This is a genomic window from Paractinoplanes ovalisporus (assembly GCF_016834655.1).
GTDB classification, from domain to species: domain Bacteria; phylum Actinomycetota; class Actinomycetes; order Mycobacteriales; family Micromonosporaceae; genus Actinoplanes; species Actinoplanes ovalisporus.
The window spans coordinates 56,214-113,884 of the sequence record NZ_JAENHP010000027.1; the positions used below are offsets into that span (position 1 = coordinate 56,214).

The window sequence follows — 57,671 nt, forward strand, 5'->3', positions numbered from 1 at the left end:
GCCGGGTGTCGACGCCCCGGTTGGGTCGTGGTGCGGCGTGTTGGCGGCGCCGGGTGTGTCGTGGTGCGGTGTGTCGGCGGCGCCGGGTGTGTCGTGGTGCGGCGTGTTGGCGGCGCCGGGTGTGTCGTGGTGCGGTGTGTTGATGGCGCCGGGCGGGTCGAGGCGCCGGGTGTTGGAGGCCCGGGCGTGTCGGGCCGCCCCGTGTTGTTGGTGCCGGGCGTGTCGGAGCGCGGGGATGTTGACGTTCCGCGCGAGTCGGAGTGCCGGGCGTGGCGGGTCGTACTCCGGTGCTGACGCCGCGGAGATGGGCGGCGGCAGGCCGTGCAGCGCCGCCGAGGTAAGCCGGCGCGTGGATCGATGAAGGGTCAGTCGGGCGGGCGCAGGCCGGTGGAGAGGTGCCGCAGCGCGTCGATGTGCAGCTGCTTGACGTCGACGGGCTGCCCGTTACGGCCGATGAACTGTTGTGTGGCGACGTTGCTGGCCGAGAGGACGGCCGAGGCCACGAGCTTCGGATAGATGTCGGTCTCGGGATCGGTTCCGGTGCGCTCCGCGACGGCCGCGGCCAGCGCGATCTCGGCCGAGGCGGCCGCGCGCAGGAACTCGGCCTGCAGGGCGGGCACGGCCACCATGAGGCGCAGCCCGGCACTCCAGGCCTCGCGGTCGAGCGGTGGATGCTCGATGACCTCAGGACCCGGCTCGAACTGCGACAGGACGGCCTCGGTGATGGCGTCCCAGAGGGGTTCGTCGGCGGGACGCGCGCGCAGCACCTCGGCCACGCGCAGGCAACGGTCGAGGTGCCGGGAGGCGACCGCCTCGGCCTTGCTCGAGAAGTAGTTGTTGAAGGTGCGAGGGGAGACGCCGGCTTCGTTGGCGATGTCTTCGGTCAGCACCCGGTCGTATCCGCGCTCGACGATGAGGCGGATGGCCGACCAGCTCAGCGCGGCCCGGGTCGCCTGCTTCTTCTGCTCCCGGAGTCCCATGACCTGAACATAGCAAAACCTGCGGGCCCCGCAAAGATGCGGGACCCGCAGGTTTCTCAGCGTCGTCTCAGCCGGCCAGGTGCCCCCAGCGGTCCTCGAGCTCGAGCCAGGTGCCCTGGTCTTCGACGCGGCCGCCGATCAGCACGACCACCCGGTCGGCCTGGCTCAGCGCCGCCCGCTTCGAGGTCGAGCCGACCACCGTGACGCCGTGGGAGCGCAGGGCCTGCCACAGTTCCAGCTCCGTGGTCACGTCGAGCGCCGAGGAGACGTCGTCGGCGATCAGCAACTCCGTACGCGGAGCCAGCGCCCGCGCCAGGGCGAGCCGCTGCAGCTGACCGCCCGACAGCCGGGTTCCCTTGTGGCCGATCAGCAACTGCAGGCCGCCGCCGGCCGCCGTCAGGTCGTGCTCCAGCTGAGCCGTCGAGACCGCGTCGGCCGCGTCCACCTCGTGGCCGAGCTGGATGTTGTCGGCCACCGTGCCCGAGAGCACCCGCGGCAGCTGGGCCACATAGCCGACCTGGTTGGGCCGCAGGAAGACCTCCGGCTCGTCCACCGGCTGACCGTTCCAGCGCAGCTCACCGGCGTGGTGCACGATGCCGGCGAGCGCCCGCAGCAGCGACGACTTGCCGGAGCCGACCGGGCCGACCACGAGCACGAGCTCGCCGCGCTCGACCGTCAGGTCGACATCCTGCGCGCCGACCGTGCCGTTCTCGTGCACGGCACTGAACCCGCGCAGTTCCAGCGTGCGCAGCGGGTTGCGTGGCGCGGTCGGGGGAGCGGGCGCGGTGCCGGCCGAGAGGTCGACTCCCGGTACGGCCTCCGAATAGCTCGACACCCCGGTCATCGCCACCGTGCGGCGGGTCCAGACCCGGGCCGACGGCAGCTGGCTGACGAACGACGCCGTCGTCCAGGCGAACCAGCGCGCCGCGCCCAGCACCGCCACCGCGATGAGGGTGGCCGCCGCCGACAACGAACCCGACAGATAGAGCCCCCACGCCGCGATCGGCAGCAGGCCACTGGCGATCGACGGTGTCGAGCGCGCCCACACCTGGATGGCGATCTCGCGGCGCTGCAACTCGCTGCGCGTGCCGTCGAGGCGGGCCAGGTGGGCCAGCACCGGCTCGGTGGCGCCGGCCAGCTTGACCGTACGGGCGGCCGACAGCGACGACACCAGCGCCGTCGCGAAGGCGGCACGGGCGGCCACCGTACGGCGGGCGGCTTTTTCCAGCCGTGGGCCGAAGAGCGTGGCCGCGAGCCCGGACACCACCATCGTGCCCAGGAAGAACATCGCCGGTACGAAGGACTGGGAGGCCCAGGTCATCGCGACGATCATCACCAGGCTGGTGGCGTTGTCGATCAGGTTGTCGGCCAGCATGACCACGCGCTCGGTGTCGCCGCCCTGGGCCACGACCTCGGCCGGCGTGTGCTTGCTGACCCGGCGCGGGCCGATCTGGCCGTGCACCAGGCGCAGGCTGATCCGCAGCATCTGCCGGACCCACCACTCCGGGAACCAGGCGCCCGTGTAATAGAGCGTCGGGATCGCCACCAGCAGACCGGCCGCGATGCCGATCGCCGGGTAGAGCGGGTCGCCCACGCCGTCGACCACGTTGGCCCACAGCAGCGGCAGGATCGCGCCGTCGAGCCCCAGCAGCACCAGGATCGCGAACAGCGCGACCGCGCCCAGCCCGTACCGCTTGTCGTTGAGGGCCAGACGCACGATCTCGCGCAGCGTGTGTGTCGGCGGCTCCTCGGGCAGCGGCGGCGGGTCGACCGGCGGCAGCTTGTTGGCCAGCGCCTCGGCGCCCAGCTCGACCTGCGCCGCCTTGTCCCAGTCGCGCTCCTCCTCGACCAGCACCGCCGCGCCGCCCGACTTCGGGGCCGGCACCGACAACGCGCTGCTCGCCATCAGCTCGGCGAAGCGTTGCGACTCGCGCAGCGGGCCCGACTCGAGCACCTGACCGTCGGCGAGCACGACCACCTCGTCGCAGCGCTGCACGGACGACAGCCGGTGCGCGACGATCACGCCGATGCGGCTGGCCAGCAGGCGGTCGGTGGCGCGCTGCACCCATGATTCGGTGACCGGGTCCATGCGGGCCGTGGCCTCGTCGAGGATCACCACGTGGGGGTCGCGGACCAGGATGCGCGCGAACGCCACCAGCTGCTCCTGCCCGGCCGACAGCTTGTATCCGCCCTCGCCGAGCTTGGTGTCGATGCCGTCGGGCAGGCTGGCCGCCCACGGGCTCAGGCCGAGCTCGTCGAGCGCACCCTGCGCCTTGGGCAGCAGCTGCTCGTCGAAGAGCGCGATGTTCTCGGCCAAGGTGCCGGCGAGAATTTCCGTACGCTGCGGCACGATCGCGGTCCAGCGGCGCAGCCCCTCGACGGCCATGTCGTTGAGGTCGACCCCGCCCAGGAACACCGTGCCCCGGGGCACGTCGACCGCCCGCGTGAGCACCTTGGCCAGCGTCGACTTGCCCGATCCGGTGCGGCCGATCAGCGCGTACGAGCGGCCCCGCGCGAACGTGAGGCTGACGTCCTTCAGCGCCGGCGGGCGTCCGCTGTCGGACTCGCCGTAGCGGAACGTCAGGTCGCGGACCACCAGGTCACCGTCGACCGGGGGACGGCCCTCGGTCGGTTCCTGAGCCACGTCTTGCAGCAGCTGCACCCGGCTCCACGCGCCCAGGGCGTTCTGCAGCTCGGGCACCATGCGGGTGACGTGTTCGAGCGTGCCGCCGAAACCGAGCGCGAGCAGCCACACGGCCGTCAGGCGAGCGCCGTCGATCTGCTTGGCGACCAGGGCGATCGCGCCGACAACGACCAGAACGGCGATCAGCGTACGGGTGATGGTGCCCGCGCCCATGGTGATGCGCGCCGACGAGTGCCAGACGAGCCGGCCCCGCCGCAGCACCTCGGCCGCACGCTGCGCGTAGAGCCGGCGCACGTACGGCGCGGCCAGGCTCGTCCGTACGTCGTCCTGCCCATGAATGGATTCCTCCATCACGGCCGCGAGGTCGGACCAGGCCTCCTCCTCGGCGATGCGGCGCGGGGAGATGCGCTGGATCGGCTTGTTCATCGTGACGTAGAGCAGGACCGACACGATCACCATGCCCACGCCGGCCGGCCACCAGACGAAGAACGCCGTCACGATCGAGAACACCGCGACGGCGATCGACTGGGCGATCCGCACCCCGCTGCCGCGCAGCTGGGCCCCGACCTCGTAGACGTCGGAGTCGATGCGGTCGAGCAGTTCGCCGACCGGCGTGTTCTCGAGGGTGGGCAGGTCTTGCCCGAAGGCGACCCGGTTGAGGCCGCGCCGGATGCGGGCGGCCCAGTCGGCGGTCAGCCGGGCGGCGACCAGACCGACGAAGACGTCACTGAGCACCGACGCGACGAGCGCGGCGGCGAGGACGCCGAACAGCGGCATGGACCGGTTGACGAGGACCTGGCCGGACAGAGCCAGAGCGCCCGCCGATCCCGCTGCACCGAGCAGGATGAGGGTCGCCACGAGGGCCGTGCGGCCCTTCGAGGTGGCCCACAGATCGCGAAGCAGGCGCATAGATGAAGTCCTCTTGGTGAGCAGGGTGGCGGTGCTCCTATCCTCATCCGCGAGCAGGAGGTCTTCAACGGAATTACCGCCCGCACCGACATGGCACCGGTCACCCTCGCCGCGCGTGCGAGATCTTCCCGCCGTAGGGGGCCTGAGATAGGTTGATGCCGAAACCTTCAGCAGCGAGGGCCATGGCGTCATGCGGCCTCGAGGCGGTTCGTTGTTTCCGGAGCAGATTTCCACCAGCGCGTCACGCCTGGACATCACCACGATCGAAACCGGCGGCCTGGTCCGTTTTGTCCTAGCGGGCGAGCTGGACGCCACGGAGGATCCCAGGCTCCGCGAGGCCGTCGCTCTTGCCGTGGCCCGCGGCCGCCCGATCGGCATCGACGCGGCCGGGTTGACGTTCCTCGACTCGGGCGGGATCCGCGCGTTGCTGGCGTGCCGGCGCCTGGTCGAGAACGCCGGTCTGCCGTTCTCGATCGTCGAGGCGGGCACCGTCGCCTACCAGGTCCTGCAGATCACGGGCCTGCTGCGCACCTTCGACGTCCCCGCTCATCGAGGCCCGTCCAGCTGAAACGTCGCCCATCGAGGCCGCCCGGCTGACACGTCGCCCACCGAGGCCGCCCGGTTGACACGTCGCTCACCGAGGCCCGCTCGGCTGACACGTCGCTCCATCGGGCCGTCAGGCGGGTAGCGATGGCGGCCCCGTCTCGGCGCGGCTACCGAACCCGGCGGCATAGCAACTCACCAGGCGCATAGCCCGCCCTCCCAGGGGGTCCACCTCCGCGGCGTAATTGTGGCGCATTCTGCCGATCAATGCGGGGCGCCCTGTGGACAGCCGCGAATTGTGGATAACGCCGGCGCGGGGTCGGAAGACGGCTGGTCTGGCCGCACTTTCAGGTGGGCAGCGCAGGACAGGAGGACGTTGTGGGGCTCGCTGGGTGTCGCGTCAGGCGCCGCGCGATGCCGGGCGGTCGTGGCGCGTGGGGGTCAGGCTGTGCGCAGCGTCAGCAGGGTTATCTCGCTGGGGGCGAAGATGCGGAAAGGCGGCCCCCAGAAGCCGGTGCCGCGGCTCGTGTAGAGCTGGGTTCGTTCGGAATGGCGGGACAGGCCCTGCAGGACCGGCTGGTCGAGGCGCACCAGGAAGTGGAACGGCCACATCTGGCCGCCGTGGGTGTGGCCGGAGATCTGGAGGTCTACGCCGTGGGCCACGGCGCCGGGGATCTGGGCCGGCTGGTGGGCCAGCAGCAGGACGGGGAGAGCGGGGTCGGCGCCCTCGAGGGCTGCCTCGTGGTCGGCGTGGTGGCCGGGGACGCCGGAGCCGGCGGCGGTGCGGTCGTCGACGCCGGCGATCACCAGGGAAGCGCCGTCGCGGGTGACGACCAGGTGGCGGTTGTGCAGGGCCTCCCAGCCCAGCGACGCCATGTGTTCGACCCAGCGCTGGGCGCCGCTAAAGTATTCGTGGTTGCCGGTCACATAGACCCGGGCCATCGACGCGCGGATGTCGGCCAGCGGTGCGGCCTGGCTCAGGCGCTGCGCCACCTCGCCGTCGGCGATGTCTCCGGTGTGGGCGACCACGTCGGCGTCGAGCGTGTTCACCACCTCGGTGACCCGGCGCGACCAGCGGGAACGCTCGATCGGGCCGTAGTGGGTGTCGGTCAGCAGCACCAGGCGCAGACCATCCAGACCCGGGCCCAGGCGGGGCATGACCACCTCGACCCGGCGCACGCGCGGAACCCGCCGGGCCTCCCAGAAGCCCCAGAGCAGCAGCACCACCGACACCACCAGCGCGGCCGCGGAAGCGATGCGGGAGCGGTCGGGGGCGTCGACGCCGGCCACGGCCAGGACCAGGCGCAGCAACTGGCCGGCGATCGACCAGACGAACAGCTGCCAGACCACGCCCAGCATGGTGTCGGCGACGACCGACGGGCCGTCGCGGTGGTGGCGGCCGTGGCCCAGGAACATCAGGAACGGGAACGCGGCCAGCGCGACCGCGAACACGACCGTGCCGGCCACGAACACGCCGGTGGGCCAGTCGTTGCCCGAGGCCAGCAGCGTCCACCACGGCACACCGAACAGCAGCAGCAGGACGCCGCCGATGGTCAGCGCGAACCGGATCGCGCGGCCCGGCCGGCGACGGCTCGGTTCGGTCTCGACTGCTTCACCCACAGACACGAGTTGAACTATGACACCCCGGACGAGCGAACCGCCGACCGGTGGACAACTGAGGCGGCCGCGAGCAGGTCAGGCGCGCAGAGAGGGCGGGCGGAGAGCGCGCAGAGAGGGCGGGCGGAAAGGGCACGCGGAGAGGTCAGGCGGGCGGACCGCCGACCCGGTGGATGACTGAGGCGGGCACGATCAGGTCGGCCCGCTCGCGCGTGGCGGCGATCCGTACGGCGTTGCGCTCGTCGGTGCCGGTGGCCCACTCGATCGCGGTGCTCTCGTCCTTGCCGAACCGTTGGTGCCGCTCGATCAGGCGGCGCAGGCGCTCCGGGTGGTCGAGGTCGGCGTACCAGACCTCGGCGAACAGGTCCCGCAGCGGCCGCCAGGCCGGATCGTCGAGGAGCAGGTAGTTTCCCTCGCTGACGATCAGCCGGGCCGGCCGTTCGATGCCGATGGCCCCGGCGATGGGCTGCTCGATGACGCGCTCGAACCCGGGGGCATAGATGATCTCGTCCTCGTCGGCCAGCAGGCGGCGCAGCAGGGCCGCGTAGCCGAGCGGGTCGAACGTGTCCGGCGCGCCCTTGCTGGCCCGGCGGCCCAGACGTTCCAGTTCGACGTCGGCCAGGTGGTAACCGTCCATCGGCACGTGCGCGACCCAGGCGCCCTCGGTGAGCCCGGGCGGCGGCGTGGGGGCCAGTGCCGCGACGAGTTCCTCGGCCAGCGTGGTCTTGCCGGCGGCGGGCGGCCCGGCGATGCCGAGGACAGCGCGCCGGCCACCGGACACGAGGTCGCGGGCGCGGGAGACCAGCGCGTCGAACGTGAGCGTCATGTCGATCACCGTAACGCCGGTCGGATCGAGGACTCAGTGGACCCTTCGGCCAGGGAAAAGACCTATAAGGAGGGCCGGGGGAAACGGGGGAGCACCATGTTCGCTGCTGTTGTGGTGGCCGCTGCGCTGGCCGCCGGCCTGGTGGGCGCACCGGTCGAGCCGCGCGAGGCGGCCGGCGTCGCGGCCGGGCCGTTCGACGCGGCCGTCGACCGGCGGGGCCGGGTCTACGTGACCGAGGGGGATGCGTTGATCCGGCTCACGCCGAAGGGCCGCCGGACGACCGTCGCGTCGTTCCCGAGCCGGATGGTGCCGGCGCCGGCGCGGCTGCCCGACGGGACGGCCCGGGGGCGCCCGGTGCGGATGCCGCCGGTGCCGACCGCGGTCACGCTGGGGCCGGACGGCGCGTTCTATGTGGGCGAGCTGACCGGCTTCCCGTTCCCGCCGGGCCGGGCGCGGGTGTGGCGGGTCGTGCCGGGCCGGCCGCCCGAGGTGTACGCGGGAGGCTTCACCGCCGTGGTCGACCTCGCGTGGGGGCCGGGCGGGCTCTATGTGCTCGAGATCGCCAAGAACGGGCTGCTCAGCGGCGACCGGACGGGGGCGCTGCTGCGGGTCGGCGGAGGCGGCCGGCACGAGACGGTCGCCACCGCGGGGCTGACCGCGCCGTCGGGACTGACCATCCGCGACGGCGTGGCCTATGTGACGACATGCGGGGACTGCCCGGGCGAGGGAAGCGTCCGCAGCTTCCGGCTAAACGGCGCTTAGCCCGAGGCGCAGCCCGGCCACACCGGCGGGGGACAGCGGCCGCGTCGTGGCCCGCGTCAGTTCCTCCCTCACGCTCGCCGGCAGCTCGTCGGCCAGGGAACGCAACCGTGGATAGAGGTCGAGCACGTCGCGGTGGGTCAGCGCGCCCAGCCCGATCAGCAGGCCGTTGACCGCGCCCGGCGTGTGCACCAGCTCGGCGCAGAGCTCACGCCGCCAGTGCGGGTCGTCGACGCGGTTGGCGAACTCGCGGGCGATCCGGTTGCCGGCGGGCGACGGTTCCTCGGGCGCGGCGTGCCGGCCGGCGCGCGCGGGCACGGGGGCGAGGCGGCAGGCGATGCCGAGCAGCCGGGCCAGCTCGGGCACGGTCAGCACGTCGAGGCCGGCCGCGCAGGTCTCGCAGAGGCGGTAGTAGGTCGCGGCGTGCACCAGGGTGGCCGGGCGCGGGCAGTCGCCGAGCGGGCCGCACAGCCGGTCGAGGATGATCTCGGCCAGCGTGCCCTCGTGGTCGAAGCGGCCCACTCCGAAATAGGCGGCGGGGGCACTGCGATATCGGGTCAGGGCGGTCCGGGCGCTCGCGTAACCGTCCGAAGCCACGCTTATGCGAGGAATACCGCTCTCGGCCTGCATCTGGATCAATCGGAACATATCCCGTCGCCCCCGGGTGGTGAAGGACCGTCGTCGACCGGGGGTACGGTCCAGGCGCCGCTCCGGTTCACTCGTCACGGCTGCCGGCCGGGAAAATCTGCCGGTCGCGGTGCCCGGTGAGCCGGAAGAAGTCGAAAGTCACGGCGTGCAGCGCATAGATCGCGGCCGTGATGACGAGAAACATCCCGGCCAGGACGGCGGCGAGGCGGCCGTCGAGGGCCGGCCAGGCGGCCGGAACCAGTGTTGCCCCTAGCACGACGGCCGCCTGACAAGTAGCCTCCGCGCAGCGCAGCGGATCGAATGTCATAGCCTCACTCTTCCGAGTGGAGATCCCTGCGCGCCTCTGCCCGGAGCGGGACACCGAGTACGACTTTCGGCAGAGGGAGGAAAGGCCAAACCCGCAACCCTGCGCAAGGGTTCCACCTAGCGTGGAACCTCAGACCACAAGGCGTACGAGGACGACCGCGTGACCGTGACGACGAGGCCAGGCTGGGACACTCTGCCGGCACTCATGTACCACTCCGTGTCCGCCGTCGGCGGGCCGATGCGCGACCTCGCGGTCCCGCCCGAGCTGCTGCGTGAGCAACTGCAGGCGCTCAGCGCCGCCGGGTACCGCCTGGTCGGTCTCACCGAGGCGCTCGATCTGCTGAACGCCGGCAGCACTGAGAAGCTGCTCGCCGTCACGTTCGACGACGGCTACCGCGACTTCCTGACCCAGGGTGTGCCCATCCTGCAGGAGACCGGCACCGGCGCCACCCTCTATGCCTCGGTGGGCCACCTGGGCGGCACGGCGGGCTGGCTCGGCCAGTGGGCCCCCGACTTCGGGCCGATGCTCACCTGGGACGAACTGGGCGAGGTCGCGGCCTCGGGGGTCGAGATCGGCAACCACAGCCTGATCCACCACCCGCTCGACGTCCTCGGGCCCGAGCAGCTGCGCACCGAGATCACCCGCAGCCACCAGGAGCTCGAGCAGCGGCTGCAGATGAAGGTACGGTCCTTCGCCTACCCGCACGGATACAACAGCCGTCGCGTCCGTGACCTGGTGGCGGCCACCGGGTACGACAACGCCACCGAGGTCGGCCGCCGGCTGCACACGCCGGGGGAGAAGCGGCTCGCCGTCCCGCGCCTGCAGCCCACCCCCGACCACAGCGGCGCCGACCTGGTCGAGCTGGTCAAGCACGGCGAGGCCGGCCTGCTGCCCAGGGTGAAGCAGCTCGCCCAGCCCGGCTGGCGCGTGGTCCGCAAGGTCGCCCGCACGTTCGGCCGGAACCTGACATGAGCCGCCAGGAGATGACGAACACGAGGCGGAACCTGACATGACGGGGCCGAAGATGAGACGCCGGAGCCTGCTGGGTCTTCCCCTCCTGGCCGGAGCCGCGGCCGGCTGCGAGACCTACCGGTCGAACGACGCCGTGCCGCCGGTCGTGTCCCACCCGCCGCCCTCGGCCAGTGCGCCGTCGGGATCGGCCGCGCCCGTGACCTCGGGCGGCGGACCCGTCCCGCTCGAGCCCGGCAAGGTCATGCTGGGTGCGTACGTGGACCTCAAGGGCCGCAGCGCCAACGCCGGGATCGACCTGCGGCGGCGGCAGCTGGGACGCGCCGAGCGCATCGTCCACCGGTACTACTCGTTCACCGACCAGCTGCCGGTGTCGCTGGCCTACGTGTCGTCCAAGAGCACGCTGATGATCTCGTGGCGCGGACCCGAGTACAAAGACGTCAACGGCGGCGGTTCGGACAAACTGATCGCCCGCGCCGCAAAGCGCATGGCTCAGCGCAAAAAGCCCACCCTGATGCGCTGGGCATGGGACATGAATCGCGATTTCTACAAGTGGGGCGGACCCGCCAACAACGGGGACACCAAGGGCTACATCCAGGCATTTCAGCGGATCCACCGCATCTTCCGCGAGGAGGGTGCGGACAATGTGGCGTGGGTCTGGAGCCCGAACTGGAATTCCCGCCCCGACGAGGACTGGAATACCTACGCGAACTATTATCCGGGTGATGAATACGTCGACTGGGCCGGTGTGTCGGGTTTCGCCCAGACGCAGTCACCGGGTGACATGTTCGACGCGTTCTACGAGACGTACGCCGCCCGGAAGCCCATCATGATCAGCGAGGTCTCGGCGGTGGACCGCGGCGGCAGCACGAAGCCGGACTGGATCGCCTCGTACGCCGAGTGGATCAAGGCGCACCCGGCCGTCGGCGCGTCGGTCTGGTTCGACACCGACACCCACCCGTCCTCCCGCGAGAACTGGCGGATCGACTCGACGGCGGCAACCCTGGCGGCCTACAAGGCGATGTCGAACGACCCCCTCTTCGCCGGGTGAGCGGAGCGCATCACCGGTCGAAGCGCTCCAGTCATCGCGCCCCGGCCGGTACCCGCCGCCGCTGGCTGGGGCTGATCATGGTGCTGTTGCTCGGTGGCACCGCGGCCGCCGGCTACCGCGCCTACTTCTATGAGGGCCCGCCCGACGTCGAGGCCGCCGGTCCCGGTCTGTGGGTGTCGACCCGCGGCTCCGACGACGCCGACGGCAGCCCCGGGAAGCCCTGGAAGTCGATCTCGCACGCGGTCGAGGTGGCGCCGGCCGATTCCAAGATTTTCGTACGGGAGGGCACGTACGCCCCCTTCACCGTCTCGCGGCCCAACCTGACCGTGAGCAGCGCCCCCGGCGAGCGGGCGACGGTCGAGGGCGTTTCCGGCGTACGGGACGGGATCCTGGTCGCCGCCACCGGGACCACGATCGCCGACGTGACCGTGCAGGGCTGCGTGCCCAAGCCGAACGCCGACGTGAACATCAACGGCGACCACGGCAGCGGCATCCGCGTGCACAAGACGAGCAAGGTGACGATCCGCGGCGTGACCGTGCGGGACAGCCACGGCGAGAACTCGGCCGGTCTGCCCGTGGGCTGTTACGGCATCCTGGTCACCGACTCCAACGACGTGCGGGTCACCGGCTCCGAGGTGCACAACAACGGCGCCGGCATCGGGGTCACCGGCGGCGGCCGGGGCGTGCTGGTCGACGGCAACAACGTGCACGACCAGGACCGGATCATCCAGAACACCAAGCAGGACAGCGACGACTTCGGCGGCTACGGGCTGTCGGCCACCTTCATCACGGCCAAGCCCGGCCCGATCTTCCGCAACAACACGGTGCGCCGCAACCACGGCCCGTCCGAGGACTACGGCATCGACGGCGGCGGCATGGAGATCTACGACGCCGCCAACGTCACCATCACCGGCAACACGTTCGAGGCGAACGACGGCGTGATGGAGACCGGCACCGGCAACGGCGGCGGCTGCAACAACAACGTCTTCAGCGACAACAAGGCGATCGGCGGCACCCAGTCCGGGTTCGACAACGACACCGGCATGGTGCTGCGTTGCGCGGCCGGGCTGACGGTCAGCAACAACACCTTCGCCGACATGAAGAAGTTCACGTTCCTGCTCGCCACCGGCAGCGACTTCGCCGGCAGCATCGAGGGCCTGAAGATCACCGGCAACACGGTGACCCGCAACGACAGCGTGCCGATCTACCGCCTGCAGATCGACGGCGGCGCGTCGCCCAACATGGTGATCGACAAGAACTTCTACGAGACCGGCGACAACAACTTCTCGATCCTCAACGGCAGCTTCACCGAGGCCTCGGTCCCGTACGACGAGTGGGTCTCGCGCACGGGCTTCGACAAGGCCTCATCCCTGAAGCGCTAGGGCGCGGTCCAACCGGCGTCCGAGCAGGCCTGGGTGAGGGCGTTGGAGGCCGTACGCCAGGCCGCGTTGCCCTCGTCCGCGTGCCGGCCCAGCTCCATCGACCGGGTGCGGACGGGATCGTTGTCGCTCTTGGCCGCCGAGGCGGTGACCTTGTCGGCCAGCGACAGGCGGGCCGAGTTGCTGCGGGCCGAGCCCTGGCCCGCCGCGAAGTCGTCGCAGGCCTGCACGGCGGCGTTGTCGAGAGTGCCCGGACCCTCGTCGCCGGCGTCGCGGCCCCGGCTCACGAGCAGCGCCACGACGACCAGGCCGGCGACCACCAGGGCGATGATCTGCGGCCGGCCCAGCTTGAACTTCAGTTTCACGCCCTCAGGCTATCCGGACACGCGGCACGAAACGCATGTTCATTCACGCAAAAGGCCCGCTTCCCGATGCGTACGGGAAACGGGCCTTTGATCTTGCCGTGGGGTTACTGCGTCGTGGTGGCGCCGACCAGCTTGAAGATCGCCACGCCCGGGCCCTGGTAGAAGACCTGCCAGTTGGCCGAGGCCCGCAGCGCCGAGTCGAGCGACTGCATCGCGTTGTCGTCGGCGGTGCCGAAGTAGTCGGTGTAGTCGTCCATCGCGTCGCTGACCACCAGGTAGTTGGTGGGGTAGTTCATGTTGCGGATGTACTGCTCGATGTCGGGCAGCCGGGTGCCGTTGATGTTGCCGGTGAACTCCGGGTCGCCGATCAGCGAGATGTCGACCGACACGTGGCCCTTGTTGTACTCGCCGTAGTTGCTCTCGAGCTTGGTCGGGAAGTTCGGCGCCACCAGCACCAGGCCGGAACCCGGTTCGGCGTTCGCGTAGAAGTACTGCGCGGCCTCGATGTCGGTGGCCCGCACCTGGTGCACCATCAGCTGGCCCTGCAGACCCTGCAGACCGGCCAGCAGCAGCACGGCCAGCATCACGCCCGAGGCGAGCATGGCCGGCACACCGCGGCGGCCCTTGCCGGCCCAGAGCACGCCGATCAGCAGACCGACGAAGGGCATCGAGAACGCGAAGACCCGGTAGATCGCCTCGCCGCCGTAGTTGCCGGCGACCAGGGTGACCATCGGCAGGAAGCCGATCAGCGCGGGCACCAGCACCCGGCCCAGCCGCTTGCGGGTCAGGAACACCGCGATCAGGGCGGCCAGCCACACGCCGATGGCCAGGGCCCGCGAGACCGTCGCCGAGAACTCCTGCTCGGGCGTGTTCCAGCTGGCCGAGTTGCCCGAGGCGTTGGACAGCAGGTCGAAGCTGAACAGGCTGTACTGGCTGTTGACCGAGCCCAGGCGGGGCACGAAGAAGATCAGCATGATCGCGACCAGGCCGACCAGGAACGTGCGCGGCCGCAGGATGCCCAGGATCGTCAGGGCGAACAGCGGGACCATCATCAGCACCGGGGTGAGCTGGTGGGAGACGACGATCGCGGCGAACAGCCCGGCCGCGCCGAGGGCGGCGAAGCGACGTGTGCGGGCGTCGGTCTCGATCCGCGCCGGCATCCCCTTCACGGCCCAGGCCCGCAGCCGGCCGATCCGGCCCTTGGGCTCGCCCTTGATCTCGGGGGCGCCGACCAGCCAACGGGTCACGATCACCCAGAACGCCAGCATCAGCGCGAAGACCAGCGCCTGCGGCGAGAAGTAGCCGATGTCGACCCACATGCAGGCCTGGAAGAGCAGCACAGCCAGCGCGATGATCCGGCGGTCCTTGGTGAACTGGCGCAGCAGAGCGGCCGTCATCAGCGAGGTGACCAGCGCGAACAGCAGCGAGGACCAGGCGGCGAAGGAGAGCCCGTCGACCCCGGAGACCTGCGACAGACCGGCCACCGCGGCGAAGAAGCCGGGCCACTGCTGATAGATGTCGCTGCCGCTGATCAGGCTGCCGTTCTCACGGATGAGGTCGACGACGCCGATGTGCTTGTAGGTCCAGGCGTATTCGATCGTGCCGTCGAGCAGGGGCACGGTGGCCTGCATGATGATCGGGACGACGATCAGGTGGAGCGACATGACCAGCGGGCGGGCCCGGCCGAACAGCTCGACCGCGAAGCCGATGAACAGCACCACGACGCCGACCACGAACGGCACGCCGAGCGCCGCGCTGAAGCCGTAGAGGCCGACCTCGTCGGGGGAGATCTGGGCCAGCGCGAGAATCCACAGGCCGACACCGGCCGCCAGCGTGACGAACGGGATCGCGGCCAGGGCGACGCCGTTGTCCACCTTGTCGTACGGCTTGCCGACCCGGCCCAGGATCAGCGGCACCTTGGCCCGGGTGAGGCGGAAGAACTGGACCGCCGAACCGATCAGCGTGACGCCGGACAGCGCGCCCAGCCAGGCCGTGGGCTCCCAGACCCGCAGCCACAGCGTGAGCGACGACAGGATCGTGACGGTGGCCAGGCTGCCGGCCACGGCCAGGGCCCAGGAGACCAGGCGGTTGCGCACGTTGGCGACCGACATGATCGCCGAGCCGGGGCCGATCAGGGCCAGCACCAGCAGCAGCATCAGGGTGAGCGGGCCACCGCCGACGACGATGCCGAGCAGACCGGCGACGGCCGCCACCATGCCCACGAGCGCGAACTCGGGCCGGTGGTCGGCGCCGGACTCGTGGTCGGCCGCGGCCGCCGGCTCCTCCGCCAGCGCGGTCGCGGTTCCGCCGGTGGTGATCACCGGGGCGGGCATGTAGCGGGTCTGTGACGAGTCGTCGGGACCGACCGGGATCCGGACGGTCTTGTCGCCGACCTCGAGCCGGGTGGTGGCGTCCTTGTCGACGGTGGAGATCACCGCTGTCGCGTCGGGGGCCGGCTGAGCCTCGCCTGCGGCGCCGAGCACGATCCGGACGGTGGCGTCCGGCCGCTCCGGAGTGTCGGACGAGCGTTGCTGCATTGGTTCTGGGCCTCCGTCGTGGCGCTGGGGCCGGCACGCCTCACGGGCTATGCATGCCGGTCGATGTTTCTATGCCTGGGTCGCGCGTACCTTAGCCCGTGCCGCGCGCCGGGACGTGAAGTAGGCTCGCGGCCCGGCCAGCATGCCACGCCGGTTCGCCGAGAGCAGTTCCTGCGGGAAGTCTTCGCGGATGGTCGCAGTTCGGGCAGTGTCCTTGCCGGTCATGTCCTTCAGCGCGCTCGGCACGAGCCGGATCAGCGGGAAGATCAGGGCCGGGCGGGACATCAGCAGGCTCGTGTACGCGGCGACCAGGCCGGTGCCGTAGCCGACCATCTGCTTGCGCAGGCCCTCGAGGTCGCGCCGGTGGTAGTGCCGGGTGACCGCGCTGGGCTGATAGACGATCGTCCCGCCGGTGAGCAGCACCTGGGTGAACGCCAGGGTGTCCTCGGAGCCCATGGCCGGGGTGCCGGCGCCGAGAGCGGTGTCGAACAGGCCGATCCGCTCGATCACGCCGGGCCGGAAGGTCATGTTGGCGCCGGTGCCGAACGGCGGCAGCGGGTAGAGCGGGCTCTGGACATGCTTCGTGTCGGGCCCGAACCGGTCGGGCTTGAACCCGCGGCCCTTGCTGTGCCCGCCGAACTGCTCGAACCAGATCTGCGCCTTGGTCTCGAGCTCGGCCGGCACGATCACGCCGGAGACGACGTCGGCCTCGGGGTGCTCGTGCAGCGCCCGGGCGACCTCGGCCAGCCAGTGGGCGTCGGCCTCCTCGTCGTCGTCGAGCCACGCGAGGATCTGACCGGGGGCGGCCTTGACCGCGGTGTTGCGGGCGAACGACAGGCCGGCCTTGGGCTCCACGATGTAGTCGACCGGGCCCCGGGCGGCGGCGGCCTTGACGACCTCGGCCGTACGGTCGCTGACCGGCGCGTTGTCGACGACCAGCACGCGGAACGCGGGGTATTCCTGAGCGAGCAGGCTGTCGAGGCACTTGGCCAGCTCGACCGGGTGTTCCCGGGTGCAGACCACGACGGTGATGTGCGGGGCCGTGGTGAGCACGGCCCGCCGCTTGGCCAGGAACTCCGGCTCGCTGGCCGGGTTGACGCCGTGCACCGGCACCGGCCCGTCGCCGAGGCGCGCGCGGACGGAATCGCCCAGCTCGGCCTCGACGGCCGCGGCCAGGTCGGCCGGTTGCAGGCCGGCGGCGGGGATGTCGAGCAGCAGGAAGCCCAGCGGCTCGGAGAACAGCCGGACCAGCAGCCACGCCTGCTCGGCGCGGCGGCCGTCGGGCTGCACGGCCGGGATCAGCGGCAACGGCTGCGCGAGTTCCAGGTCGCGGACGATGCCGGGCAGGTAGTTGTCACCGGGGGTGCGCTGCGCCGGGATCACGCTGCGGCCGAGATCGGCGCTCATCGGGCGGGCTCCAGAACCTTGGGGGCCCGCTTGGCGGCGACCGTCTCGACGACGCCGCCCCAGCCGGCCGCGGCCACACCGGCGACGATGCCGCCGGCGCGCAGGAAGTTGTCGGCGCCCTTGCCGGTCAGGCCGGCGCCCAGGTTGCGCAGCGCCGCCTTGGGCAGCGACCACAGATAGGAGCGCTCGGCGCCCAGGGTGTCGCTGCCGCCGTCGTCGAGGCCGGCCATCTGCACCTTGCCCCGGCCCTCGGCGTAGCAGCGCTTGACGAACCAGGGGAACGTCGAGCGATTGGCGGGCACCTCGTGCCGGATCATCGCGCCCGGGACGTACATCCACTGGCCGCCGGCGTGCGCGCTCATGCGCAGGCAGAGCTCGGTGTCCTCGGGGCGGTTGCGGTCACCCAGCTTGCCGAAGCCGACCCGGAAGCCGCCGACCGCGTCGAACACCTCGCGGCGCACGACCATGCTGGCCGACCACACGTTGCGGATCGGCGAGGTCTCGGTGGGCATGCCGGCGTAGGAACCGCCGACCGCCCACAGGAACTCGGCCGGCATCCACCGGGGCTCCTTGCCCTCCCAGGCGGGGGTGATGCCCCCGCCCGTGCCGACCACGCGCGGGTCGGCGAAGGGCTCGATCAGCCGGCCCAGCCACTCCGGGCCGGCTGTGATGTCGTCGTCCATGAAGGCGACGAGGGCGGTCTTCGCGTGGAAGGCGCCGGTGTTGCGGTTGCCGGAGACGCCCTTGGCGTAGGCGTTCTCGAGGACGGTCACCCCCGGCAGGTCCCGCTGGATGCGGCGGAACAGGTCGGGGTTGTGATCGACGACCACGACGACCTCGGCGGGCTCGTTCGCCTGCGACGTGGCGCAGGCGATCGTCCGCACGAGCGAGGACCAGCGTTCCTCCGTATGGGTCGGAATCACGATGGTCGTGTCGAGGGGGGTGGATTCCACGGGAAGCGTCTCCTGAGCGAGGGGTGGGGACGGGTCTCGGGGGTCAGCTGAGGGGCTTGATGTCGGTGCTCACGGCACCGACCTCGTCACGCTGGCGCGGGACCTGGGGGAGCGACTCGGCCGTGGTGCTCAGGCCGTGGGCGCGGCTGCCCGGCTGCTGGTGCACGATGACGCCACCCGGGCGGCGCTCGCCGGTGCGCTTGTTGCGGCGCATGCGGCCGTACTCGCTGAAGATCGTGCGCAGCACGCGGAAGCCGTCGCGGAAGGTGTTGAGGTTGGTCTCGCCGTGGATGCGGCGGTGCTCGATGCTGCCGACCTCGCCGACCTTCATCCCGTCGACTGCGGCCCGGATGTTGATCATCGTCTCGATCTCGAAGCCGTCGCCCCAGTGCTTGGTGCCGTCGGTCTTCTTGGGCAGACGCACGTCGGGCAGGTCGAGCACGGGCACGACGCTGGCCCAGAACGCGTTGTAGCCGTAGCAGAGGTCGGTGAACTTCGTCCCGAACAGGACGTTGACCACCAGGTTGAGGCCGTCGTTGCCGAGCTTGCGCAGCTTGGTGATGTCGTGGCTGTGGCCGCCGTGGTTGAACCGGCTGCCCTTCACGAAGTCGGCGCCGTCGGTCAGCTTCTGCACGAACAGCGGGATCTCGGCCGGGTCGGTCGAGCCGTCGGCGTCGATCATCACGATGATGTCGCCGGTGCAGGCGGCGAAGCCACAGGCGAGCGCGTTGCCCTTGCCCGTACGGGTCTGGTGCACCACGACGACGTCGGGGCGCAGCTCCTTGGCGACCTCGACGGTGCGGTCCTTCGAGCCGCCGTCGACCAGAACCACCTCGTCGATGTTCGCCGGCAGCTTGGCGAAGACGTGCGGGAGGTTCCGCTCCTCGTTGAGGGTCGGAATCACCACGCTCACGGTCGGTGACGTTCCTCCGTCACCCCTCGTGTTCGTGGCGGGCGTCGAAAACTCCATGTCGGTCCCTTCCCGGGGCGGCAAAGCGGTTCGATCGGCAAATCTGGCGGCAAGAAGCGTAGGGCTTTCGCTTCTGTCGACCAACGTAGCAAGCCGCTACCAAGCGTCAACTGTCCGAAAAGACAGCGTAGAGGCGGCTGGGTGGATCATTGTCGCCAACCGTATGACCGCGGTGTATTCACACGGACAACTGGAGAGGATTTTCGTCACATCGTTACCGGCGGTAACGGACATATTGGAGCTCAAATGGCGTGTCACCCATCAAGGCGACAAGGTGCGCATAGTTGAGCCTAGATGGATGATTACGGTCATGTCCTTAATGCCGGATTACTCCATGTGAAGTGGGCCACCGCATACAAACGTAACTCTCCGTACGTAATGGGTTGCCGTTCGGTTGCCGGTCCATCGACGGATGGCAGCGTCCTGACCTGGGTATACATCGATCGGCGCGGGAATCCGCCCGGCCCCCGTAGCCCTCCGGGCCGCCTTACCGTTGGTGAGACGATGAACGCTGATGAAGCAGTGTGTGTCTGCGGGCATGCGGCCCGTGTCCACCAGCACTACCGGCAAGGAACCGAATGCGCCCTGTGTGCGTGTCCTCGCTTCCGGCGGGCGACCTGGTGGCGCCGGCTGCTGTCGCGCTGAGACAAGCCGCGCGGGAAGCCGGGGCGCATCGCGGAAAGCCGGGGGATGCGAAAACCTACTAGTTCTGTAGGCTAAGTCTCACTTCGAGCGAGAAGTCGCAGCTCCGCGACGTCTCCGCACGACAGGAGGGACCGCATGGCACTTCCCGACTTCCTGATCGCCGGCGTGCCCAAGGCGGGTACGACCGCCCTGCACGCGGCGCTCACCGGCCACCCCGAGCTCTTCCTGCCGCAGGTCAAGGAGCCGAAGTTCTTCCTCTCGGACGGACCGCCCCCGGCCCGCGGCGGGCCCGGTGACGTGCAGACCTATCAGGAACACGTCTGGCGGCTATCCGACTACGAGGCGCTGTTCGCCCCGGCCCCGCCCGGCGCCCGGCTCGGCGAGGCGACCCCGTTCTACCTGCACGATCTCGCCTCGCACGAGCGGATCAAGGCACTCGTCCCGTCGGCCCGGATGATCGTGCTGCTGCGCGACCCGGTCGACCGCGCCCACTCGAACTGGACTCACCTGTGGAACGCCGGGCTCGAACCGGAAGCGGACTTTCTCACAGCGTGTCGTGCCGAGCCCGGGCGTGTTGCGGCGGGCTGGGCCGCCTTCTGGCACTACGTGGGCCTCGGCCGCTACGGCGCACAGGTGCGCCACCTCTACGAGCACTTTCCCCGGGAGCAGGTGCTCCTGCTGCGCTACAAGGACCTCAAGGACCAGCCGGCGGCCACCCTCGACCGGGTCTGCGAGTTTCTCGGTGTGCGCACCGGGGTGCTGACCGCGGTGCCGCGCGAGAATGTGAACCGTCACGTCGTCGAGGACAACGGCCTGAACCAGGTTCTGCGCTTTCTCCTCCGCTCCGGGGGCACTTTCGGGCACCGGTTCCCCGTTCCGCTGCGCCTGGCCGCCCGGGGGCCGTTGCTGACGCTGCTGCACCGCAAGACCGGGAACCGGCCGGTCACCACGCCGGAGGAGCGGGCGGCCCTGCTGCCGCTGTTCGCCGAGGACATCGCGCTGCTGACCGAGGTCACGGGGGAGTCGTACGACGACTGGCTCTCGGTCGACCGACACGCCGCGCCGCGCTAGACCCCGGCCGCACCGCCCTTGCCCATACTCTTCGCAGTGCCAACGACGACACGTTTGGGAGCCCGATTTGTCCACCGGAACCGTGACCATGCCGCTGCCACGCTGGGAAGAATCGACCGTCGTGGTCGAGCCGCCCGGTGACGAGCCCGGCGCCTGGTCGGGCGCCCCCAGCTCGATCGTCGCGGACGGTCACGTCTATCTGGCCTACCGGCTCCGGCTCCCGATCGGCGAGGGGCGCGGCATCGCGAACGTGGTCGCGCGCTCGGCCGACGGTGTGACGTTCGAGACGGTGGCCGAGGTCACCAAGGACCAGTTCGACGCGGAATCACTCGAACGGCCGGCCCTGGTCCGTACGCCGGAGGGCCGTTGGCGGCTCTACGTGAGCGCGGCAACCCCCGGCACCAAACACTGGCGGGTCGAACTGCTCGAGGCGGACACCCCTGAGGGCCTGGCCACGGCCACGCCGCAGGTGGTGCTGGCCGGTGACGAGACGGTGGGTGTCAAAGACCCGGTGATCCACCACGACGCGTACGGATGGCACCTCTGGGCCTCCGTGCACCCGCTGGAGAGCTGGGACGACGCCGACCGGATGACCACCGAGTACGCGACCAGCCCGGACGGCGTGCACTGGACGTGGCGGGGCACGGCGCTGGCCGGGCGGCCGGGGGAGTGGGACGCCCGGGGCGTACGGGTCTCGTCGGTCTCGGTGGACGGCGACGAGATCACCGTGACCTACGACGGGCGCGCCACCGCGAGGGAGAACTGGGAGGAGCGCACCGGTGTCGCCCGCGGCAAGCGCCTGGCCGACGGCAGCTTCGGCGAGCTCACGGCCGAACCCGGCGAGCCCCTGGGCAGCCCGCACGCGCCCTACGGCCTGCGCTATCTGAGCCTGGTCGACCGGCCCGACGGCCGCCGCCGCGTCTACTACGAGGCGACCCGGGCCGACGGCGCGCACGACCTGCGCACGGAATTGATCTGACGCGTTACCGCAGGTAGTCGGGGATGTTAGCGCGATCACGATTACCCGGGCCGGGTGCCCGGAGATCGACGTCGATCCTCTAGCTTGGGAACCGACGCCAGGTGCGCGCGGTAAACGGCCGCACCGTCGGTGGCGGGGTCCCTCCCACAAGGAGCGGCTCCGCCATTTTCTTTGCGGGAGGGGGCGCGGAGCGGCAACCGGTCCGCTCCCTCCCCGCACCTCGTGATCTTCTCCGACCCCCGCGGGCCCCGCCGATGGTGGCACTCGACAGAGAACACCGCCGCGGATCAAGGGGAGAGATCACATGGCACCGGTTTCCATCGTTCCGACGTTCGTCGCTCCGGAGCTCGCCTACCCCGCGCCGGTCGCGGACTGGGTGACCGACCTCGCCGAGCCGACCATTCTGGTCGCCGACGACGACGAGGACGTGCGTGAGCTGGTCACCAGCAAGCTGGTCGCGGCCGGCTACCGGGTGATCACGGCCGACGACGGTGCCTCCGCGCTGCGTCAGGTCGTCACCGAGCAGCCCGACATGGTGATCCTCGACGTCTCGATGCCCGGCCTCGACGGTCTCAGCGTCTGTTACGAGCTGCACTCGTCGGCCGACACCGCGCAGATCCCGGTGCTGATGATGAGCGGGCACTCCCGCCAGGTCGACATCGACCTCGGCCTGACCGTCGGCGCCGACGACTACCTGGTCAAGCCGTTCAACCCGGCCGACCTGGTCCAGCGCGTCCGCTGGCTGCTCATGGCCAACGAGGACTAGACAGACTTCAGAAAAGAGCGCAGAGCGTTCCCGTACGGGGTGAGCGTCGTCAGATCGGCGTACTCGCTCGCCCCGTGCTGCCCGTCGCCGCCCGGCCCGAAGATGACCGCGTCGACACCGGCCGCCGTCCAGTGCCGGCCGTCGGCGGCGCCGTGCTTGGCCAGCAGCGTTCCCTCGTAACCCACCGACCGTGCCGCTGCCCGCAACAGAGAGACCTCGTGGCTGTCCGGGTCGGCGTGATGCGGGTGGCCCAGCGCCTCCACCTCGGCCGCGACGCCGGTGACCGTGCTCAGATGCGCCGCGACCTGCTCGGCCGTCCGCCCGGTGAAGTCGGTGTCTTCGGCCGGGAAGCGGACGTCGATCCACGCGGTCGCTTCGTCCGGCACCTGGTTGACGGCCCGGTTCGGTGTGTCGATGCGGGCCACGTTCACCGTCGTGCGCCACACCTCGGCCGCCGGTGACGGGTAGCGCGCGAGCAGCCGCCCGACCGCCTCGACGATCGTGACCAGCGCGTTCGACCCGAGCCAGGGGTAAGCGGCGTGGGCCGCCGTGCCGTGCGCGGTGAGCCGCACGTGGGCCAGCCCGCGCGACTCGGTCACGATCCGCAGCCGGCTCTGCTCGCCGATGACCACGAAGTCCCCGCGGACGCCCTGGGCGATCTGGTGGGCGGTGCCGTCCAGCCCGCCGACCTCCTCGTCGGTGACCAGCTGGAGGGCGATCGGGAGGTCGCCCGCGAGCTCGTCGAACACCTCGGTCATGACCAGGGCGGCGACCTTCATGTCGTGGGCGCCCCGGCCATAGAGGCAGTCTCCCTCGACGCGCGGCTCGAACTGCGCGGGCGCGGCCGGGACGACGTCGAGGTGGGCGTTGAGCACGACCCGGAACCGGCTCACCCCGGGCGGGTGGACGAGGGCGCTGGGCTTGCCGTTCGACTCGAACCGCCGTACGGCGAAACCGCTCTTGACCTGGGCCAGCACGAACTCGAGGGCGCGGGCCAGCTGATCGGGCCGGTCCGAGGTGGACGGGATGGCGATGAGCTCGCACGCCCGCGTGATCAGGCTGTCCATCCCTGGCAGCCTGTCACGACGGGCAGCGTTCCGGGTGGACCCCCACGGGTTGGACCCGGGCTGTATGCTCGCTCGCGACCGAACGGGGGAGGTCCGGCGACCGGAGCCACATCGATGGCCCGGATCGGCAGGGTGCGCGCATTTTCGGTCGCGTATTCCGTGCGTAATCTCCCCGCAACAATCGGTCAGCTCCGCATGCGACCGAAATCTAGTGCGGTCGACAATGCACTTAATGCACGGTTAATTCTCCCCACTCTGTTGCGTCGTCAAGAAAATGACCGTCGGCCCGTGCCCGGAACGCGCGTGGTGCCTGATCACCGTCCGTGGTGGTCGATCACGGAGAGTGTGGCGCGGTGACTGCCTGAGATCGCCTGATGATCGTCGCCGCGTGATAGACATGCGCGGTGCGGGAGGGGCAGCGGGCGGCGCGCCGGCGTGAGGACGTGCTGGCCGCCGCGTGTGCCGTCGTGGCCGAGCGAGGGGCCGACGCGACCCGTTTCTCCGATGTGACCGCGGTGACCGGGGTCGGGGTGTCCACCCTGCAGTACTACTTCGGAAGCCGCGAAGACATGCTGATCGCGGTGTTCCGGCTGTCCGCCCGCATGGACTTCGACCAGGTGACCGCGCGCCTCGAGGGTGAGACCGACCCGTGGCGGCGGCTGGTGGTGATCGCCTCCTACCTGACCGGCGCGGTGGGCAGCGACATCTCGTGGCGGGTGTGGGTCGAGTCGTGGCGGTGGGCCCTGCGCGACGCCGGGCTGCGGGCCGAGGTGCTGGGCGACTACACCCGATGGCGGGAGCTGCTGGCGGCCGAGATCGAGGCCGGCGTACGCGGGAGGGCCTTCACCACCCGGGCCGCGCCCCTCGACGTGGCCCGGCAGGCGCTCGCGCTCATCGACGGCCTGGCGCTGCCGGTGGTGCTCGGCGATCCCGCCGTGGACCGCGACGCGGCCGCCGGGTTGCTGATCGACGCGCTGGCCCGCCTGACCGGGCGCGTTCAGGAGTAGTCACTGCCGTACAGGTGCCGGCCGGGGTGGTCGCGGAACAGCAGGCAGTGGTTGTCGTCCTCGGGGCCCGGGGTGCGCACGGCCGGGCAGTTCGGGATGGCGTTGATCTCGGAGGCGCACAGTGTCCACTGCACCCACCAGCCGGTGCCGGCCGCGTGCTGGCCCAGCCCGGCGTGCGCGCCCTCGTGCGGATGTTCCAGCTCGCAGTGCAGCACCCGGTCGAGCCCGTGGGCCGGGCGGGGCAGCCGGCTGAGCCAGCCGACCTGCTGACGGTCGAGCTCGATGCGGGCCGGGCAGCGCTGCGCGTCGATGACGGCCAGGCTCGTGACGAAGTTGCCGGCGCCCTTGCGCGAACTGATCAGCCCCTCGGTGCGCAGCACCCGGAGAGCGGACTGGACGGTCGTACGGGCGACGCGGTGCGAGCCGGCGAGCGTGTGCTCGGACGGCAGCTTGGCGCCGACGGTCAGGCTGCCGGTGAAGATCTGGTGTCTCAGCTCGGCCGCGATCTGCTGGTACGGAGAGAGTGCCGTGTCGGGGGACATGCAAGGCATGCTGCGTGGCTGATCAGGGTGGAACAAGTGCGCAACCGCGACTGTCTGTCACGACCGCCGGGCCGGCACCGAGGGCTGCGGATCACTCACCGAGGGCGGTCGCCCCGCCCTGCGAGCCGCGGCCCTCGAGCAGCGGCGTGGCCCGGTTCCAGCGGGGCCCACCTGCGTCTTTGCGGCGCCGGGCGATGCCCGACAGGGCCTCCAGGACGACCCGGTTGCCGAGCATCGCGGTGATGTCCGCATGGTCGAACGGGGGTGCCACCTCGACGATGTCCATGCCTACTACGGGTAATTCGTGGCAGATCCGCGAGACGCTGTCGAGAAGTTGGCGCGCGGTGAAGCCACCCGGCTCCGGCGTGCCCGTGCCCGGGGCGTGGCCGGGGTCGCAGACGTCGATGTCGACCGAGAGGAAGACGCCGTCGCAGTCGTCGAGCGCGATCTCGAACGCCCGGTCGAGCACGGTGTCGAGGCCGCGGTCGACGATCTCGCTCATGTGGAACGAGTTCATGCCCTGGTCGGCCATCCAGTCGAGGGTCTCCGGACCGGGCCAGTAGCCGCGCAGGCCCAACTGCAGAAAGCGGTCCCCCCGTACGGCGCCCGACTCGATCAGACGCCGCATGGGCTGCCCATGGCCGTACAGGGAACCGAATTCGATGTCCCCGGTGTCCGCGTGCGCGTCGAAATGGATGACCGAGACGCGCCCGGCCCCGTGGTGACGGGCCACGCCGGCCACATCGGGCCAGGTGACGGTGTGGTCGCCGCCCAGGATCAGCGGGATCGCGCCGTGTGCGGTGACGAACGCGACGGCGTCCTCGATCGTGTCGCAGCTGCGCTGGATCTCGCCGCTGAACACCTCGAGGTCGCCCGCGTCCTTGACGGTCAGGTCGCCGCCGAGGGCGTCGACCCGCATCGCCATGTGCGGCCGGGAGCCGTCGTGCGGCAGATAGTCGGTGCCCCGGATGACCTGCGGGCCGAAGCGGGCGCCGGGCCGGTGCGACGTGCCGCCGTCGAAGGGCGCGCCGAGGATGACCACGTCGGCGTCCGCGTACGTCGCCGGTTCCTCCCAGTCGCAGGCGGGCACCCCGAGGAACGTGTAATCGGGTCCGAACATCGGTCCGTAGCGCGTCACGCCAGGGACTGTATCGCCATACAGTGACCGGGTACAGCGTTTCTGTCCCGGGATCGACGGGTACCGCCAGCAGACGATCTAACCCGGGAGGGCGGACAATGCGGACGTTGGGCGGGCGTTACCAGCTCGTGCGACGCATCGGCGTGGGCGGGATGTCCGAGGTGTGGCGCGGCCACGACCGGGTGCTCGACCGCCCGGTCGCGGTCAAGATCATGGGGCCTTCGCTGGAGGGCACGCTGGGCGACGCGGCGAGTGTCGACCTCGTACGGACCGAGGCCCGTTCGGCGGCCCGGCTGGCTCACCCGAACGTGGCCGGCGTGCACGACTTCGGCACCTCACGCCCGGAGCCGGCCGCGCGCGACGTGCCGTACATCGTGATGGAACTCGTCGAAGGCCAGACGCTCGGCGCCCACCTGGCTGCCGGCCCGATCGACTGGCGGATCGGGGTGCGCATCTGCGCCGAGGTCGCGGCCGCCCTGGCCGCCGCCCACGCCGAGCAGATCGTGCACCGCGACATCAAGCCGGCCAACGTCATGCTCACCCCGTCCGGCGCCAAGGTGCTCGACTTCGGCATCGCGGCCTCGTCGGCCGCCCCCGACCCCGATCCCGAGGTGCCGGTGATGGGCACCCCGGCCTATGTGGCGCCCGAGCTGTTCGAGGGGGTGCCGGCCACCCCGGCCAGCGACATGTTCGCCCTCGGCACCCTGCTGCACCAATGCATCAGCGGGCGCCTGCCGTGGCGGGCCGAATCGCCGACCGAGCTCGTCTACGCCCAGCGCTACCGCGACCCCGACCCGCTGCCCGAGATCGGCGAGCTGCCACCCGAGGTGGAAGACCTCGTCTCGCGCTGCCTGAGCCGGGACCCGGCCGAGCGCCCGACCGCCCTGGTGGCCGCGCTGCTGCTGGCCGAGGCGGTCGACGCCCGCGTCTACGTGCCCATCCAGGAGTTCGACGCCGGGCCGGCCCGCCCCTCGGTGTCGCCGTGGGACAAGCAGGCCGCGGAGGCGCCCACCTCCGCCGCGGTCGAGGCCGGGGCCGGAGGCGGGCGCCACCGCGCCGAGTAGGCGTCATCCGCTGCGGGGAACCACGACCAGGGGCCGGCACGCGCGCCGGATGAGCCGGGTCGACACCCCGCCGAGCAGCACCCGCCGGGCCGGGCCGTAGCCGCGGGAACCGCAGTAGAGCACGTCCACGTCGGTCAGGTCAGCCAGCGTGTCGACCACGTCGCCCGCGACCACCTGCCATTCGGCCGTGACGCCGGGCACCGCCTCGGCCGCCTTGCGCAGCGACGCCTCGTACGTCTCGCGGGCCGTGTCGAGGAACGCCCGTTCGACGTCCTCGCCGATCAGGAACGGCAGCGACGCGTCCCCCTCGGCGACCACGGTGTAGAGCTTGAGCGTGTCCCCGGTGCGGCGGGCGGTCTCGGCCGCGACCCGCAGCGCGGCCCGGCCGTCCGGCGTGTCCACGTACGCCACCCCGATGCGGCGCCGCTCGGCCGGCGGGGCGGGCATCGACGCCGGGGCGATGGCGACCGGGCAGACGCTGCCGGCGAGCAGGCGCTCGGCGGTGCTGCCGGCCATCAGGCGCTCCTTGGTGGCGTGCCGGCCCGACCCGATCACCAGCATCGCCGCCTGGGTCTGCTCGGCCAGGTCGTGCAGCCCGTGCGCGGCCGACGACGACGACACCATGCGGTAGGTGACCTCGCCGGGCGCGTCCTCCAGGGTCTTGCGGGCGTCGTCGAGCACCCGCTGGGCGGCGCGGTGCCGGTCGGCGACCCATTCGGCGTCCACCCGGCCCGAGCCGAGGGCGGCCGGCGCCGGGTGCACGACGGCGACCAGCAGCGGCGCTTCCAGGGCCTCGGCGAACCAGCGGCCCAGGGCCAGGGCGTCCTCGGCAGTGGGGCCGCCGTCGACTCCCGCTATCACCGGGCCGGTCATGACGGATCACCGTCCTCCGGCGTACGGGGATCGGACTCGCGGGCCCAGCCCGGGGTGGCGGACTGCTCGCGGCGCAGGCGGGAGTTCTTGTAGCCGTACAGCCAGTAGATGACCACGCCGATCACCAGCCACACGACGAACCGGACCCAGGTGTCCCAGGGCAGGTCGCTCATCAGGTAGACCGCGAACGCGATGCCGAGGATCGGCAGCACCGGCGACCACGGCACCCGGTAGGGCCGGGGCATGTCGGGGCGGGTGCGGCGCAGCACGATCACGCCGATGTTGACCAGCACGAACGCGAACAGCGTGCCGATGTTGACCAGCTTGACGATCTCGCTCAGCGGCACCAGCGCGGCCAGGATCGCGATCAGCACGCCGAGAATCATGGTCAGCCGGGCCGGGGTGCCGTACCGCTGGTTGACCTGGGCCAGACGCTGGGGGAGCAGGCCGTCGCGGCACATCGCGAAGAAGATGCGGGTCTGGCCGTACATGATGACCAGCACCACGCTGGTGATGGCGACGACCGCGCCGAGCGCGAGGATCGCGGCCGCCCAGCTGATGCCGGCGCCCTGGTCGAGCGCGGCCGCCAGCGGCGCGTCGCTGCCCTCGAGCTGGTCCGGCGAGGCGATGCCGATCGCCCCGACCGCGGTCAGCACATAGAAGATCGTGCAGATGACCAACGAGCCGATGATGGCCAGGGGCAGGTCACGGGCCGGCTGCTTGGCCTCCTCGCTGCCGGTCGAGACCGCGTCGAAGCCGATGTAGGCGAAGAAGATCACCGCCGCCGCCGCGGTCACCCCGTCCACTCCGTCGGGGGCGAACGGCTGGAAGTTGCCGGTGCCGAAGTTCGCGAACGCCACCACGATGAAGAACAGCAGGACGACCAGCTTGACCGCGACCATCACCAGGTTGACCCGGGCGCTCTCGGTCACGCCCCGGATCAGCAGGAACGTGATGGCCAGGACCACGAACACGGCCGGCAGGTTGAAGATGCCGCCGTCCTCGGGGGATTTCGCAATCGCGTCGGGCAGGGCCACCCCGAACGCGGCGTCGAGGAACGCGTTCAGGTTGCCGCCCCAGCCGACGGCGATCGCCGCCACCGAGACCCCGTACTCCAGGATCAGGTCCCATCCGATGATCCAGGCGACCAGTTCGCCCAGGGTCGCGTACGTGTAGGTGTAGGCGCTGCCGGCCACCGGGATCGACGACGCCAGCTCCGCATACGACAGCGCCGAGAACGCACAGGCGACCGCGGCCAGCACGAAGGACAGGATCACCGCGGGCCCGGCTATGCCCGCCCCCTCACCGATCACGACGAAGATGCCGGTGCCGATGATCGCGCCGACGCCCATCGCGGTCAGATGCGTGGCACCGACTGCTTTCTTGAGGCCGTGCCCCTCCTCCGCCGTCTCGGTGATGAGGGATCTGACGTCGCGCACCGCGAAGATGCCCGGCCGTCCCGAGGTCGTGGCCATGTCTGCCCTCCCGTCATCGGCTCCCGCCTATGTGACTTTGGGCATACGTCCCGTCACTCCGCAACCGCACAGCAAGATCGGGCAGGTCCGACATGTGCCCGGGGGCAGTCGCGCACCGGGTGTCCGCTGTGGCACCGGAAACGCGCGGCAGCCTGCGGGAGTAGCGAAACCAGAGGTACGGTGGCCACGGAGCCACAGGGGTGACGGAGGTTCGGCGGTGGGCGAGGCGGTGATGACGACGCGGCGTCAGGCGGACGGCGCGATCGTCGTCGATGTGCGAGGCAGCCTCGACGCGGCCACGGTCGGCGCCCTGCGCGAGACGCTGCTCGGCACGATCCAGCGCGAGCGCCCGGTGACCCTGATCGTCGACCTCACGTTCGTCACGTTCATGGATTCCCAGGGCATCGGCACCCTGGTCACGGGTTACAACGTGGCCCGCGAGGTGGGCACGAAATTCGTGCTGCGCAACCCCAGCGAGTTCGTGCACCGCCAGCTTCGGGTGACCGGCCTGGCCGAGATGTTCGGGCTGCCCCCGTCGTCGTCGCCGAGCCAGTCCTACACCCCCTGAAACAGCTCCGCCGATGACGAGCGGCCGCACTCCGCGGCGGCTAATGTGCGTTCATGGAGCGCAGGGCCGCCACTCTGCGGCGTGACCCCGACTGGTGGACCCTTCCGGCCGCGACCGGATCCTGGTCGAGCCTCGAACTTTCCGTGAAGGCGCTGCGGGCCGACCTGGCCGTGCGCGTCTGGTCGCCGGCCGAAGCCACCGGGCGGGTGCTGGTCGCCCACGACGGGCCCGACTACGACAAACACGCCGACCTGGGCCGTTACGTCGCCGCCTCGATCACCGCCGGCCGCATCGAACCCTGCCACGTCGTGCTGCTCCCGGCCGGGGACCGCTTCGAGTGGTATGCGGCCCTCCCGGCGTACGGGCGCGCCCTGGGTCTGGAAATCCTGCCCGAGCTGGCCGATCGGTTCTCCGGTGGAGCGCCCGTGGTGACGGCCGGCGCGAGTCTCGGCGCTTTGGCCCTGCTGCACTGCCAGCGCCGCTACCCCGACCTGTTCGCCGGTCTGTTCCTGCAGTCCGGCAGTTTCTTCCAGCCCCGCTTCGACAAACAGGAGACCGGCTTCGCGCGCTACCTGCCGATCGTGCGCTTCACCGGGCGGGTGCTGCGGGCCGGACGCGGTCCCGCCGTGCCGACGACGATCACTTGCGGCAGGCTCGAGGAGAACCTCGCGAACAACCGGAGCATGGCCGAGGCGCTGCGCGGGCAGGGTTACCCGGTCACCTTCGCGCAGATCGAAGGCGGTCACGACTGGCCGGCCTGGCGCGACGCCCTCGATCCGCACCTCACATCGCTGTTGAGACGAGTCTGGCCTTGATCCAGGGGAGGCAACCGTGGCGGACGTCGAGCACACCATCGGACTTCTACTCGGAACGGAAGACGACTGGCCCCGGGCCTACGAGGCCCTGCTGCGCCGCCTCGGGGTGGTGAACGGACCGGACGGCAAGAGTCACCGGGTCTCGTCCGAGCGGGTCACCATCGAGCCGTTCAACCTGCGCTACAAGCCCCGCCACGAGCTGGTCATCGACCGGCTGGCCTACTGGTACTACCACCCTCGCGAGTGGCTCAAGAAAATCGCGCTGATGGATGACGTGTACCTGCTGAACAGCCCGTTCACGTTCCAGTCGATGGAGAAGCACGCGGCCTACTGCGCGATGATGCGGCTCGGGCTCAAGGTGCCCGAGACGGTGCTGGTGCCGTACAAGAACCCTCTGGACAACAGCCGGTACGCGTACACGGCGGCCCGCTACAACCAGGCGTTCGACCTGGACGAGACGGCGGCGCAGGTCGGCTATCCGATGTTCATGAAGCCCTACGACGGCGGCGCCTGGGTCGGCGTCTCCAAGATCCGTAATCCGCAGGAGCTGCACGCCGCGTACGACGCCTCGGGGGAGCGGCTGATGCATCTGCAGGCCTCGGTCGAGGACTACGACGTGTTCGCCCGGTCGCTGACCATCGGCCCCGAGACGATGGTCATGAAGTTCCGCCCCGAGCAGCCCATGCACGCCCGCTACGAGGTCGACCACGGCTTCCTCAACGCCGAGCAGGGCGACGAGGTGGTCACGATCTCGCGGCTGGTCAACGCGTTCTTCCGGTGGGAGTTCAACTCGTGCGAGTCGCTGGTGCGCGGCACCGACGTGCACCCGATCGACTACGCCAACGCCTGCCCCGACGTGGCGGTCACCTCGCTGCACTACTACTTCCCGTGGGCCATGGCCGCCCTGGTCCGGTGGTCGGTGTTCTGCGTGGTGACCGGGCGTAAGCCGCGCCTCGACACCGACACGTCGGCCTATTTTGCGATCGGGGACGACCCTTCGCTTTCGTACGGGGAAAAGCTCGCCGGCTACCGCAAGCTGGCCGATGACTACTTCGAGGCCGACCGGTACGCCGACTTCTGCGACCGCTATCTGGGCAACGTCGACGAGATCGTCTACGACTGGGTGAACTCCGAGGAGTTCCGGTCGCTGTTGCGCGAGACCGTTCGGGCTACGTATCCGGTGCATGAGCATGAGAAGTTCCAGGCGCACTTCGGTGGGCTGCTCGACGCTTGGGTCCGTGACCACTGAATTTTTCTGACTTGTCGGATTTGCTCGCTTTGCGGGCTCGCTTTGCGGGCTCGCTTTGCGGGCTCGCTTTGCGGGCTCGCTTTGTCGGCTCGCTTTGTCGGCTCGCTTTGTCGGCTCGTCGTTCTGTCGGACCCCCGGGCTAGGGTCGTTCTCGTGCTGATCCGGCTGCTCGGTAATGACCTGCCCGCCCACCGCGGTGGGGGCCAGGCCGATGCTCTGCGCCTGGCCAACGTGCACGTCGGGGTGCAGCGGCAGCGTGACGTGGTCTCGCGCTTCCCGGCGTGGGCGGCGTCGGCCGAGTGGGAGTTCGAGATCACCTCGCGCGAGATCGACGAGCTGCTCGACGTGGGCGGGCCCTGGGTGCACGGGCGGCCGGGGGCCCGGTTCCTCTATCTGAGCTGGGGCAACGTCAGCGGCGACGAGTTCCACATGTTCCGGCGGGCCAAGCTCATGTTCGGTGACGTGCCGACCGCCGTTCTGCGTGGCGCCCACGACGGCGCGGGCGTGCTGACCGGGTCGCTCGGGCTCACCGACGCGGCCGGTGACCCGGTCTGTGCCCGGGTGCGGCCGCCCGCGATCGTCTGGGAGCTGCGATGACCGACCTGGTCGCGGCCGAGACGCGGGTGTTGCACGGGTTCGTCGGGCGTGACGGCTCGCTCAACCTCTGGGGCGAGGGGCCGTCCTTCGCGTTGCCGGCCTCGCTGCTGCCGGCGGGGGAGGAGCGATCGGCCACCCTCGTGCTGCCCTCGACCAGCGCCGGGCCGCTGCCGTCGCCGTTCCTCGGCGTGCCGCCCCGCCGCGGCACCCCGAAACTGCGGGCCTGGCCGGTGCCGGCGGTGACCGTCCCGTTCCTCGACGCCGACGTGGCGGCCGAGTTCGACGGGCGGCTCGGCCGCTCGGTCGAGTGGATGATCGAGCTCTGCGAGTTCGCGGCCGACCTGGTCCGCCGCGGGCGGGTGCTGCCCGCCGTCCACCCCCACGGCCCGACCGCCCGCTGGCGGCCCGTGCTCACCGGCTTCGACACCGTCCACCGCGACGACCTGCTGCGGCGGATGCCCGCGGCCGCCCGGGCCGAACGCGCCCGCCCCGGTGACGTGGCCGGGCTGCCCGCCGAAGACGCCCTGGCCGCCGCCCTCGAACGCCTCGTCGACGGTCTGGTCCGCACCCGGCTGGCCGAGGCCGGCGTGCAGCTAGGCGAGGGCTGGCTGGCCGCGCTCACCGGCGAACCCGGGTTCTCCGCCGCCCCCGCCCTCGTCGACGAGCTGGCCGACCGCCTCGACGCCTGGCACACCAGCGCGGTCACCGGGGCCGCGGTGCGGCTCTGCTTCCGGCTCAGCCACCTGGCCGAGCTCGAACCCGACGAACCCGACGCCGTGAACCCCGACCCGGCTGTCGTCCCGGCCCGCGACGCGTGGCTGCTCGAGTTCCTGCTCCAGGCGGTCGACGAACCCAGCGCGATGGTCACCGCGGCCGACGTCTGGCGCGACAGCTACGCCCCGCTGCGCCGCTGGACCAGCCACCCGCAGGAACGCCTGCTGGGCGCGCTCGGCCGGGCCGCCCGGCTCTACCCCGACCTCGAGGCGGCGCTGCGGGTGCCCCGCCCGGTCGACATGGTGCTCGACACCGAGGAGGCCCACCGCTTCCTCACCCACGCGGCCACGCTCGAAGAGGCGGGCCACGGTGTTCTGCTGCCGGCCTGGTGGCGCGACAAGCCCGGCCTCGGGTTCGGCCTCAACCTGCGCCCCCGCGACCCGATCCCGGCCGTGCTGCGCGACCAGGCGGCCGATCTCGCCCACCTCGTCGACTACGACTGGGGGCTGGCCCTGGGCGGGCGCGTGCTCACCTCGGAGGAACTGGCCGACCTCGCCAAGGCCAAGGTTCCGCTCGTGCGGCTGAGGGGCCGCTGGGTCTACCTCGATGCCGACCGCCTCGACGCCGGGCTGCGCTTCCTCGCGCGTGGCGGCGGCACGATGACCGCGGGCAACGCGCTGCGCACGATCAAACTGCTGCCGCCCGAGGATCTGCCGCTGCCGGTGACCGCCGTCAGCGGCGAAGGGTGGGCGGCGCGGTTGCTCTCGGGCGAGCTCGAGGGGGAGTTGGAGCTGCTCGACACGCCCGCTGCGTTCGAGGGGGAGCTCCGGGCGTACCAGCGAAGGGGTTTCTCCTGGCTGGCCTTCCTCGATCGGCTCGGGCTCGGGGCATGCCTGGCCGACGACATGGGGCTGGGCAAGACCATTCAGTTGATCGCCCTGCTGTTGCACCGGCGGCCGGGGCCGGTTCTGCTCATCTGTCCGCTGTCGGTGATCGGCAACTGGCAGCGGGAGTTCGCCCGTTTCGCGCCATCCCTGACCGTGCACGTGCTGCACGGCGCTGACCGCCATGTCGGTGCTCTTTCTTCCGGGTTCGCTGCTTCCTTCTCTGGGTCCGCTGATTCTTCTTCCAGGCCTGCTGCTTCCTCTTCCGGGTCTGCCGCTTCTCCTTCCGGGCCCGCTTCCTTCTCCGGGCCCGCTTCCTTCTCCGGGCCCGCTTCCTTCTCCGGGCCCGCTTCCTTCTCCGGGCCCGCTTCCTCTTCCTCCGCCGCTTCCGCCGACGTTGTGCTCACGACGTACTCGACCGCGGTCCGCGACGCCGACCTGCTTTCCGCGGTGCAGTGGGACCGGGTCGTGCTTGATGAGGCCCAGCATGTGAAGAACAGCGCCGGGGCGGCCGCGCGCGCGATCCGCCGCTTCCCGTCGCGCATGCGGATCGCGCTGACCGGCACGCCGGTGGAGAACCGCCTGGCCGAACTGTGGTCGATCCTCGACTACCTCAATCCGGGTGTGCTCGCCTCGGCCCACACGTTCCGCGCCCGCTTCGCCGTGCCCATCGAGCGCTACGCCGACGAGGAGGCGGCCGCGCGGCTGCGCCAGGCGACCCGGCCCTACCTGCTGCGCCGCGTCAAGAACGATCCGATCGTCATCAACGACCTGCCCGACAAGCAGCACGTCCGCCACCTGTGCGGGCTCACCGGGGAACAGTCGACGCTCTACCGCGCGATCCTCGACGAGATGACCACCAAGCTCGACGAGACCACCGAGCGGTGGAACAAGGGCATCGTGCTGGCCGGGATGACCAAGCTGAAGCAGGCCTGCGTCCACCCGGCGCTGCTGCTCGGCGACGGGTCACCGCTGCCCGGCCGCTCGGGCAAGCTGGAACGCCTCGAAGAGATCGTCGACGGCGCCCTCGCGCAGGGTGAGAGCGTTCTGTGCTTCACCCAGTTCGCCAAGTTCGGCGCCATGCTGACACCCCACCTGGCGGCCCGGTTCGGGGTGACGGTGCGCTACCTGCACGGTGGCGTCGCGCGGGGCGCCCGCGACGAGATGGTCGCCGCGTTCCAGGCTTCCTCCGGGCCCGAGATCTTCGTGCTGTCGCTGAAGGCCGGCGGCACCGGGCTCAACCTGACCGCGGCCAACCACGTGGTGCACGTCGACCGCTGGTGGAACCCGGCGACCGAGGCCCAGGCGACCGACCGCGCGTTCCGGATCGGCCAGCGCCGCGACGTCACCGTGCACACGCTGGTCTGCCTGGGCACGCTCGAGGAACGCATCGACCGGCTGCTCGCCGACAAGGGCGTGCTGGCCGAACGCGTGGTCGGCAACGGCGAGGGCTGGCTGACCGCACTGTCCACCACGGAGCTGCGGGAGCTGCTCACCCTCGCGCCGGAGGCCATCGTTGACTGAGCTGCCGGTGGCCTTCCTGGGAACCTTCGAGTCGTTGCGGATGGGGCCGACGTTCGCGCGGGGGCGGCGCGACGAGCGGGCCGGGCACGTTCGCAGCCTGACCATCTCGTCCAGCCTGGTGGTGGCGCAGGTGCGCGGGCCCGACGATCCGCGGGCGTTCCGGTCGCGGATCGCGGTGCGGGCGTTCGGGGCGTCCGAGTGGGCGGCGGTGTCGTCGGCGCTGGCCGGGGAGGCCAGGTTCGTGGCCCAGCTGCTCGACGGGCGGATGCCGGGCGGGATCGGCGAGGTGTTCTCGTCGGCCGGGTTGAGCCTGGTGCCGTTGTCGCTCGACGAGGTGGCGATGGACTGCACATGCGAGCGGTGGCCGATGCCGTGCGTGCATCTGGCGGCGACCTGTTATGCGCTGGCGCGCAGCTTCCAGGAGGATCCGTTCGGTGCCTTCGCCTGGCGGGGGCGGGGGCGGGACGAGCTGCTGACCCACCTGCGGGAGTTGCGCGGTGCCATAGCCGTGACGCGGGACAATCCGGGCTCTGCCTCGCGGGGCGCTTCCGCTTCGCGCGCCGCTTCTTCCGGCCCGGCTTCCTCCTCCGTTTCCCCCGACGCCGCCTCCTCCACTTCCGCCGGGGCCGGGTTCTCCGCTCCCGCCGGGGCGGCCTTTGGAGGTGCCACCTCCACGTCCTCGGCGGGTTCTTCCGCGCCCGGGGGCCCCTCTTCTTCCCACCCTGCTGAACCTCCCTTCTCCGACCCCGCTGGGCCTCCCTTCTCCGACTCTCCGGAGGCTGATCTCGGGGAGAGCCTGGGCGAGGTGGCCGATTTCTGGGGCTCGTCGTTGCCGGCGGCGGTGCCGACGGGCGCGCGGCCCGGGGGCGTGACCAGGCCGGACACGCTGCTCGACCAACTCGATCCGCCGCCGCTGGCCGAGGGCGGGCGGCCGATCGTGGACGTCCTGCGGCCCGCCTATCTGGCGCTGCCCTCCTAGCGCCGTCCGGCTGCTCCTCCGCTGTTTTGCTGAGCGCTCCCTCCGCTGTTCGGACAGTGGTGATCCACTAACGAAGTACACGCTCCGAAACCTTCCCGTGACATTCTGTGCACGTGGTGTCCTTCTCGAGGCATAGCGTTTTGTCAAGAGAAGGTGTGATATGAACCGTATTACCCGAATGCTTACGGTCACCGGCCTCGGCCTGATCGCGGGTGTCACCATGGGTGCGGGTCCGGCCATGGCGGCCACCGGGACTGACGCCGGCACGTCGAAGACGTCCAGCGCCTCCCAGGACAACCGTCGTGACCGTGTTGTCGGGTACTACCGCAGCTACGGCGCGTGCGTCATCGCCGGCCGTATCGGTGAGCGTTTCGACCGCTGGGACGACTTCGACTGCGACCGCGTGGGTCGCCGTACGTTCGCCCTCGAGGTCAGCTGGGACCGCGACTGGCGCTGGAACGACCGCGGCCACGGCCGCCCGTGGTTCCACGACCGTGACCGTGACCACCGTGACCGCGACCACCGCGACCGCGACCACCGTGACCGTGACCGTGACCGTGACCGCGACCGCGACCGTGACGGCGACCGTGACCGTGACGGCGACCGTGACCGTGGTGGCGACCGTGACCGTGGTGGCGACCGTGACCGTGGTGGCGACCGCGACCGTGGTGGCGACCGCGACCGTGGTGGCGACCGGGACCGTGGCGGCATGGACAGCGACCGGGCCGACCGCCCCGCTGCCTGACAACATCAGTAGCACGACGAGCCACGGCCTCTCGGGGCCGTGGCTCGTCCACGTTCTCCACCTGCGACGGCTCGCACCGACACCGCGGGCGGTGACGTCCGCACGGCGCCGGGCGGCATCGTCGTCCCGCGGCCCGGTTGTCGTCCCGCGGCCCGGTTGTCGTCCCGCGGCCCGATTGTCGTCCCGCGGCCCGGTTGTCGTCCCACAGCCCGGTCGTCTGGCCGCGGTCTGGTCGTCAGGCCACGGTATCGAGTCGGTCGGGTTCGGCTACCAGGCGATCGGGGCGTAGTCCTTCAGGAAGATGCCGTACAGGTCTTCGCCGGCCTCGCCGCGGACGATCGGGTCATAGACGCGGGCCGCACCGTCGACCAGGTCGAGCGGGGCGTGGAAGCCCTCCTCGGCCAGGCGCATCTTGGTCGGGTGGGGACGTTCGTCGGTGATCCAGCCGGTGTCGACGCTGGTCATCAGGATGCCGTCGGCGAACATGTCGACCGCGCTGGTGCGGGTCAGCATGTTGAGCGCGGCCTTGGCCATGTTGGTGTGCGGGTGACCGGCACCCTTGTAGCCACGGCTGAAGATGCCCTCCATGGCCGACACGTTCACCACGTACCGGCGGGGGAAGGGTGACTGCTTCATCGCCTCGCGCAGCCGGCTGACCAGCACGAACGGCGCCGTCACGTTGCACAGCTGCACCTCGAGCAGTTCGAGCGGGTCGACCTCGTGCACCCGGTCGCTCCAGCTGTTCGTCGGCGTGGTGTCGGGCACCAGGCCGCCGGCGTCGATCGCGACCGAACGGGCGGTCAGCGCCATCTCGGTGATCTGCTGCGGCGTCAGCACGGGCGCACCCGTGGTCAGCGCGGCGGCCGGTGAGACGCCCGCGGTGCCGAAATATTCCAGCTCGGGCAGCGGCCCGTTCGGCAGCGACTCCGCTTCGGCGGCGGCGATGGCCGCGTACGAGCCGGGGGTGCGCCGGACCGTCTGGGCCGCGTTGTTGATGATGATGTCGAGGTGGCCGCGCGCGGCGACCGAGTCGGCGAGGCCCACGACCTGGGCCGGGTCGCGCAGATCGAGCCCGACCACCCGCAGCCGGTGCATCCAGTCGCCGCTGTCGGGCATGGCCGAGAACCGGCGTACGGCGTCGTGCGGGAACCGCGTCGTGATGGTCAGATCGGCCCCGTCCCGCAGCAGCCGGAGCGCGATGTACATGCCGATCTTGGCCCGCCCACCGGTCAGCAGCGCCCGCCGCCCCGCGAGGTCGGTCCGCGCGTCCCGCCGCTCGTGATTGAGCACGGCGCACGTCGGGCAGAGCTGGTGATAGAACGCGTCGACCTGCGTGTACCGCTGCTTGCACACGTAGCAGCCGCGAGCCTGGTGCAGCACGCCCGCGGTGGCCGCCTTGACGCTGGACCGCAGCGGGATCCCCGCGGTCTCGTCGTCGATGCGCCCCGGAGCCCCGGTCGCGGTCGCCTCGGTGACCGCCCGGTCGTTGGCCAGGATCGCGTCACGGCGCTCCCGCCGGCGCTTGTGCTTCACCGTCTTGAACAGGGCAGCGGTGGCCCGCCGCACCGCCACGGCGTCGGGGTGCTCCGTGGGAAGTGCTTCCACCTCAGCGATCACCGCAAGACACAGCGCCAGCCGCTCGGCGTCCACGCCCGCGGTCGTCGTTCCGGCGTCCACGCCGGCGGTCGTCGTTTCGGCGTCCACGTCCGCGGTCGTCGTTGCTTCGCCCATCATCCGAACAAATTCCGTCCTTCAAATCCCGATCCGTCGCTGGAACTGTACTGAGCCCGCCGACTGATCGACCGCCCAACTCCCACCTGAAGAACTTCCCGCCCAGCTCCCGACCCCGCCCGGGGTCATCGGGCGGTCAGCGTGGCCATCTTGGCCGCGTCCGGGCTGCCCGGCTCGGCTGTGAGAAGCACCAGGCGCAGCTCGGCGTCGTGCACGGTGAGAATTTCGCAGTCCAGGGTGACCTCGCCGACCAGCGGGTTCATGACGGTCTTGCGCTGGCCACCGTGACGGGCGACGACCGGTTGCTCCCACAGCGCGGCGAACCGGTCGCTGACCCGGCGCAGTTCGGCGACCAGGGCGGGTATCCGCGGGTCGGCGGGGTAGCGGGATGCGGTCTCGCGCAGATCGGCCACGAGCGATTGCTCGTGCCGCTCGAAGTCCGGGATCCGGACCGGCAGGTCGTCGGTGGCGAAGATCAGCCAGGGGGAGTTGCGGCGGCGCCCGGTGATGGTGTCCGGGTCCTGGAACAGCCGCGCCCAGGCCCGGTTCGCGGTCAGCAGCGTCCAGGTCAGGTCATAGACGGCCAGGGGCGCCTCGGTGAGGCGCTCGGCCATCCGCAGCACGCCCGGCGTGACGTGCCGGGGCACGGTCCCGTCCGGGGGCAGATGGTGTCCGGCCAGGCGGGCCAGCAGGTCGTACTCCTCGCGGTTGAGCCGCAGTGCCCGCGCCAGCGCGCGGATGACGTCGATGCTCGGGCGGGCCCGGTCCTGTTCCATGCGTTTGATGTAGTCGGTGGAAACGCCCGCCAGCGTGGCCAGTTCCGCGCGGCGTAGTCCCGGGGTGCGTCGCGCTTGGTCACCGACGGGCAGGCCGGCGCTGTCCGGACTCACCCGGCGTCGCCACGCCTGCAGGACCGGGCCCATGGTCATCTCCGCCATCTGTTGATCATGCCCTCTTCCGGCTGTATTCCCTCTGAGGGGGACGAGCCGGGCCCCCTTCCCGCAGCATGACGGGGCGCCACCGTGGAGAAGGAGGCCGGCATGAGTGATCCTGTCTCCGAAGCCGGAACCATCCCCGTGAACGACTCGACCCCGATCCTCGCGTACGGTCCGCTGGTCCTCGATGTGCCGGGGCGCCCGGTGCCCCTGGCGATGAAGGTCTCCGCCCCGGCGACCGGCACCGGCCTGCCGATCATCCTGCTGTCGCACGGGCACGGCATGACGACGTTCCTGTCGTCGCTGCGCGGCTACGGACCCCTCGCGGACTTCTTCGCCGCCCACGGCTTCGTGGTCGTCCAGCCCACCCACCTCGACTCCACCGCGCTCGGGCTGCGCGAGAGCGACCACCCGGAAGCGCCGACGTTCTGGAAGTCGCGCCCGGCCGAGATCAGTTTCATCATCGACCACCTCGACGACATCGAGGCCGCCGTGCCCGGGCTGGCCGGCCGCCTGGACACGACGCGCGTCGCGGCCGTCGGGCACTCGCTGGGCGGGCACACCGTGGCGCTGCTGCGTGGCATGCAGACCAGGGATCCGGCCGACGGCAGCACCGTGCGCGTGCCCGACGAGCGCATCAAGGCCGCTGTCATCATCGCGACGCCCGGTGAGGCGGACGAGCAGACCAACCAGGACATGCTGAACAACTACCCGGTCAACAAGTACAACGACTTCAGCACCATGGGCATGGACGCGCTGGTGGTGGCCGGCGACAAGGACCTGAATCCGATGTTCTCCGACCGGCTCAGCTACCGGTGGGACGCCTACACCCGGGCCCCGGGCCCGAAGACGCTGCTCATGGTGCACGGCGCCGAGCACATCTTCGGTGGCATCTCCGGCTACGACGCGTCCGAGACCACCGACGAGGATCCGGAGCGCGTCTCCACGCTGCGGGCGCTGATCTGGGCGTACCTGCGCAGTCAGCTCTATCCGGACGACCCGGCCTGGAACCGGGCCCTCGCCGCGATGGGCGACTTTGGCACGGTGGAGGCGAAGTAGAGCGTCACGTCAGGGCGGGGAGGGCGGCGACGGTCTCGTGCAACGACTGGACCAGGGCCTCGGTCAGGGGATTGGGACGGCGGCGCTGAGGGGTGACGATGCCGATGTAGCGGCACGGGCACGGCGGCGCCAGCGGGACGGTGGCCAGGCCGCCCTGGGCTGCGGTCAGGGCCACCTGGGGGATCATGCTGATGCCCACGTCGGCGCGGACCAGGGACTGGGCGAAGACGTAGTCGGTGCCCCGGCAGGCCGTGCGGATCTCGTAGCCGGCCAGGGCCGCGTAGTGGTCGAGCATGTCGACGATCTCCAGGCAGCCGTGGACCCAGCGCTCGCCGGCCAGCTCGGCGATCGTCAGGGACTCGCGGGACGCCAGCCGGTGGCCGTCGGGCAGGACGATCCACATCGGGTCGTCCAGCAGCGGGGTCCAGGTGAGGCCGGAGCGGTCTCCCCGCCGTACGGGGGGAAGGTCGTCGAAGTGATAGACGAGAGCGAGGTCGGCGGCGCCCGACCGCACGAGGGGGAGGGCGTCGGCGGGCTCGTTCTCCAGCACCGTGAGCTCGACGCCGGGACGCTCGGCGGCGAACCGGGTCAGCGCCGGCGGCAACAGACGCTGCCCGCCGCTGGTGAACGTGGCCACGGTCAGGCTGTCGGGCGTGCCCAGGCGGGCGATCTCGCGTTCGGCCTGGGAGAGCTCGGCGGCGATGGCGTCACCGGCCTCGACCAGCACCCGGCCCGCGTTGGTCAGGTCGACCCCGCGCGTGCTGCGGATCACCACCGCGGCGCCCAGTTCCCGTTCCAGCGCGCTGATCTGCTGCGACACCGCCGAAGGGGTCAGGCGGAGCGAGGCGGCCGCCTGGTTGAAGCTGCCCAGCCGCGCCACCTCGCGCAGCACGGCCACACGGCGTACGTCGATCATAAGCTCACCTTAGGGCGGATGTAGAAAGTCGCTACTACCGCTTAATACCGTACGGGGGCAGGGTCGAGATGTGAATCGTCGCGCCTGGCTTCTCTTCCTCGCCGTCTCCGTCCTCTGGGGCATCCCCTACTTCCTGATCAAGGTCGCCATCGAGGACCTCTCGCCGATGCTTGTCGTCGCGGGCCGGGTCGGGATCGCCGCGCTCGTGCTCCTGCCGATCGCCGCCGCCCGCGGATCCCTGGCGAAGCTACGCGGCCGCATGGGCTGGGTCGTCGTGCTGTCGGTGGTGCACATTCTCGGGCCGTTCCTGCTCATCACGTACGGCGAGACCCATATCAGCTCGTCCCTGACCGGCCTGCTCATCGCCGTCGAACCGGTCGCGATCGCCCTGCTCATGCTGCGTTCCGAGCGGCTCGCCCCGATCCGCGTGACGGGCCTGGTGCTCGGCTTCGGCGGCGTGGCGCTGCTCGTCGGCCTCGACCTCTCCGGCGACCGGCTCGGCCTGCTGGGCGCCGGCATGGTGCTGGTGGCGGCGATCAGCTATGCGGTCGCCACGATGCTCGTGCAGCGCCGCCTCGCCGACGTGCCGGCCGAGTCGCTGGTCGGGGCCACGACCGGCATCACCACACTCGCGCTGCTGCCGTTCGCCGCCTTTTCACTTCCTTCCCATTCCGTACGCACCGAGGCCTGGGCTTCGCTGGCTGCGCTCGGCCTGTTCTGCACGGCTCTCGCGCTGCTGGCGTTCTACCAGCTCATCGGCGAGGTCGGCTCGACCCGGGCGGGCCTGGTGACATACGTGAACCCGGTCGTCGCGGTCCTGCTCGGCGTCGTGCTGCTCAACGAGAGCTTCGGCCTCAGCACGCTCGCCGGGTTCGCCCTGGTGGCGGCGGGTTGCTGGCTGTCGACGCGGCCGGTCCCCGAGATCGCCGCTCCGGTCGGCACCGAGCCGGTGGTCGTTGCTCCGGTCGTCGCCGAGCCGGTGGTCGCCGAGCCGGTGGTCGCTGCCACCGAGAATCGCGACCCCGTCCAGACCACCCGTCCCTGAGACACACGCCCGAGCCCGGGTGCCCCCGCCGGTGCTCCGCGCTGGACAGCCGACGATGAGAACGCCCCGAGCGCGGGTGCGTCCGCCATGGCGGAAACGCCCGAGCGCGGGTGCGGCCCCCAGGAACGACGTGGCCGAGCGACTCCCGCGCCAGCGAGCCGCTCGGCCACGTCCCCTTTTTCCTCGATGCCTTTTCCCCCGAAGTCCGCATAGGGTGACCGGCATGGGCCAGCGGATTCTGATCACCGGCGCACGGCGGGGAATCGGGGCGGCCATCGCCGTCGGCCTGGCCCGCCCCGGCCACAAACTTCTGCTGCACCACCTGGCCGCCGCCGACGAGGCCGAGGGCGTCGCCCGTCTCTGCCGCGACCTCGGCGCCGAAGCCACCCTGCTCGACGCCGACCTGGCCGACCCGGGCGCCGTCCGGGACCTGGCCGACCGCGCCGGCCCGGTCGACGTGCTGATCAACAACGCGGCCAAGGCGTCCAACACCGACTTCGCGGCGCTGCCGCTGGCCGAATGGCAGCAGACGTTCGCGGTCAACGTCACCGCGCCCATGCTGCTCGCCCAGGCGTTGAGCCCCGGCATGGCCGAGCGGGGCTGGGGTCGCATCGTCAACATCGTTTCCCCGACCGTACGGCTGGGTGGCCCGTCCGGCGCCGCGTATGTGTCGAGCAAGGCGGCCCTGATCGGTCTCACCCGTTCCCTGGCCCGCGCACTCGGCCCCGCCTGCGTCACCGTGAACGCGCTGTCACCGGGCGCCATCCGCACCGAGGGCGAGGTCGAACTGGCCGCCGGCCGCGACGAACAGGCCCACGCCCCCATCGTGGCGTCCCAGGCCCTGCCGCGCGCCCTCGTCCCCGAAGACGTGGTGGCCGCCGTACGCCTCCTGGTCTCGGACGGTTCCGGCGCGATCACCGGTCAGGTCCTCGAGGTCGGCGGGGGCCTGGTCTTCCGCTGAGCAGCCCGCGCCCGGAGTCGCCGATCGGGCTGTGTCCGGCGCGGGTGGGTGTTTGTCCGGCGTGGAAGCGTTGCGCTGACGGTTACTCGGCCTGGTCTTCGCTCTCGGGCTTGCGGCGCGGGGCCGGGACCTGGTCGGCGAGCGTGGCCGGACGCCGGGCCGGCTTGTGCTCGGCCAGGCTCTCCGGGCGCTTGCGCTCGCCGGTGGGACGGCGGGTCCGGCTGTACTGGGCCAGGTCGGCCGGCCGCGACTCGCGCAGGTGGTCGCCGAGGTCGGCCGGGCGTGTCGTTCGCAGGTGGTCGCCCAGGTCGGCCGGGCGGCGCTGCGCGGGCACGGCCGGAGCCGCGGGTGCTTCGACCGGGTCGACCGAGTACGGCTGTTCGCCGCGCAGGGCTGGGCGGAGCAGTGGCGACGGCTCGTCGGCCGGGGCCGTCGGTCGCTGCGGGAGTGGTTCCCCGAACGGCCGTTGCGCCAGCGGTTCGACGGCGTCGCGCTGCGGGGGCAGGCCCGCGCTGGCACTGGGCAGGGGCTCGACCGGCCGGCGCTGGGGGAGGGGCGCCGGATTGTCGCGCTGGGGGAGCGGTTCGGTGGCCCGCTGCGGGGCGAATGGCTCCGCTACCTGTCGCTGAGGCAGGGGTTCCGCGTTGCCGCGCTGAGAAACCGGCTCCGCCACCTGTCGCTGAGGCAGAGGGTCGGTGGTTCCGCGCTGGGGGAGCGGATCGGTGGCCCGCTGCGGGGCGAACGGTCCCGCGGCCTCGGGCTTCGGGAACGGCTCGGCCGGGCGGCGCTGGGGGAGCGGCTCCCCGAACTGGCGCGACGGGGTGGGCCGGTCGTACGGCGCCGGGCCCGGGTCCTCGGGCATGGGGGCCGGCTCGTCGAAGATGGTCCGGCGGGGCGGGACCGGGGGCTCGTCCGCCCGGCGGGCCGGGAACAGGTCCGAGAGGCGGGTCGCCGTGCCGCTTCCGCTTGTGGGCGGCTCGATCGGGGATGCGGGCGGCTCCGCGGCGGGTGTGCGCCGGGAAAGCGGCTCGCGCCGGGGCAGCGGTTCAGCGATCGGCTCGGCGGAGGCGACCGGTACGGCCGGGGCCGACGCCGGAGTCTCGAACCGCCGGCTCTCGCCGGGCGTGGCGTCGAACGGCTGGTTGCCGGCCGGCGTGGCCTCGAACGGCCGGGTCCGGTTGGGCGGGACGTCGGAGGGGCGGGTCTCGGCCGGGCGGGTGTTGGCCGTCGTGCTCTCGGTGGGCCGAGAGCCAGTGGGCCTGACCTCGGCGGGCTTGGCCTCGGCGGGGGCGTTCTCGATGGGCTTGGCTTCGGCGGGGGCGGCGGAAGATTCGAGGCGGCGGACCCGGGCGAGGTCGGGGGCCGGCATGCGACGGGTCGACTCGAGGCCGGGCAGCTGGAGCTTGCGGGTGGCGTCGAGGTCGGGGGCGTCGAAGCTGCGGGTGACGGCCAGGTCGGACTCGGCGACCTCCGGTTCGGCGGCCGGGGCGATCGGGTCGAGTTCGGGTGTGGCGATCGCGCCGGAGGTTTCCGGGTCGGGGGACTCGAAAGCCCGTACGGCGGCGAGGTTCGGCGCCTCGAAGATCGCGGTGGCGTCCACATCGGGCAGCGCCAGGTTGCGGGTGCGCTCGAAGTCGGGGCGGTCGCCGAAGTAGGGGACCGGGGGCTCCGAGGGCTCGGCGGGCAGTTGCAGCGAGCTTGCGAACGTCCCCGCCGACGACGGCGCGAAGAAGAAATCGTCCGGCGCCGAGTAGTCGGTGTATGTGCTCAACGACTCCGACCGGTACACGCCCGGCTCGGGGTTCCACGGCACCGGCAGGTTCAGGGAGGCGGCGGCGAGCGGCGGATCCGGCTCGACATCCTCGTCCGGTTCCTCCACTCGGAAACTCGCGGCAACCGGATCGTCCTCGACGATCTCGGCCACAACGGGCTCGTCGTCCTCGAGCACCTCGGCCACGACAGGTTCGTCCCCGCCGTAGTTCCCGACCGCCGCCCCGATCTCGATCCCGCTCCCGGTCCCGGTCGGCGTGTCCTTCTCGGCTGTGGACGCGCTCCGCGTGGCGTCTTCGACGGTGGCCGCTACGGGAGGGTCGGTCTGGGCTGTGGAAGCGGCGGGCGTGTCGGTTCCGAACGGCGCGCGGGAGCCGGCTGTGGGTGCGGCGGGTGTGTCGGTTTCGAACGGCGCGCGGGAGTCGGCTGTGGGTGCGGTGTGCGTGTCGGTTTCGAACGGCGTACTTGAGTCGGCCGTGGTGGCGGTCGATTCGTTGGAGTCAGCCCTGGTCGCGGCCGGCTTTACGTCGACGGTGGCGGCTTCAGCCACGAGCGCTTCGACGTCCGGCGATTTTTGGGGCGTCTCGGTGAGCGGCTCGTCCTCAGGCGTGACCGCAGCCGAGTCGCGGACCGAGGAATCCGAAGGGACCAGGCGGTCGTCGTCGTCCGCCGGAGCCGGTTCGGTCTCAGCCGGAAGTGGGTCTGTGGCCGACGACTTCGCATCGCCGGAGTCCTCACCGGCGTCTTTGCTCGAGACGGGCGCGACGCGGGCGACGGCCACAATCGGTACCTCGTCCGCTGCGGCCTCCGACGATGCTTCCGCGGACGCCTTCCCAGACACGTTCCCGGACGGCGCTTCCTTGGACGCCAACGGAGCAACACCGGGCGTCGCGCCGCTTGATGCCGCGTCCTCGGAGGGCGCGTCGTTACTGGAAGGCGTGGCGCTCGCAGGCTCGTCCTCGGAGGGGGCGTCGCTGGACGTTGCATCGGCGGAGGGCGCGTCGGTGGAGGGCGCGGCGTTCGCGGGCTCATCTTCGGAGAGGGCGTCGCGGGATCCAGCGTCGCTGGAGGGCGTGGCGCTCGTGAGCTCGTCTTCGGAAGGCTTGTCGCCGAGCGCTGCCTCGACGGAGGGCGCGTCGCTGGAGGGCGTGGCGCCCGCGGGCTCGTCGTCCGAGGGCACGTCGCCGGCCGGTGCGTCACTGGAAGGCGTGGCTTCCGTGGGCCCGTCCTCGGACGGCGCGTCGCTGGAAGCTGTGGCGCTGGAAGGCGTGGCGCTGGAAGGCGTGGCGCTCGTGGGCCCGTCCTCGGCCGGTGCATCGCCGGCAGACGCGGCCCCCACCGGCGCGTCCTCGACGATCTCCGCCTCGACGTGGTCCTCGTCCGCGGACCCGGCATTCACGGCGGCGGGCGTGTCTTCGATGATCTCGGCGTCGACGACGTCGTCCTCGACCGGCGAAGGATCGGCCCCGACCCGGGGGATGACCTGGGTCGCGACCTCCTGCGACGGCAGCTTCTTGTTGACCATCCCGGGCGGCAGCAGCAACACTCCGGCCGCTTCCCGGTCCCACTCGGCCCGCTTCGCGGTCGGCCCCGGCGGCAGCGCCAGCACCACCGTCGACTCGCCCACACTGTGCCGCCCCGCAGGCAGCGCCGGCATCTCCTCGCCGGCGTGCTCCGCCAGCCCGGCCCGCTCCTGCAACCGCCGCAACGGTCCGGGCGCCCACCAGGCCGCGTTCCCCAGCAGGCCCAGCACCGCCGGCACCAGCAGCATGCGGACGACCGTCGCGTCCAGGAACAGCGCCACGATCATGCCGACGCCCACGAACCGCATCGTCGTCACCGACGACAGCGCGAACGCCCCGGTCACCACGATCAGCAGCAACGCGGCCGCGCTGATCACCCGGCCGGTGCGGGCCAGGCCGACCGTCACCGCCTCGTTCGTGGTGGCGCCGTGGGTGCGGGCCTCCACCATGCGCGAGAGCAGGAACACCTCGTAGTCGGTGGACAGACCGAACACCACGGCCGCCATCAGCACGACGATCCCGGCCTCGAGCGGCGCCGGCGTCACGCCCAGCCAGCTCGCGCCGTGGCCCTCCTGGAAGATCCAGACCAGGACGCCGAACGTCGCGCTGAGGCTGAGCGCGCTCATCACCACGGCCTTGATCGGCAGCAGGATCGAGCCGAAGGCCAGGAACATCAGGATCAGGGTGGCGCCGACGAGCAGGCCGACCATCCACGGCAGCTTGGCCGCGGTGGCCGAGAGACTGTCGACGTTGCGGGCCGTGGTGCCGCCGACCAGCAGTTCGGCGCCGTTGGGCACCGGCAGCGACCGGATGTCGTCGACGACCTGGCGGGCCTCGACGCTGAACGGGTCGGTCGAGGTGAGCACGGCGTTGAAGACGGTGACCTCGCCGGCGCGCTGGGCCGGGCCGAGCTGGGCGATGCCGGGGATCTGGCGCAGCGTCACCGCGAAGGCCGAGGTGTCGGCGCCGCCGCGCAGCACGATCGGCATGCCGTCACCGGTGAACTGCGGGTAGTCCGCCTTCAGGGTCTCGATCGCGACGCGGGCCGGGTCACCGGCGGGCAGCGTCCGTTCGTCGGCCTCGCCGAAGCGGACCCCGGCGATCGGCGCGGCCAGGATCAGCAGCACGGCCAGGATGGGCAGCACGACGATCACCGGGCGGCGCAGCACGGCGGCCGCGAGCTTGCCCCAGAACGACTCCTCGGGCGACACGTTCTTGCGGCCGGGCAGCCGGATCGGCAGCTTGTCGACGCGCGGGCCGAGCAGCGCGAGCATCGCCGGCAACAGGGTCAGCGAGAGCAGCGCGGCCAGGCCGACCGCGGCCAGACCCCCGTACGCGAGGGACTTGAGGAAGCCCTGCGGGAACAGCAGCAGACCGGCGAGCGCGATCATGAGCAGGGTGGCCGAGAAGACGACCGTGCGTCCGGCGGTCGCGACGGTGCGGCGTACGGCTTCGGACGGCGTACGGCCGGCGTTCTGTTCCTCGCGGAACCGGCCGACCATGAACAGGCCGTAGTCGATGGCCATGCCCAGGCCGAGCAGGCTGGCGACGTTGACCGCGAACGAGTTGACCTCGTGTACGTTGGCCACCGCGTGCAGCACGCCGAGCGAACCCAGCACGGCCGCGCCGCCGACCAGCACCGGCAGGGAGGCGGCGACGAGCGAGCCGAACAGGAACAGCAGCAGGATCAGCACGACCGGCAGCGAGATGATCTCGGCGCGGGCGAGGTCCTGGGTGGAGCGGGTGGAGGTGGCGTCGGCCAGCACGACCCCGCCGGAGAGCTGCACCTTCGTGCCGGCGACGGCGAACTTGTCGTCGATCTCGCGGTACGCGTCGAGCTTGGCGCCGTCGTCCGCACCGGCCAGCGTGACGATCGCGATGCCGCTGGTCTTGTCCTTGGCCGCGAACTGCGACGACTTCGTCTGCCAGTACGAGGTGGTGCCGACGACCGCCGACTTGGGCAGCAACGCGAGGCGGGTCCGGATCTGCTTGCCGAGCTCGACGTCGTCGATCTTGACCTTGTCGGGGGTGTAGAGCACGACCACGTCGCCGCCCTGCGCTCCGAACGCCTTCTCGACCGCCTCGGCCGCCTGCGACGACTCGCTGTTCGGGTCGTTGTAGCCGCCCTCGGTGAGCTGGCCGAAAACACCGAGCCCCCAGATGCCCGCGCCGATCACCGCGACGAGCGCGACGGACAGCACCGGCCACCGGAAGCGGGCGACCCACGATCCCCAGCCCGCGAACACGTCAACCCCTCTGATCGTTCTTCACTACCGCCGGATCCCGGCTGGAGTGTTTATGAGACCACTTCATGAAAGCGTCGCCGCTTCCAGGGCTACCCCTCCGCAACCTTTCCCGTACGCGGAGTCGGTGTTCCACGTCAGCCGCACCTGGCCGGATCTCGGCGCCTGGTACGCGACGGTGACCACCGCGGTGCGCAGCGTGCCACCGGGGTTGTCGAGAACGGTAGAGCCGGTCGAGTCGCCGGTGGTCAGCCGCGCGGTCAGCTTTCCGCGACCGGAGACCACTCCGAGGTAGATCTTGAGGATGCGCGGGGTGGTCCCGGCCGGTGCCGTGAGCGTGAACCCGTTGCCCTCGCCGCAGGTGCGGATGCCGGTCTTCGTGCCGGCCGCGGTCGCCACCGGGTCGCCACCGGTCCAGGTGAACGCCTGCGGGCTCAGCGAGTGCCGGAAGCGGGGCGCGGTCGGGGCGCCCTCCAGGATGCGGAATTTGCCGCCCTTGTCGCGTTCGAGGGAGAACGTGCCTTCGAGCCCCCAGTGCACCCAGTCGCTCTCGCCGTCCTCGGAAAGATCGACCTTTTCCGGTACGGGACCTTGAGCGACCCGCAGCACGTCGCGTGACGGGGGCGGGGCGCTGGTCGCGGGCGTCGTGCTGGGCGACGGCTTCGGAGTCGGGCTGAGCAGTGGGATCAGACCCTGGTCGCTGGGCAGGGTGGGCGGCCGCACGTCGCCGAGTGCGGGGGCCGGCGGCGCCTCCTCCGGGCCGCTGTTGAGCCCTCGGGCGGCGACGAAGCCGAAACCGATCACGACGAGCACCCCGGCCAGGATCACCGCGGCCGAGGAGAGATATTCCTTGTACGGGTGGCCGGCCGCGCGCTGCGGTGCCGGCTCGGGGGCCCGGTGGCGGACTCCGGGGTGATCGGCCCGATGACCCCGGCGGCGACCATCGTCGGTCGACGGCAACCGACCCTCCTGAAGTGCGTATCTGATATCTGAAACGGGTGGTCACAGCGCGAACAAAGGTGTGTGAGTGCTAAACAATGTCACTTCGATGCGTGACGGTGTAGAGCGAAATCAGTGATCAGCCGGATGGGCGACCACCCCCATCGGCGGTTCGGCCGAGGTTTGCGGTGGGCTTCGTCACCGGTACGGGTACCGTGTCCGAAGTTTCCGGCCGACGCCGATAACAGGAGAGTCGACGACATATGAGCACCGAGACCGCCCGACCCATCACCGGCGACACGGCGAAGCGCCGCTCCCAGGCCATCGCCGGAGCCGTTGCCGGGGTGGCCGTCATCGCCGTCCTGGTGACCGTTTTTGTCACCGTCCGCGGTGGCGACTCCGGTGAACCGGCCGCCGCGCCCGCCCCCGTCGCAACGTCCGCGCAGCCCGAGGCCGTCGAGCCGGCCCCCGAGGCGCAGCCGTCCGAGGCCGTTCCGGGCGCGCCTGCCCCGGTGCAGACCCCGCCCGAGCTGTCGAAGGAGCCGGTCGTCAAGGGCGGCACCGGCACGGTCACCGAGCTCAAGGTGACCCCGCTGGTCGCCGGTCGCGGTCCCGCGGTCAAGGCCGGGCAGACCGTCACCGCCAACTACGTGCTGGTCAGCTACAAGACCGGCCAGATCATCGACTCGTCCTGGCAGCGCGGCGAGCCGTTCAGCACCCCGATCGGCGCCGGCCGTGTCATCGAGGGCTGGGACAAGGGCATCCCCGGCCAGAAGGTCGGCAGCCGCATCCAGATCGACGTCCCGGCCGCCATGGCGTACGGCGCGGAGCAAGGCGACCTGCGCTTCGTGGTCGACATCCTGGCCGCGCAGTAGGTCAGAGGTCGGCGACCACGATGTCGAGCTGACGGGGGCGGCCCGCCGCGACGGGCTGCTCCTCGACGGTGTCCTCGAGGCCGCGCCGTGCGGCGTAGGCGCCGGAGATCAGTCGGACTCCCGCCCGACCAGCGCGTCACCCACCGTCGGATACACCGCGAGCCGCGGGGTCAGGCCGACCGTGTCGAGCAGCCCGCCCAGGAACTCGCCGGGCGCGGCCAGACGTAACCAGCCCCCGCCGGCGGCCGCCCGGTTGTGACCGACGATCAGCGCGCTCAGACCGGTCGAGTCACAGAACTCGATGCCGGACAGGTCGATCACCACCCGCGGCGCCGGTCGGTCCAGCACCTGGTCGAGCGTGGTTGTCAGGGTTGTTCCGCTGTCGATGTCAAGATTGCCCCGGACCGTGACGACCACTGAGTCGTCCGCGTTCCCCACCACGGACACGTGCACGGCGACCTCCCGCCCTCGAGATGAAGTCGGCCTACCTTCTGCCCAATCGACCACCAAAAGTCACGTGGTCCCGGCACGCCGTGCCGCGCGGATCGGGTATCTATACGCTCCAAGGCAGGTCCACGCACACAGGGAGGCCACCCATGTCCGTCAACCCCCGCGCCGGGAAGCCCGCCGAGCCGCGCGATCTGATCGACGTGCCCAAGGTGGTCTCGCGCTACTACACCGAGCACCCCGACCCCGAGGTCGTCGGCGAGCGCGTCACCTTCGGCACCTCCGGCCACCGCGGCTCCAGCCTCAAGAACGCGTTCAACGAGGACCACATCGCCGCCACCAGCCAGGCGATCGTCGAATACCGCCGGGCGCAGGGCACCGACGGCCCGCTCTATCTGGGCCGCGACACGCACGCGCTGAGCGAACCGGCCATGATCACCGCGCTCGAGGTGTTCGCCGCCAACGACGTGACCGTGCTGATCGACAGCCGTGACGGATACACCCCGACCCCGGCCGTCTCGCACGCCATCCTCACGTACAACCGGGGCCGTTCGACCGGTCTCGCCGACGGCGTGGTCGTCACTCCGTCACACAACCCGCCCGACGACGGCGGCTTCAAGTACAACCCGCCCAACGGCGGCCCGGCCGACACCGACGCCACCCGCTGGATCCAGGACCGCGCCAACGCCCTGATCGTGGCCGGCCTCAAGGACGTGCGCCGGGTGCCCGCGGCCCGGGCCCGCCAGTCGGCCTCGGTCGCCGGTTACGACTTCCTCGAGGCGTACGTCGCCGATCTCCCCGCCGTGATCAACATCGACGCCATCCGGTCGGCCGGGCTGCGCGTGGGCGCCGACCCGCTGGGCGGGGCCAGCGTCGCCTACTGGGGCGCGATCGCCGAACGGCACGGCCTCGACCTGACCGTGGTCAACCCGAACGTCGACCCCACCTTCGGCTTCATGACGCTGGACTGGGACGGCAAGATCCGGATGGACTGCTCCTCGCCGTACGCGATGGCGTCGCTGATCGAGCAGAGGGACCGGTTCCAGCTGGCCACCGGCAACGACGCCGACGCCGACCGGCACGGCATCGTCACCCCCGACGCCGGTCTGATGAACCCCAACCACTACCTGGCCGTCGCGATCAACTACCTGTTCGCGAACCGGCCGGACTGGCCCGCCGCGGCCGCCATCGGCAAGACCCTGGTCTCGTCCTCGATGATCGACCGGGTCGCGGCCGACCTGGGCCGCCGCCTCGACGAGGTGCCGGTGGGGTTCAAGTGGTTCGTGCCCGGCCTGCTCGACGGCTCGATCGGCTTCGGCGGCGAGGAGAGCGCCGGCGGCTCGTTCCTGCGCCTCGACGGCGGCCCGTGGAGCACCGACAAGGACGGCATCCTGCTCGACCTGCTCGCCTCCGAGATCCTGGCGGTCACCGGGCGCACGCCCAGTGAGCACTACCGCGACCTGACGGCCAAGTTCGGCGAGCCCGCGTACGCCCGGATCGACGCCCCCGCCACCCGGGAGGAGAAAGCGGTCCTGGGCCGTCTGTCGCCCGAGCAGGTCACCGCCAAGGAGCTCGCGGGCGAGCCGATCACCGCCGTGCTCACCTCCGCCCCCGGCAACGGCGCGGCGATCGGCGGGCTCAAGGTGGCCACCGAGTCGGGCTGGTTCGCCGCCCGCCCGTCCGGCACCGAGGACGTCTACAAGATCTACGCCGAGTCGTTCCACGGGCCCGACCAACTGGCCCGCATCCAGGAAGAGGCACGCGCCGTGGTGGGGGCCGCGTTGAAGGGCTGATCCCTCAGATTTCGCGTCCGGCAGCCGACAGGAGGGCGGTAAGGACCTACCGACTCCGGCATTGGACGCGAATGACTCAACCCGTGCGGCCCGCCGCCCGGCGTGCGGGTAACGGGCTCGTACCGTTGCTGATCGCAGCGGCCTGCTTCGTGACCGTCGCCGTGTGGCTGGTGGTGCGCGATCCGCAGGCCGTGTTCCTGGGTTATGTCTGGGGCCCGATCGCCATGCTCGCGGCGGCGTGGTCGTTGCAGCGCATCGGGTCCATGGTGATGCTGCCGCGCGTGGTGCGGGCGTTCTGGCGCCAGCTCAGCCACGCCGCGATCATCCTGTTCCTCAGCTGCGGCACCGCGCTGGCGCTGGCGAACAACAACGCCGGCATGTCCCTCTACGTCGCCGTCCCGATGCTGACCGGCATGTTCTGGACGATGTCGGCCTTTCTGCGGCTGCCGCTGGGCGACCGTACGGCGATCGGCTGGGCCCGGGTACTGCTCGACGGCGCGACCGTGGCCGTCGCCGGGGGGATGCTCTTCTGGTACGTCGTGCTGAGCTCGGCGCCGCCCGGCACCGACCTGGCCACGCGCGCCGCGGCCGGCACGGTCGGTGTCGCCGGACTGCTCTGTCTCGTCGTCCTCGGCAAGGCGGCCGGTCACGCCGGCGGGCCGATCGAACCGGTCGCGCTACGCCTGCTGGCCGTCGCCCCGATGGTCGCGGTCGCCCTCGCCGTGCTGCTCATCGCGGGCAGCGACTCCGCCCGTCTGATGCTCTCGGTGATCGGCAGCCCGCTGGTCGCGTTGTCGTTCGCCTCGGCCGCCTACCGGCAACGCCTGGTGCTGAGCCGTCCCGCGGCCGAAGCCCCGGCCCCTTCCCGCCGTCGCTCGCGGGCCGAGCTGGTGCCGCTGTTCGCCGTCGCGCTGATGGCCGTCCTGGTCTCCTACGTGTCGGTCGATGAGATGACCTCCCGGCAACGCACCCTCATCTTCGGCTCGGTGGTGATCGCGGTCCTGGTGGCGACCCGGGTCCTGATCGGCCTGCGCGACAACCGGCGGATGCTGGCCGGCCTGCACGAGCAGCAGGCCGAGCTGAAACGGCTCGCCATGACCGACTCGCTGACCGGGCTGGCCAACCGCACCCGGTTCGTCACCGTGCTCACCGAACGCCTCGCCGCGCACAAGCCGGCCACCGTGCTGCTGATCGACATCGACGACTTCAAAATGGTCAACGACACCATGGGTCCCGCCCTCGGTGACCAGCTGCTCTACCAGGTGGCTCAGCGGCTGCGCGAGAACAGCGCCACCCGCGAGCTGCCGGCCCGCCTCGGCGGCGACGAGTTCGCCGTGCTGCTCGACGTCGAAGAGGTCACCTCGGCCGAGGAGGCCGCCGCCCGCATCCTGCAGGCCCTCGCCGAGCCGTTCCGGGTCGGCGAGCACCACCTGCTGGCCCACGCCAGCCTCGGCGTCGCCATCGCCGGCCCGGGCGACACCGCCGACGAGGTGATGCGCAACGCCGACATCGCCATGTACGCGGCCAAGGAAGGCGGCAAGGCGGCCTGGACCCGGTTCGAGCCGCGCATGCGTCAGGACGTGGTCAACCACGCCCGCCTGGGCAGCGAACTGCACAACGCGATCATCCGGCGCGAGCTGTTCCTGCTCTACCAGCCCGTCTTCGACATCGTCACCGGCCGCCTGCACGGGGTCGAGGCGCTGGTGCGCTGGCAGCACCCGACGCGCGGGTTCGTCTCGCCGGGCGACTTCATCCCGGTCGCCGAACGGTCCGGGCTGATCGTGCCGCTCGGCTCGTGGGTGCTGCGCGAGGCCTGCGAGCAGCTGGCCCGCTGGCACTCCGACCACGGCGACGGCGCGATCAAGGCGATCAACGTGAACGTGGCGGTCCGTCAGCTGCGCGAGTCCGGCTTCGTCGACGAGGTCGCGGCCGTGCTCAGCGAGACCGGGCTGCTGCCGCAGAACCTGGTGCTGGAGGTGACCGAGTCGTCGGTCGCGGACGGCCGGCAGGTGCGCGAGACGCTGCACGCGCTGCACGAGATGGGGGTGCGGCTGGCGCTGGACGACTTCGGCACCGGGCATTCGTCGCTCAGCCTGCTGCGGGCGTTCCCGGTCGACGTCCTCAAACTGGACAAGTCGTTCGTCGACGGCATCACCGACGGCGAGGACCGGGGGCGGCTCGCGGTGGCCGCGGCGGTGGCTCAGCTGGCGGAGTATCTGCAGCTCAGCGCGGTGGCCGAGGGCATCGAGAGCGAGGCCCAGCTGGAGCGGCTGCGCGACATGGGGTACCGGTTGGGGCAGGGGTTCTTCATGGCTAAGCCGCTGGCCGCCGACGAGGCCGGCGCACTGATGAGCACGCCGGCCTCGATCGTCGCCTAGGCGTTCGTCTCGGGACGGCCCTCAGCGGCCCAGAGGGTGTGGAACGCGCCCTCCTTGTCTACGCGGCGGTAGGTGTGGGCTCCGAAGAAGTCGCGCTGGCCCTGGATCAGGGCGGCGGGCAGGCGGGCGGCGCGCAGGCCGTCGTAGTAGGCCAGGGCCGACGCGAAGCCGGGGGCGGGGATGCCCTGCTGGGCGGCCGTTGCCACCACTCGGCGCCAGGCGTCCTGGGCGCCGCTGACGGCGTCGAGGAAGTAGCTGTCGACGAGCAAGGTGGCCAGCTCGGGCTGCTTGTCGTACGCCTGCTTGATGAAGTCGAGGAACTTGGCGCGGATGATGCAGCCGTCCCGCCAGATCTTCGCCATCGCGCCCGGGTCGATCGACCAGTCGTACTCCTTGCTGGCCGCCTGGATCTGCTGGAAGCCCTGCGCGTAGGCCACGATCTTGGAGGCGAACAGCGCCTGCTCGACGTCGGCCTGCAGGTCACCGTCGTGCGAACCGCCCTGAGCGGACGGGCCGGGCAGGGCCGCGTCGGCCGCCGCCTTGCGCACGTCGGGACCGCCGGACAGGGCCCGGGCGAACACCGACTCGGCGATGCCGCTGACCGGCACGCCCAGGTCGAGGGCGGCCTGCACGGTCCAGCGGCCGGTGCCCTTCTGCTCGGCCTGGTCGACCACGATGTCGACGAACGGCTGGCCCGTCTCGGCGTCGACCTGCTTGAGCACCTCGGCCGTGATCTCGATCAGGTAGGACCCCAGCCGGCCCTCGTTCCAGCCCTTGAACACCTCGGCGATCTCGGACGGGGAGTGCCCGCCGACCTGACGCAGCAGGTCGTACGCCTCGGCGATGAGCTGCATGTCGGCGTACTCGATGCCGTTGTGCACCATCTTGACGAAGTGCCCGGCGCCGTCCGGCCCCACGTGCACGCAGCACGGCTCCCCGTCGACCTTGGCCGAGATGTCCTCCAGCAGCGGGCCGAGCGCCTCGTACGACTCCGGCGAACCGCCCGGCATGATGCTGGGGCCGTGCAGCGCCCCCTCCTCACCACCCGAGACGCCGGTGCCCACGAAGTGCAGGCCGCGCTCCTTGAGCGCCGCCTCGCGCCGGCGCGTGTCCAGGTAGTGCGCGTTGCCCGCGTCGATGAGCATGTCGCCCTCTTCGAGCAGAGGCGCGAACTCGTCGATCACGGCGTCGGTGGGCCCCCCGGCCTTCACCATGATGATCACGCGACGCGGCCGCTCGAGGCTGGCCACGAACTCCTCGGCGGTCTCGGCCGGGATGAACTTGCCCTCGCTACCGAACTCCTCGACCAGCTCCTTGGTGCGTCCGTAGGAGCGGTTGTGCACGGCCACGGTGTGCCCGTGCCGGGCGAAGTTGCGAGCCAGGTTCCGTCCCATCACCGCGAGGCCGGTGACCCCGATCTGTGCCTTCTCCGACATCATTGACACCCTTCCCTAGCAGCAAGCCACGCCGCCTATTCTTACGGCTTCGTT

At 71.1% G+C, this 57,671-nt stretch carries 46 protein-coding genes; 23 read left to right on the forward strand and 23 right to left on the reverse strand.

Annotation, left to right across the window (positions count from 1 at the left end):
• Positions 1 to 365 precede the first annotated feature (365 nt).
• Positions 366 to 980, reverse strand: a complete 615-nt coding sequence (locus tag JIG36_RS44755) for a TetR/AcrR family transcriptional regulator (RefSeq protein ID WP_203382991.1) — start codon at positions 978 to 980, stop codon at positions 366 to 368.
• A 67-nt stretch (positions 981 to 1,047) separates the two neighbouring features.
• Positions 1,048 to 4,533 (reverse strand): ATP-binding cassette domain-containing protein, encoded by a 3,486-nt coding sequence (locus tag JIG36_RS44760; protein ID WP_203382992.1) that lies wholly within the window; start codon positions 4,531 to 4,533, stop codon positions 1,048 to 1,050.
• A gap of 190 nt (positions 4,534 to 4,723) precedes the next feature.
• On the opposite strand from JIG36_RS44760, the gene JIG36_RS44765 reads away from it, so the two are divergent.
• A complete protein-coding gene (locus tag JIG36_RS44765; protein ID WP_236049557.1) occupies positions 4,724 to 5,101 on the forward strand; it encodes an STAS domain-containing protein in 378 nt (125 codons plus the stop codon).
• Between the two features lie 416 nt (positions 5,102 to 5,517).
• On the opposite strand, the gene JIG36_RS44770 is transcribed toward JIG36_RS44765, so the two are convergent.
• Together JIG36_RS44770 and JIG36_RS44775 are read right to left on the reverse strand one after the other, a co-directional pair.
• Positions 5,518 to 6,702 (reverse strand): metallophosphoesterase, encoded by a 1,185-nt coding sequence (locus JIG36_RS44770; RefSeq protein ID WP_203382994.1) that lies wholly within the window; start codon positions 6,700 to 6,702, stop codon positions 5,518 to 5,520.
• Positions 6,703 to 6,838: 136 nt separating this feature from the next.
• The gene (locus JIG36_RS44775; protein WP_203382995.1) at positions 6,839 to 7,519 is read right to left on the reverse strand and encodes a nucleoside/nucleotide kinase family protein; all 681 of its coding nucleotides are present in this window, start codon (positions 7,517 to 7,519) and stop codon (positions 6,839 to 6,841) included.
• Positions 7,520 to 7,615: 96 nt separating this feature from the next.
• Between JIG36_RS44775 and JIG36_RS44780 the strand changes: the two genes are divergently transcribed.
• Positions 7,616 to 8,281, forward strand: coding sequence for a ScyD/ScyE family protein (locus tag JIG36_RS44780; protein ID WP_203382996.1), 666 nt, complete (start codon positions 7,616 to 7,618; stop codon positions 8,279 to 8,281).
• Here the strand turns inward: JIG36_RS44780 and JIG36_RS44785 are convergent.
• Both JIG36_RS44785 and JIG36_RS44790 read right to left on the reverse strand, forming a co-directional pair.
• On the reverse strand, positions 8,267 to 8,926 hold the full coding sequence (locus JIG36_RS44785; protein WP_203382997.1) for a hypothetical protein: 660 nt from the start codon (positions 8,924 to 8,926) through the stop codon (positions 8,267 to 8,269). The genes JIG36_RS44780 and JIG36_RS44785 overlap by 15 nt on opposite strands.
• Before the next feature lie 67 nt (positions 8,927 to 8,993).
• Positions 8,994 to 9,233: a hypothetical protein gene (locus JIG36_RS44790; protein ID WP_203382998.1), complete on the reverse strand. Its 240-nt coding sequence runs from the start codon at positions 9,231 to 9,233 to the stop codon at positions 8,994 to 8,996.
• A gap of 159 nt (positions 9,234 to 9,392) precedes the next feature.
• Between JIG36_RS44790 and JIG36_RS44795 the strand changes: the two genes are divergently transcribed.
• Genes JIG36_RS44795 through JIG36_RS44805 form a run of 3 tightly spaced genes read left to right on the forward strand, consistent with a single transcriptional unit; the run spans position 9,393 to position 12,635 of the window.
• Positions 9,393 to 10,205: a polysaccharide deacetylase family protein gene (locus tag JIG36_RS44795; RefSeq protein WP_203382999.1), complete on the forward strand. Its 813-nt coding sequence runs from the start codon at positions 9,393 to 9,395 to the stop codon at positions 10,203 to 10,205.
• A gap of 52 nt (positions 10,206 to 10,257) precedes the next feature.
• The gene (locus JIG36_RS44800; RefSeq protein WP_203383000.1) at positions 10,258 to 11,253 is read left to right on the forward strand and encodes a glycoside hydrolase family 26 protein; all 996 of its coding nucleotides are present in this window, start codon (positions 10,258 to 10,260) and stop codon (positions 11,251 to 11,253) included.
• Complete coding sequence (locus JIG36_RS44805; RefSeq protein WP_203383001.1) at positions 11,250 to 12,635, forward strand: right-handed parallel beta-helix repeat-containing protein; 1,386 nt, start codon at positions 11,250 to 11,252, stop codon at positions 12,633 to 12,635. Before JIG36_RS44800 ends, JIG36_RS44805 begins: the two co-directional genes overlap by 4 nt.
• Here JIG36_RS44805 and JIG36_RS44810 read toward each other — a convergent pair.
• From JIG36_RS44810 to JIG36_RS44830, 5 genes are all read right to left on the reverse strand, one after another.
• Positions 12,632 to 12,997, reverse strand: a complete 366-nt coding sequence (locus JIG36_RS44810) for a hypothetical protein (protein WP_203383002.1) — start codon at positions 12,995 to 12,997, stop codon at positions 12,632 to 12,634. The genes JIG36_RS44805 and JIG36_RS44810 overlap by 4 nt on opposite strands.
• Before the next feature lie 104 nt (positions 12,998 to 13,101).
• The gene (locus tag JIG36_RS44815; RefSeq protein WP_203383003.1) at positions 13,102 to 15,534 is read right to left on the reverse strand and encodes a hypothetical protein; all 2,433 of its coding nucleotides are present in this window, start codon (positions 15,532 to 15,534) and stop codon (positions 13,102 to 13,104) included.
• 69 nt (positions 15,535 to 15,603) lie between these two features.
• Entirely contained in the window at positions 15,604 to 16,941 is a 1,338-nt protein-coding gene (locus tag JIG36_RS44820; protein ID WP_203383004.1) for a glycosyltransferase family 2 protein, read from the reverse strand.
• Complete coding sequence (locus JIG36_RS44825; protein ID WP_203383005.1) at positions 16,938 to 17,894, reverse strand: glycosyltransferase family 2 protein; 957 nt, start codon at positions 17,892 to 17,894, stop codon at positions 16,938 to 16,940. Before JIG36_RS44825 ends, JIG36_RS44820 begins: the two co-directional genes overlap by 4 nt.
• A gap of 43 nt (positions 17,895 to 17,937) precedes the next feature.
• Positions 17,938 to 18,807, reverse strand: coding sequence for a glycosyltransferase family 2 protein (locus tag JIG36_RS44830; RefSeq protein ID WP_307873164.1), 870 nt, complete (start codon positions 18,805 to 18,807; stop codon positions 17,938 to 17,940).
• Between the two features lie 837 nt (positions 18,808 to 19,644).
• On the opposite strand from JIG36_RS44830, the gene JIG36_RS44835 reads away from it, so the two are divergent.
• The 3 genes from JIG36_RS44835 to JIG36_RS44845 all read left to right on the forward strand — a co-directional run bounded on the left by JIG36_RS44835 (position 19,645) and on the right by JIG36_RS44845 (position 22,325).
• Positions 19,645 to 20,580 carry a sulfotransferase family protein gene (locus JIG36_RS44835; RefSeq protein ID WP_203383007.1) on the forward strand — a complete coding sequence of 312 codons (936 nt, stop codon included), beginning with the start codon at positions 19,645 to 19,647 and terminating at the stop codon, positions 20,578 to 20,580.
• A gap of 67 nt (positions 20,581 to 20,647) precedes the next feature.
• The gene (locus JIG36_RS44840; protein ID WP_203383008.1) at positions 20,648 to 21,559 is read left to right on the forward strand and encodes a glycoside hydrolase family protein; all 912 of its coding nucleotides are present in this window, start codon (positions 20,648 to 20,650) and stop codon (positions 21,557 to 21,559) included.
• Positions 21,560 to 21,863: 304 nt separating this feature from the next.
• Complete coding sequence (locus tag JIG36_RS44845; protein ID WP_203383009.1) at positions 21,864 to 22,325, forward strand: response regulator transcription factor; 462 nt, start codon at positions 21,864 to 21,866, stop codon at positions 22,323 to 22,325.
• Here JIG36_RS44845 and JIG36_RS44850 read toward each other — a convergent pair.
• Positions 22,322 to 23,392, reverse strand: a complete 1,071-nt coding sequence (locus JIG36_RS44850; RefSeq protein ID WP_203383010.1) for a M20 family metallopeptidase — start codon at positions 23,390 to 23,392, stop codon at positions 22,322 to 22,324. The two genes, JIG36_RS44845 and JIG36_RS44850, sit on opposite strands and share 4 nt — an antisense overlap.
• A 404-nt stretch (positions 23,393 to 23,796) precedes the next feature.
• Here JIG36_RS44850 and JIG36_RS44855 point away from each other — a divergent pair, with 404 nt between their 5' ends.
• Entirely contained in the window at positions 23,797 to 24,399 is a 603-nt protein-coding gene (locus JIG36_RS44855) for a TetR/AcrR family transcriptional regulator (protein ID WP_203383011.1), read from the forward strand.
• Here JIG36_RS44855 and JIG36_RS44860 read toward each other — a convergent pair.
• Positions 24,390 to 24,941 (reverse strand): winged helix-turn-helix domain-containing protein, encoded by a 552-nt coding sequence (locus tag JIG36_RS44860; protein WP_203383012.1) that lies wholly within the window; start codon positions 24,939 to 24,941, stop codon positions 24,390 to 24,392. The genes JIG36_RS44855 and JIG36_RS44860 overlap by 10 nt on opposite strands.
• Before the next feature lie 91 nt (positions 24,942 to 25,032).
• Positions 25,033 to 26,079, reverse strand: a complete 1,047-nt coding sequence (gene speB / locus JIG36_RS44865) for an agmatinase (protein WP_203383013.1) — start codon at positions 26,077 to 26,079, stop codon at positions 25,033 to 25,035.
• Positions 26,080 to 26,177: 98 nt separating this feature from the next.
• Here speB and JIG36_RS44870 point away from each other — a divergent pair, with 98 nt between their 5' ends.
• Complete coding sequence (locus JIG36_RS44870) at positions 26,178 to 27,143, forward strand: serine/threonine-protein kinase (protein WP_203383014.1); 966 nt, start codon at positions 26,178 to 26,180, stop codon at positions 27,141 to 27,143.
• Between the two features lie 3 nt (positions 27,144 to 27,146).
• Here JIG36_RS44870 and JIG36_RS44875 read toward each other — a convergent pair whose 3' ends face one another.
• Entirely contained in the window at positions 27,147 to 28,016 is an 870-nt protein-coding gene (locus JIG36_RS44875; RefSeq protein ID WP_203383015.1) for a universal stress protein, read from the reverse strand.
• On the reverse strand, positions 28,013 to 29,491 hold the full coding sequence (locus JIG36_RS44880) for an amino acid permease (protein ID WP_203383016.1): 1,479 nt from the start codon (positions 29,489 to 29,491) through the stop codon (positions 28,013 to 28,015). Before JIG36_RS44880 ends, JIG36_RS44875 begins: the two co-directional genes overlap by 4 nt.
• 232 nt (positions 29,492 to 29,723) lie before the next feature.
• On the opposite strand from JIG36_RS44880, the gene JIG36_RS44885 reads away from it, so the two are divergent.
• The 7 genes from JIG36_RS44885 to JIG36_RS44920 all read left to right on the forward strand — a co-directional run bounded on the left by JIG36_RS44885 (position 29,724) and on the right by JIG36_RS44920 (position 37,566).
• The gene (locus tag JIG36_RS44885) at positions 29,724 to 30,059 is read left to right on the forward strand and encodes an STAS domain-containing protein (RefSeq protein ID WP_236049558.1); all 336 of its coding nucleotides are present in this window, start codon (positions 29,724 to 29,726) and stop codon (positions 30,057 to 30,059) included.
• Between the two features lie 53 nt (positions 30,060 to 30,112).
• Positions 30,113 to 30,874 (forward strand): alpha/beta hydrolase, encoded by a 762-nt coding sequence (locus JIG36_RS44890; protein ID WP_203383018.1) that lies wholly within the window; start codon positions 30,113 to 30,115, stop codon positions 30,872 to 30,874.
• Between the two features lie 16 nt (positions 30,875 to 30,890).
• Complete coding sequence (locus JIG36_RS52870; protein ID WP_203383019.1) at positions 30,891 to 32,123, forward strand: ATP-grasp domain-containing protein; 1,233 nt, start codon at positions 30,891 to 30,893, stop codon at positions 32,121 to 32,123.
• Between the two features lie 153 nt (positions 32,124 to 32,276).
• On the forward strand, positions 32,277 to 32,720 hold the full coding sequence (locus tag JIG36_RS44900) for a DUF5990 family protein (RefSeq protein ID WP_307873165.1): 444 nt from the start codon (positions 32,277 to 32,279) through the stop codon (positions 32,718 to 32,720).
• The gene (locus JIG36_RS52875) at positions 32,717 to 35,842 is read left to right on the forward strand and encodes a DEAD/DEAH box helicase (RefSeq protein WP_236049559.1); all 3,126 of its coding nucleotides are present in this window, start codon (positions 32,717 to 32,719) and stop codon (positions 35,840 to 35,842) included. Before JIG36_RS44900 ends, JIG36_RS52875 begins: the two co-directional genes overlap by 4 nt.
• Positions 35,835 to 36,821, forward strand: a complete 987-nt coding sequence (locus tag JIG36_RS44915) for an SWIM zinc finger family protein (protein WP_236049561.1) — start codon at positions 35,835 to 35,837, stop codon at positions 36,819 to 36,821. The genes JIG36_RS52875 and JIG36_RS44915 overlap by 8 nt, the downstream gene beginning before the upstream one ends.
• Before the next feature lie 178 nt (positions 36,822 to 36,999).
• Positions 37,000 to 37,566 (forward strand): hypothetical protein, encoded by a 567-nt coding sequence (locus tag JIG36_RS44920; protein WP_203383020.1) that lies wholly within the window; start codon positions 37,000 to 37,002, stop codon positions 37,564 to 37,566.
• Between the two features lie 267 nt (positions 37,567 to 37,833).
• Here JIG36_RS44920 and JIG36_RS44925 read toward each other — a convergent pair whose 3' ends face one another.
• Positions 37,834 to 39,297: an SDR family NAD(P)-dependent oxidoreductase gene (locus JIG36_RS44925; protein ID WP_203383058.1), complete on the reverse strand. Its 1,464-nt coding sequence runs from the start codon at positions 39,295 to 39,297 to the stop codon at positions 37,834 to 37,836.
• 125 nt (positions 39,298 to 39,422) lie between these two features.
• Positions 39,423 to 40,235, reverse strand: a complete 813-nt coding sequence (locus JIG36_RS44930; RefSeq protein ID WP_203383021.1) for a helix-turn-helix domain-containing protein — start codon at positions 40,233 to 40,235, stop codon at positions 39,423 to 39,425.
• Positions 40,236 to 40,337: 102 nt separating this feature from the next.
• On the opposite strand from JIG36_RS44930, the gene JIG36_RS44935 reads away from it, so the two are divergent.
• Positions 40,338 to 41,291 (forward strand): alpha/beta hydrolase family protein, encoded by a 954-nt coding sequence (locus JIG36_RS44935; RefSeq protein ID WP_203383022.1) that lies wholly within the window; start codon positions 40,338 to 40,340, stop codon positions 41,289 to 41,291.
• A gap of 4 nt (positions 41,292 to 41,295) precedes the next feature.
• Here JIG36_RS44935 and JIG36_RS44940 read toward each other — a convergent pair whose 3' ends face one another.
• Positions 41,296 to 42,207: a LysR family transcriptional regulator gene (locus JIG36_RS44940; protein ID WP_203383023.1), complete on the reverse strand. Its 912-nt coding sequence runs from the start codon at positions 42,205 to 42,207 to the stop codon at positions 41,296 to 41,298.
• Between the two features lie 70 nt (positions 42,208 to 42,277).
• Between JIG36_RS44940 and JIG36_RS54490 the strand changes: the two genes are divergently transcribed.
• Both JIG36_RS54490 and JIG36_RS44950 read left to right on the forward strand, forming a co-directional pair.
• Positions 42,278 to 43,252 (forward strand): DMT family transporter, encoded by a 975-nt coding sequence (locus JIG36_RS54490; protein ID WP_203383024.1) that lies wholly within the window; start codon positions 42,278 to 42,280, stop codon positions 43,250 to 43,252.
• Between the two features lie 223 nt (positions 43,253 to 43,475).
• Positions 43,476 to 44,213, forward strand: coding sequence for an SDR family NAD(P)-dependent oxidoreductase (locus tag JIG36_RS44950; protein WP_203383025.1), 738 nt, complete (start codon positions 43,476 to 43,478; stop codon positions 44,211 to 44,213).
• A gap of 82 nt (positions 44,214 to 44,295) precedes the next feature.
• On the opposite strand, the gene JIG36_RS53715 is transcribed toward JIG36_RS44950, so the two are convergent.
• Together JIG36_RS53715 and JIG36_RS44960 are read right to left on the reverse strand one after the other, a co-directional pair.
• Positions 44,296 to 49,752 carry an MMPL family transporter gene (locus tag JIG36_RS53715; RefSeq protein WP_307873166.1) on the reverse strand — a complete coding sequence of 1,819 codons (5,457 nt, stop codon included), beginning with the start codon at positions 49,750 to 49,752 and terminating at the stop codon, positions 44,296 to 44,298.
• A 63-nt stretch (positions 49,753 to 49,815) separates the two neighbouring features.
• Complete coding sequence (locus JIG36_RS44960) at positions 49,816 to 50,709, reverse strand: hypothetical protein (protein WP_236049563.1); 894 nt, start codon at positions 50,707 to 50,709, stop codon at positions 49,816 to 49,818.
• A 242-nt stretch (positions 50,710 to 50,951) separates the two neighbouring features.
• Between JIG36_RS44960 and JIG36_RS44965 the strand changes: the two genes are divergently transcribed.
• Positions 50,952 to 51,563, forward strand: a complete 612-nt coding sequence (locus JIG36_RS44965; RefSeq protein WP_203383026.1) for an FKBP-type peptidyl-prolyl cis-trans isomerase — start codon at positions 50,952 to 50,954, stop codon at positions 51,561 to 51,563.
• Positions 51,564 to 51,671: 108 nt separating this feature from the next.
• On the opposite strand, the gene JIG36_RS44970 is transcribed toward JIG36_RS44965, so the two are convergent.
• Positions 51,672 to 52,016 carry an STAS domain-containing protein gene (locus tag JIG36_RS44970; RefSeq protein ID WP_203383027.1) on the reverse strand — a complete coding sequence of 115 codons (345 nt, stop codon included), beginning with the start codon at positions 52,014 to 52,016 and terminating at the stop codon, positions 51,672 to 51,674.
• A 143-nt stretch (positions 52,017 to 52,159) separates the two neighbouring features.
• Here JIG36_RS44970 and pgm point away from each other — a divergent pair, with 143 nt between their 5' ends.
• Both pgm and JIG36_RS44980 read left to right on the forward strand, forming a co-directional pair.
• Complete coding sequence (gene pgm / locus JIG36_RS44975) at positions 52,160 to 53,803, forward strand: phosphoglucomutase (alpha-D-glucose-1,6-bisphosphate-dependent) (RefSeq protein WP_203383028.1); 1,644 nt, start codon at positions 52,160 to 52,162, stop codon at positions 53,801 to 53,803.
• Between the two features lie 71 nt (positions 53,804 to 53,874).
• Positions 53,875 to 56,181, forward strand: coding sequence for a putative bifunctional diguanylate cyclase/phosphodiesterase (locus JIG36_RS44980; RefSeq protein ID WP_203383029.1), 2,307 nt, complete (start codon positions 53,875 to 53,877; stop codon positions 56,179 to 56,181).
• On the opposite strand, the gene gnd is transcribed toward JIG36_RS44980, so the two are convergent.
• Complete coding sequence (gnd, locus tag JIG36_RS44985; RefSeq protein WP_203383030.1) at positions 56,178 to 57,617, reverse strand: NADP-dependent phosphogluconate dehydrogenase; 1,440 nt, start codon at positions 57,615 to 57,617, stop codon at positions 56,178 to 56,180. The two genes, JIG36_RS44980 and gnd, sit on opposite strands and share 4 nt — an antisense overlap.
• Positions 57,618 to 57,671: the final 54 nt, after the last annotated feature.

Coding starts and splice junctions, on each gene's coding strand:
- JIG36_RS44980 (WP_203383029.1), top strand. CDS start 53,875: ATGACTCAACCCGTGCGGCCCGCCGCCCGGCGTGCGGGTAACGGGCTC.
- JIG36_RS44860 (WP_203383012.1), bottom strand. CDS start 24,941: ATGTCCCCCGACACGGCACTCTCTCCGTACCAGCAGATCGCGGCCGAG.
- pgm (WP_203383028.1), top strand. CDS start 52,160: ATGTCCGTCAACCCCCGCGCCGGGAAGCCCGCCGAGCCGCGCGATCTG.
- JIG36_RS44815 (WP_203383003.1), bottom strand. CDS start 15,534: ATGCAGCAACGCTCGTCCGACACTCCGGAGCGGCCGGACGCCACCGTC.
- JIG36_RS44875 (WP_203383015.1), bottom strand. CDS start 28,016: ATGACCGGCCCGGTGATAGCGGGAGTCGACGGCGGCCCCACTGCCGAG.
- JIG36_RS44870 (WP_203383014.1), top strand. CDS start 26,178: ATGCGGACGTTGGGCGGGCGTTACCAGCTCGTGCGACGCATCGGCGTG.
- JIG36_RS44950 (WP_203383025.1), top strand. CDS start 43,476: ATGGGCCAGCGGATTCTGATCACCGGCGCACGGCGGGGAATCGGGGCG.
- JIG36_RS44920 (WP_203383020.1), top strand. CDS start 37,000: ATGCTTACGGTCACCGGCCTCGGCCTGATCGCGGGTGTCACCATGGGT.
- JIG36_RS44885 (WP_236049558.1), top strand. CDS start 29,724: ATGACGACGCGGCGTCAGGCGGACGGCGCGATCGTCGTCGATGTGCGA.
- JIG36_RS44800 (WP_203383000.1), top strand. CDS start 10,258: ATGAGACGCCGGAGCCTGCTGGGTCTTCCCCTCCTGGCCGGAGCCGCG.
- JIG36_RS44775 (WP_203382995.1), bottom strand. CDS start 7,519: ATGACGCTCACGTTCGACGCGCTGGTCTCCCGCGCCCGCGACCTCGTG.
- JIG36_RS44890 (WP_203383018.1), top strand. CDS start 30,113: ATGGAGCGCAGGGCCGCCACTCTGCGGCGTGACCCCGACTGGTGGACC.
- JIG36_RS44845 (WP_203383009.1), top strand. CDS start 21,864: ATGGCACCGGTTTCCATCGTTCCGACGTTCGTCGCTCCGGAGCTCGCC.
- JIG36_RS44765 (WP_236049557.1), top strand. CDS start 4,724: ATGCGGCCTCGAGGCGGTTCGTTGTTTCCGGAGCAGATTTCCACCAGC.
- JIG36_RS44785 (WP_203382997.1), bottom strand. CDS start 8,926: ATGTTCCGATTGATCCAGATGCAGGCCGAGAGCGGTATTCCTCGCATA.
- JIG36_RS44780 (WP_203382996.1), top strand. CDS start 7,616: ATGTTCGCTGCTGTTGTGGTGGCCGCTGCGCTGGCCGCCGGCCTGGTG.
- JIG36_RS52875 (WP_236049559.1), top strand. CDS start 32,717: ATGACCGACCTGGTCGCGGCCGAGACGCGGGTGTTGCACGGGTTCGTC.
- JIG36_RS44850 (WP_203383010.1), bottom strand. CDS start 23,392: ATGGACAGCCTGATCACGCGGGCGTGCGAGCTCATCGCCATCCCGTCC.
- JIG36_RS44965 (WP_203383026.1), top strand. CDS start 50,952: ATGAGCACCGAGACCGCCCGACCCATCACCGGCGACACGGCGAAGCGC.
- JIG36_RS44925 (WP_203383058.1), bottom strand. CDS start 39,297: ATGGGCGAAGCAACGACGACCGCGGACGTGGACGCCGAAACGACGACC.
- JIG36_RS44935 (WP_203383022.1), top strand. CDS start 40,338: ATGAGTGATCCTGTCTCCGAAGCCGGAACCATCCCCGTGAACGACTCG.
- JIG36_RS44790 (WP_203382998.1), bottom strand. CDS start 9,233: ATGACATTCGATCCGCTGCGCTGCGCGGAGGCTACTTGTCAGGCGGCC.
- JIG36_RS44880 (WP_203383016.1), bottom strand. CDS start 29,491: ATGGCCACGACCTCGGGACGGCCGGGCATCTTCGCGGTGCGCGACGTC.
- JIG36_RS44940 (WP_203383023.1), bottom strand. CDS start 42,207: ATGATCGACGTACGCCGTGTGGCCGTGCTGCGCGAGGTGGCGCGGCTG.
- JIG36_RS44930 (WP_203383021.1), bottom strand. CDS start 40,235: ATGGCGGAGATGACCATGGGCCCGGTCCTGCAGGCGTGGCGACGCCGG.
- JIG36_RS44760 (WP_203382992.1), bottom strand. CDS start 4,533: ATGCGCCTGCTTCGCGATCTGTGGGCCACCTCGAAGGGCCGCACGGCC.
- JIG36_RS44835 (WP_203383007.1), top strand. CDS start 19,645: ATGGCACTTCCCGACTTCCTGATCGCCGGCGTGCCCAAGGCGGGTACG.
- JIG36_RS44820 (WP_203383004.1), bottom strand. CDS start 16,941: ATGAGCGCCGATCTCGGCCGCAGCGTGATCCCGGCGCAGCGCACCCCC.
- JIG36_RS44755 (WP_203382991.1), bottom strand. CDS start 980: ATGGGACTCCGGGAGCAGAAGAAGCAGGCGACCCGGGCCGCGCTGAGC.
- gnd (WP_203383030.1), bottom strand. CDS start 57,617: ATGTCGGAGAAGGCACAGATCGGGGTCACCGGCCTCGCGGTGATGGGA.